We start from the raw sequence: 56,987 nt of genomic DNA, 5'->3' as shown, positions 1-56,987 counted from the left end.
GAAAGGATGACAAGAAATTCCGTGCCGATGTTGTGACACTGTACAACGGCGGCGCTTATCATCTCTACCAGTTCAAGAAATATACTGATGTCCGTCTGGTGTTTGCTCCTGAAAAGGACATTGCGTTCTTCGGCGGCGATCCAGACAACTTCGAATATCCCCGATACGATCTCGATGTATGCTTCTTCCGTGCTTACGAAGATGGCAAACCAGCTCAGCCTGAACACTATCTGAAATGGAGCGAAACCGGAACTAAGGAAGGCGACCTGACTTTCGTCTCCGGCCACCCCGGCCGCACCAGCCGCGGGCTGACTATGGCACACCTGGAATACATCCGCGACAAGCTGGCTCCCTATCAGCTCAACTGGCTGCGTCGTTTGGAAGTCATGCTTAAGACCTATAGCGACCGCAGCAAGAGTAATGCCCAGGAAGCTCAGGACGACCTGTTTGGCATTCAGAACAGCCGCAAGGCACGTCTGGGTGGACTGGCCGGTTTGCAGGACCCAGCCTTGATGGGTCGCAAAGCCAAGGAAGAAGCTGATCTGCGTGAATCAGTCGCCAAGGACCCCAAGCTGAAAGATTACCAGACGGCATGGGCCGAGGTAGAAACGACGCTCAAGTATGCCCGTGAATACTTCATCGACTACAACCTCTGGGAACGAGGCCAGGCCTTCAACAGCCATCTCTTCGGCAAAGCCCGCACCCTCTTGCGTGCTGCTGATGAACGTGCCAAGCCCGATGGTGAACGTCTTCGCGAATTCCGTCAGTCCGGGCTGAAATCCCTCGAAATGGATCTGTTCTCCGAGGCTCCGATCCATGAGAACCTCGAAATCGTTGAACTGGCGGATTCACTCGGCATGATGGTCGAACTGGCTGGAGTGGATCATCCGCTGGTGAAGAAAATTCTCGCCGGCAAGTCCCCTCGCGATCGTGCTGCAGAACTGGTTCGTGGCTCCAAGCTGAATCAGGTCAGCGAACGCAAGAAGCTGTACGAAGGTGGCAAGGACGCAGTGGCTGCCAGCAGCGATCCGATGATCGGTGTTGCAAAAATCGTGGATGAGGAAGCACGTAGAATACGTAAGCAGTTTGAAGAGAATGTGGAAGAACCTCAGCGACAGGCTTATGCCAAGATCGCCAAGGCACGCTTTGCTGTCCAGGGTACCGGCGTTTACCCAGATGCTACTTTCACCCTGCGACTCTCCTTCGGCCCCATCAAGGGCTTTGAAGAAAATGGTCAGCAGATTGCTCCTTATACCACCCTTGGCGGCGCGTTTGAACGCAGCAAGGCTCAAGGCGGGCAAGACCCCTTCAAGCTGCCTGACAGCTGGCATAAAGCCAAGGACAAGATGAAGCTTGATACACCTTTCAACTTTGTCAGCACCGCCGACATCATCGGTGGCAACTCCGGTTCTCCCGTGGTGGATCGCAAGGGTGAATTCGTAGGCATCATCTTCGATGGCAACATCCAGTCGCTCGTGCTCGATTATGCCTACAGCGATGTGATCGCTCGTGCCGTCTCCGTTGATTGCCGAGGCATCATGGAATCGCTCAAGAGCGTGTACGGCACCACCGATCTGGTGAATGAGTTGCTGAAGAAGTAAAGAAGAGCTTGGTTAACCCAGTTAAGCCCGCGAGAAATACTCGCGGGCTTTTTTCGTTATCCCGATAGCCTCGCAAATCGCCTATTCGATTGCGGGAAATCCATCCCCATCAGAAAAGCTGCCAGTAATCCACAGCCAAGACTATTCAGCAGCAAAAGCCAGTCCAATCGCCAGTGTACTTCAAGTGAACTCGATCCAGGCAAACAGGTGAACACCATCCCTGCAACAATGCTGGCCAGGCTCAGCCACTGGTACAGTTTCAGTTTGCCAAGTACCGGAGTCTGCACTTCGCCTCGGTAGGCTTCCTCCATGAATCGAAAAGCTCCATTCAGGATGCCATACAAACCAGCAAGCATGGCGGGATTGATACCTCCATACCACAATCGCCAGAGCAGCATGCCTGTGAAAATGTTACCAAGAATGGAATAAAGCTGTGTGTTGTGAATCATCACACCCGACAGGTTCGAAATGGAACAGACCCGTGAATGTGGGTTGGTACAAACGATGCCAGGCACACTCCGCGTAGGTTTGCCATGACAGCAGCCCTGCACCAGGCAGCGCAGCCGACCAATGGCCTGTACCCAGGGTGCCGCCAAGGCTGCGATGGCACATAGTGTGACAATCGGGTATTTCCAGATCGCACTGATCAGGCATGCAGCTGCTATTGCGCCAAGAATCGCTCCATAGTATCCGAAGGGGCGTTGCAGTTTTGATGAGCAAGTAACCACTTGTCCCCAGATGCACGCACTCACAAGAATCAACAAGGTGATAATCCAAAGGACACTCAACTCGGAAATGAACTGGCCAACTACCAAGATACCCACAGCACAGGCCAAGCCAGCAAACGGGCTGTGATTGATAATCCGTAGTGATCCATACTGCCAGGCGTGCCACGAGTTTGCCAGCCGTTCGCAGACTTTCTGTAAAAGAGTCCAAAGGCGTTCTCGCTCGTGGATCAGCCCAGATACCGCAACCCCTGCTACCACATCTGCTACGGTATGATTGCCTGTCGTGCTGCAACTGAGCGACATGAGAACTGCGAGCAGCCACCAGCACCATTTCCAGCGCGGGAAGGCCAACGACCAGAATGATGCTGCTACCAGCGCCCACATCACATGAAATGAAGGGAAGGCACACACCGGTCCATCCATGCTCCGTTCCCACAAAAGAAGATTCCCCCAGATGCTCTTGGGTTCAAACGGCCTGGGTGGTGCATGCACAGGTAACGTGTACTGCAGAAAAATGCCAATGCCAATCGCCCACCAGGCTGTGTAAACGAATTGCCTGAGTTGATCTTTACGATTGAGAATCAATGGCACCAGAAGAGCAAACGGGTAAGTGAGAAAATAAAAGAACTCCGTCCACTCCAGTACCGGCCACTGCATCTCGCCAGGCAAAGCCAGAGCAACGAAATGAGGCGAATCACCCAGGAAAATCAACCAGTAGTAAAGGAGCACCCAGGGCACATAGACAATCAGGCATACAGCCAGCCGGGTGCACAGATCAGCAGGTTCAGGCACATCGCGAGGTGGCCCCAGCAGCGGAGCATGCTGGCGAACCGTTTCTCTGCCAAATCGGTTCACCAAGTCGGGATGTTCATATCCCACAACAAGAGCGACAGAGAGTAAGGCCATCACTGGAGTAACAAGGAAAAGTCCAGAGGATGATAAAGACCATAACGACACCCCGGCACAGGCGATGGCAAACCCTACATAAATGGGATGTCGCAGAAAATAATAAATGCCTGTCGTTACATAATTCCTCGGCGGGTAGGCATTCATGGGCAGTCCATGCCCCACTCGCCAAAGCTGCTGTATCGCAAGGCCTTGCAGCAACAGCCCAGCCAAAGCCAGGAATGCACCTGCCATTTGCAGTTCGCTGCCTTGCAAAGTTACCGGAATGGCATCATGCGTCAGCCAGGCCCAGACGATCATCCACGCAGGCAAAATCAGACAGAACAAGCTGCCGTATAACCATTTGCCCACGTTCAGCCAGTGCTCCAGTCTACCGTTTCGTGGATCGCCCAACCTTGCGAAATAAGACTATTCTGTCTGAATAGATTACCCTGCGAACGCCATTTTGTTTCAGACAGAGTCAGCATCGAACGTGGAATCAGTTTTTTCAGCCAGCCTGCATGAGATAGCACTGTGCTTCCGAGCGAACCACTTCGCAGTGTGCAAGAGTCCTGCATCGCCAGTCGGTAATCATTGAATTGCAGCGATTCACTTTCAATAGTCGCCTGCTCATGCCTGTTGCCGTTGTGAAACAACAATACTTTGGGATGCTGTTCGCTTACCCAGCGAATCCAGACGACATGATCCTGCTGACTGAGATAGCGCCCCCAGTAGAGTCTATGGATGGGGAACTTCCAGGGAGGTAGAGACATCTCGATGTGTTCAACATACCCTCTGCCGATAAATGCCTCCTGGCTTTCTATTACCACCTTCGCTTCCGCTGCAGGCATCAGGCAATGCCAGTCGATGCTGCCATGTGCATTTTGCAGTAATGTTTCGCGATAGCTGGAACAGGTTGCGTTCCATTCTCCACGGATGCCCGGTGCCCGCCAGCAGATTTGCCCGGCAGTCTGTTCAGGCGATTTCGCACGACGAAAACGGTTGACATGATGCACCTGCCCTTGTGCATCAAGAAACAGATAACCATGATAATGAATAGAAAGCAGCCACCAGCGTATATGAGCCACGTAGCCGATAAAAACCCGTCCATCTTCCGTGATGAGATCGAGATACCATTTCTTGAGATGGAAGACGTGCGGCATGCCGCGATACTACGTCACCAGAACGCCACCGTCGAGCCAATTCATTCGTCCAACAAAAAAACCTGCAGTTGTTTTCCTGCAGGTTTGGCGATGGCTCAACTTCATCACGGCTTCTTGCTGTCGCTGCGGTTGGCTTCGAGCCGATCAAGTCGTTCGACCAGTTTCTTCGCCTGGGTCAGCGTCTCGCTGGGGCCTTGAATCACCAGGCTGTTGGTGCGTGCATCAGCATTGATCTTGCACCCAGTGAAGATATCTTTCACCAGCAAGGACATCGAATTGACATCGGTGTGTTGCAGCGGAATATTGATAGTGGAAGTCGTCTTACTGGGTACAGTATCTTCATAGGCTACTTTGCCCTGGGAAAAGCGATAGTAGTCAGTAAAAGCATCCTTGTTTGACTTCTCAACCGGTTGGAAGCGGCGTTCTTCTGTCAGATTAGTGGGCTTGCGCAGACGCTTGAACACAAACATCATCTGGTCAGATGGCGTTGAGGAAGCTGTGCACAGTTCCCAGCCGGCACCAGCCAGCGTATTGAGCTTGCTTTCTACCGAAACATTGCCATCACCCATGAGGACCTTGTATTCCCAGGTAGAGAGTGGCAGATTAACAGAATAGTAGCTTTGAGCTGGAGGGTGATATACTGAGGCAGGCGGTTGACCTGCATGTTGCTGGAAAGGATCCTGTGCGTCGGATGAACCCACAAACCAGCGGCCTGTGGTAATCCCCACACCCAGTGTGAAAGTAACCAGTGTTAACAGCAACGCTTTTCGCATCGTAGACTCCACCACCGAAGTGGAAAGAAAAAGTATGGTTTTGGAAAGAGCAGTCGTTGGACAGACCAGACGGCAGGTCTGCAACACCAGCGTTGCAGGAACTGCTGCCGGGCAACTGGCTGCAACAGCCAGAGCGCCCAGCGAGATGGTTCCACTGGACTGCAGTTTGGATCGCAGTCGCTTGGTGGCCCGGGCCAACAGGCCCGACACCGAATTGACCTGCAACCCCAGCCTGCGGGCAACCGCTTTCTGTGGCTGGCCTTCCAGCATGCAGAGCACAAACACTTCATGCTCCCGCCGAGGCAACTGCCGGATTGCATCATGAGCATGAGCCAGCTCATCTGACCAGGTAGATTCTTGCGGTGCCGCAGCTTCACTGCGGGCAACTCGGGTCTCCCGACCAATCCGCCGACTCTGGCTTCGCCGTTGCGTTAGGCAAATACGTACCGCCGTAGTATGCAGCCAGGCGCCTATCGCTGCACTTTGGCGGATACGATGTGCCTGCTTGACCAGAGCCAGGAAAGTTGCCTGGAATGCATCCTCTGCATCAGCTTCCCGATACAGTGCATTCCGGCAAACCGCCCAGACCATGGGAGCATGCCGACGTACCAGCGTGCTGAACGCCGATTCATCCCGGCAGGCAACGAACTGCTCCAGCAGGCGGGCATCCGAACAGGATGCACCCTCGTGCGTGAGCAGACTGGTCTGCTTCATCAGGCTGGCAATCAGGCGTTCACTCATGTCTGAGATATAGTAGCCACCAAAGCACAATTCCTGCGCTGCATGTTCCAAACTTTTTTTCTAATGTCCCCTCTCCCTCCCGGGGAGAGGGTTAGGGTGAGGGGTTATCAATAAGTGGCGCAGCCCTTCATCTAATAATCGCGTAGAACGAAGGGCTTCGCCATGCATGAAACCCCTCACCCCCGGCCCCTCTCCCCAAGGGGGAGAGGGGAGATGTTCAAGCAGATGTTGAACTCAAAATGCCATCCACAATACGCTCCACATGAATCAGCGTCGTATCGAGAAACACTACCCCAGGCACAACAGTATCCCGCAGCAACAAAGGCAACTCGGTGCCGCCTAGTATCAGTCCTTCAATCTGTTCTTCCTGATGCATGCGTTCAATAATCTGTACCATTGTCTGCCGTGATTCATCCTTGAACTGGTTTAACAGCAATTGCTGAAAGTAAATGTGATGGATGTCCGCAATCTCATCGGCATGGGGTATGACCAGTTGCAATCCATAGCGCTGACATGCCTGCGGATAGAACGGCGCTGTCATCGTATACTTTGTGCCGAACAGCCCAAGTTTCCGCAGCTTTAACTCGCAGGCTTTCTGGCAAGCAACCTCTACCACGCTGATCAAAGGCAAAGGCGACTGTTTAGATACCTCATCGAAAACAATATGTGCTGTGTTCGCTGCCAGCACTGCAAAGTCAGCTCCGCCCGCAGACACATGCCACAGGTTCTCCACGAGATAGTCAGTTATGGCAGCAAGGTTATTCTCGGCCAGCCAGTTCTGCATCCGCTTCAGATCAATGCTCTGGATAAGAATGTGAGGCTGATGCTCAGTATGTACCCGCTGCTTGTATTGAGCGATGATCGACCGGTAGTAATCAATCGTCGATTCCGGCCCAATGCCACCAATGATGCCGAGGGTTTTCATGGGGTTATTCTATCTGGTGAAAGCCCCGGAGGGGCGGCCAGATGGTAGCTAGGGGTGACGGAACAGTAAGGATAGGCATCGTCATACACGTTCGTCAGGAGGAAGGTATTTCCCCTGCAATCTTCTTGCTATACGCCACCACCCGGCAGACTTCTCCAAACCCCAAGGCCCGATGGGCAGCGTGGCTGGTTTCATTCCACACTTCAGCATCCGACCCCATCTCGGTGCAGCCCCGCTCACGTGCCCAGTTCTCCGCTGCCTCCACCAAATGTCGGCCCACGCCACTGCGACGATGCTCAGGCTCAACAAACCACGCTTCCAGGTAACCTACCGGCCGTGTCTCGCAACCTTCCGCCCAGTCGCGGAGCGACACTTCCACGAACCCAATCAACGTACCCTGTAACTCTGCCACTAGCACACCATTCCGCTCCGGCTGGGCGATGATCTCCCGCTGTTCTTCTGCCAAGTCCCCTCGCGGCGAATCAGGCCAAAGCCGTTCCCGCATGACGAGCCAGGCTTCCAGTTCATCCGGGTGAAGTGGGCGTATTGGCATGGGGAGGGTCAGTGTTAGTGACGGAAGTGTTCTATCTTGTGCTGTATACCAGAAGGAACGATGGTTTGTCTGCAAATTTTACGGTACAACCACGACATTCCCAAATTGACGGAAATGTTGATCGAAAGCAAAGGCTGTAGTAATCCCCAATCGTTCCATGGCAACTTTGCTGGTGCAATCGGTGAAGCTCCATTCTTTATCAGAATACTTTTGGAAGATATCCCAGGCTGATTCGATGTCTTCGAGGGACACAAGATAGAAGTCAGCAACCTCTAAATCAAGAATGTCATAACCAAACGTAATAGCCTGTTTCTTTTGACCACGTGCTCGCAGCAGTGTCAAAGTTTCGTCAAGAATGTAGTCAGTCAAAACCAGTCGCTCTCTATTTGCGGCAACCCAGGCTCGAGCTTTTTGATGATCAGGATCATCATTAACGAGTAAAGCGTACCATGCGCCCGTGTCAACGAAAATCATGATTGATGAGGATCACCGTAAAGGATTTTATCATGATCCTGTCCGCTAAATGGCTTGCCGCCACCTTCCAACGGCATGTCAGCGATGCGAAGCAAACGTTCAATGACTTCCTCCGGTGTGGGCTGAGGACGAGGAGGCTTCATAACGGTTACTTCTGCTTCCGTTCCTTCCTTGACATCACGAATAGGCTTCAGCGGACGAAACACGCCATTTTCATAGACGACTTTGATGGTCATACCTAACCTCCTTCGCTCTGAAGCTACGCTTTGACGATAACAGATTAAGGGGTAAAAGGCAACTTGAGGTGGGTAAACGTGTTGAACTCGTAGCGCCGTTAGCGAGTACGCAAACGGTGGCACCCGGTGCATTCCGCTCCGGCTGGGCGATGATCTCCCGCTGTTCTTCCGCCAAATCCCCTCGCGGCGAATCAGGCCACAGCCGTTCACGCATGGTGAGCCAGGCTTCCAGTTCATCAGGGTGAAGAGGGCGTATTGGCATGGGGAGGCTGAGCATCGAATTATCGTTTATGATCAAGGAGTTCAACACTTTTAATTACAACGATTGGATGATCACTTGAAACACTATAGGTTAAGACAATCGGAAGAACTGAACCGGTACGGATTTGAAGTCTGAGAATTGGAAGAGAATAAAGTGGTTCGCCGAATTCAAACGCATTGTCATGCAGACGAGAGTATATTTCCTTGAAAGCACTGATAAACAATTCGCCACGATCTTGTTCGTTGGCAATCTGATGCAAGTGCTTGATACGTTTACGCAATTCTGCCGAAGCATCCACATAAAACATGAAGGTGCTCCAAAGCTACGCTGTTTTCCTGCGCCGTTTGCCGGTTCGACTTTTTTTGGCATCGTGCTTGGACTGGATGTCTTCCAACTCCTCAATGATGCTCAGAAGAGGCACTGTCGGTGTGACTTCGGTATATTTCTGCAAATCCGCAGCAGTGAAATTGCGACGCACATCGGCATAGATTTTGGCGAGCCTGGGATCAGTCTTTTTGCTTCTAGCGGCCATAAGTGTTGTCTCTTGATTTCTCAAGTTATCGTACCCTGAAATAAGGAGAGGATCAAGCGGGCATGCCGCATCGTTAGCGAGTACGCAAACGGTGGCACCCAGGGCAAGCATCAGCCCCGAAAGGGGCGACCCGATGTTAGCCAGGGGTGACCGAAGGGAACCCCTGGAAAAGGAACAGAAAAAATCCTCCCGGCACCCTGAAGGGGTGCTGAAACTGAAACTTGTATTATCTGTTTTTATCTTTCGTAGGTTTCCCGAGCACATACCAACGCTCAAGCAGCTTAAAAACATCATCCTGCATTGCACTGTCACCGCTACGACTAGCTGCGAGTTCACTGAGTCGCTTCACTGCTACTAAATGCCTGTCATTCAATCGCTTCAATAGTTTCTGGGCATCTTCATGACGCTTAGGAACAGTTACATCATCACTTACCCCAAGATCAGCCATTCGAGCGACAAGCTCGGCTTCGCCTCGTGATTGACAGACCATGTGCTGCCGTTTTCCCCTGCCGAAATAGACTGTCTCGGCATCGAAAAGTGTATCTTCTGATAAATAGACCGGGCGCTCACTTGGAATATTGATAACTTCCCATTCATCGGCTGCCTGATCGGTAACCCACTCAGTCAATGGAGTCATATCGGAAAGGTCTAATGCATCCCAGACGTCGGCAGCTTGATCGGTGATGCCAAATCTGGTGCTACCGCCTTTACGCCGGTCCTCCATCTTCTGGATTTCAGTGACTCGTACATCGCGGAAATGCAAAGTCGTTTCTTCATACAGGCGATCAACAAGGGCGGATCGTTCTTTTTGGTCAGCTACACCAAGCAGTTCAAAAACAGCATCATCTAGTTCACGACGGTCAGATTGTTTAAGTTCTTCAGGAAGTGTGATCGGTCGTTTGGATAATTCAATTGCGCGTTGATATGTATGGCATTCTTTTAGTTCTTCCTCTACCAAGCCTTCAACGACTCGACTTGATATTGACCTCAGAGCTGCTTTCAGTCTCTCCCCGATACGGTTATCAACGCCGCGCGGATCAGGAACTTCGATCAAATTCACGTCGATTACTTCGGTTTTGAGATTGCCTTCTGTGCCTGCATACCGACCATAGAAAGTTTTGAACAAACCAATCAGCGTGCTATTAATTATGGCCACAAGCACTTGTTGATCTTGCTTGTTCAACTCTCTCGCCCCTAAATCATAAAGATTACAGTTGCACACTAACTCTTTCGGATTTGCAGGAATTATGTGCCGATATTGTTGAGATTTAGGCCAGAATGCAAACCCAGGATTGACAAGTTTGGTTAGGTCGTACCAAGGATCACGAGCAGCACAGGTCGAACGTTCAGGTACAGGCACAGCCTTGCTCTTCGTACTGGCGTAGGTCGCTTGCTCTCCATATTTCACATATCGATAGGCAAACGTGCCTTTGATCGCCGATAAGGGAGATTTGACCAATAGCACAACGCGATCAAGATCGTTCTCTCTAACAACTGGTCTATCTACCTTCATCAAGCTGTGAACTTCAGGCCTAATAAATTGGGGTTCGATTGGATGATAGGTTCCGTCGCCATCTTCAATGATCTTTAATGAGCCATTGGATACTTTCTTTCGAGATATTCCAACAGCATCCAGGAACACGTTCTCTTTGGGGTACTGTTCAAGTAAGTAATCGGTAACATCCTTGGGCATAAAGAACGCGTCGCAGCCGGTCTTCACACCAAATCGAATGTCCACTATTTGTCCCAACGGTACAAGGCGGCCCTTAATTCTCTCCATGATTTCGAAATACAAATCAGGAGCACGCAGGTAACGGCCCCACTTTCCTGCAGCATAATCGCCTTCGGCTGCGATGGCATACTTGGATAAACTCTCGCTGTTCTGTTCTGTATCATCCTCTTCATCTGATTCGTCGACTGGAACATCCTTGAGGATAGCCCCGACTCTAACCCCATCATCCCATAAGTCTCCTTGTCGTTTAACCAGTATTCGCCACCGGTCATCGTGACAATTGCGGGTTGACCGTTCGATAGCATCACGAACTCGATCAACGGCCTGTTGTCGGATTCGCTCCTGGTCTTCCGCTTCTTCACCAACACCACCCGTTGCAGGTTTGCCAATGATATCGGCCAGGGGTTTCTCGAAACGGACGAAGCGTACAGTGTTCTTCCGACGATCTGCCTCATCACTACATCGTTCAAGAATCGTAATACAAGTCTTCACCCGTGCATCGGGAAACCATCGTTCGGTGGAACTCTCCATAATGGCAATAATCTTGAAATGCTTGAGAATCCATCGTTGTAAATCAAATCCATAATCAACATCCAGCCATTGCCCGCTGGTCAGGAATCCGAATGCTGCCCCTTCTTTCAAAAACCTGGCTGCATGGGGCCAGAAATAACAATGTAAGTCAGCCCGCCCGGATAGTTCAGTGCCCTTGAATGCGTCATCAACAACCTTGGCATACTTTGGCTTATCTTTCTTGGCAATCTTCTCTTGTCGAACATAAGGGGGATTGCCGACGACAGCATCGAGTTCAGGCAGTTTAATAGCAACCTGTTCACCACTTGGTTGTTCAGGGATGTGACAGAAAGGCTTCCCTGCCTTGATGTCGAAAAAGTCACGCCGTTCAATCCTCGGATAATTCGCTTCGTCGTTGATTTCACGGGCTGCCAGATTGAGCGTTGCCAGATGAGCCGGATACAAAGAAACGTCACATCCGAAGAGATCACCCAGCATGTCCACGTGAGAGCGTCTGGAGTTCATAGCACGCTTACGGTAATAAGCGCGCACGAGGAATGAACCAGAACCACAGGCGGGATCAAGAACTTTTGCATCGGCTTTACGGATGCAAAACGAGTTGATCAAATCGACTGGATCAGGACCGGTAAAATGCTGTCCATAGCGATGACGGGTTTCAGGGCTGACCAGCTTTTGAAAGATGAGCCCGATAACATCTGATGAGACTTCATGGAAGTCGACACTCTCAATACCTCGAAGAAAACCACGCCAGGCATCAACTGAACCCTCGGGCACAAAAACCAATTCATTGGCCCAGTCATGTGTTTCGGGAAACAGCAACGATTCATAATCGCCACTGCGTTTTGCAGCTTTCGTAAACAGATCATCAAGTCTTCTCAATGCTTGCTGCTTGTTCTTGATGTTGGACCCAAGTTCGAGTTTGGGCAATTCCGGAAAACGTGCGCGCAGCGCTTTGTAGAAAATAAGTCGATTCGTCCAGATATAGGCTAGCGATCGCGCAGCAGTATCGAGCGCTTTTCTCCATTCATCCGGCTGGGTTCGTCTTACCTGAAGATCGTTGGTAACCATCCACTCTTGGAGTCGTAAATCGAATCCTTTATCAGTCTCTGTTTTCTGGTGAAGGTGTAATCGCAGAAGTGCCACTGGCCATTCAAGATGACTTTCCAATGAACGCAGGAAGACTTCGTCCTGAGGCAAGGCCCAGTCACGCTTGAGGCCAGATACTATGTCGGATAGATCAAGTAGAAGATCCGGAAGAAATCGTTTTTCAATGTGGTCAAGTGATTCGGTTCGGGCGACTTCTTGCGGGCTTGCTAGGTTAAGCCGTAATTGCCAGACCTTCATTCGTCGTTCCAGAAGCGGCTTTTTCCATTGGGAACGATCCCATAGCACAAAGGTGTTAACATCCCAAGTAAAGAAATACTGGACTATCGCCTCTTCTGCTTTGTCGTGAGCATCCTTTACCACCTTTGAATCGAACGCGCTGGTGTTACCTGGTAACTTTACTTCACCAGTGAGTAGGATTTTTTGATTTGGGCCATAGAAACGCAGATCTTTTCGTGCGTTTTTGCTTCTACTGCTGCCTAAACCTTCAATCCGAGCTTCTATAAATGGGCATCGACCTGGGTTGTTAGCAAAGAATGTAGTCGCTGCAGTCGCCATCTTTCCGCAGAAGTCGACTTCGTTGATTGTTGGAACAGTAGATTGTTTCATAGGCGGCGAATTGTAACTGAAACAGGAGTGCAAAGCTATATGGAGCAGACTAGAGTCCGGAGATGCACACCCCTTCAGGGTGCCTGGAGAATTCTTTTTGGAACTCTTACCAGGGGTTCCCTTCGGTCACCCCTGGCTACTGGCTGGTCGCCCCTTTCGGGGCTGCAATGCAGGCGTAGGTTCTCATCGGGTTTAATACGAAAAAGGATACCCCTCACCCCCGGCCCCTCTCCCCGGGAGGGAGAGGGGAGTAAGAGTGTTACAACTTAATCACCACCGTCTTCGTCTCGGTATACGCATCCAGGCCCTTGGCGCCCAGCTCGCGGCCTTGGCCGCTTTGTTTGAAACCACCGAATGGGGCGGCGGCGTCGAAGGCGTCGTAACAGTTGATCCAGACAGTGCCCGCTCGCACTGCATCAGCAATGCGGTGAGCCTTGTTGATGTCCTTCGTCCACACTGCTGCGGCTAAACCGTAGTTGGTGGCGTTGGCACGCTTGATCACTTCGCTCACATCCTTGAACCGTGTGATGCTCAGCACCGGGCCGAAGATTTCTTCCTTCATGATGTCCATATCATCCTTCGCATCAGCAAAGATGGTCGGCTTGATGAAGAAGCCTTTGTCCCCTTGCCGTTCGCCGCCCGCCAGGCACTTGGCGCCCTGCTTCCTGCCAGCGTCGATGTAGTGCATGATCTTGTCGAACTGATCCTTATCAATCTGCGGGCCTTGCTCGGTGGCGATATCGAACGGATCGCCCACGCGATGAGCTTTGGCCTTCTTCTGCAGAATATCCACCACCTGATCGTGAGCCTTCTCTTCCACGAACAGGCGAGAGCCTGCACAGCAGCACTGCCCCTGGTTGAGGTAGATGCCCAGGAACGCGCCCGCTGCTGCTTCGTTCAGGTCAGCATCAGCAAAGACAATGTTCGGGCTCTTGCCGCCCAGTTCGAAAGTCAGCCGCTTGAGCGTGGCAGCTGATTCCTTCATGATGATCTTGGCGGTATCGGTGTGGCCGGTGAAGGCGATCTTGTCGACGCCTGGGTGTTGCACCAGGGCCGAGCCAGTGTCGCCAAAGCCAGTCAGGATGTTGATGACACCAGGTGGAAAGCCTGCTTCCATGGCCAGTTCGCCCATGCGCAGACAACTCAGTGGAGTCTGTTCAGCCGGCTTCATGACGATGGTGCAACCAGCAGCCAGGGCAGGACCCCATTTCCAGGCAGTCATCAGCATGGGGAAGTTCCATGGGATGATCTGCCCGACAACGCCCACCGGCTCGCGCTTGGTGTAACAGAAGTTGCCTCCACGGACAGGCACCACTTCGCCCTGAATCTTGTCAGCCCAGCCAGCGTAATAGCGCAGACAGTCGATGACCAGAGGCAAGTCGCCATGCCGCGATTCACGAATGGGCTTGCCATTGTCGAGCGATTCGAGAGCAGCCAGGTCGTCGATGTTCTTTTCAATAAGGTCAGCGAGCTTGTAAAGCAGCCGACCCCGGTCGCGGGCATCCATCTTGGGCCAGGCACCTTCGTTGAAAGCGTGCGTTGCAGCTTTCACAGCCAGATCGACATCTTCCTTGCCAGCATAGGGCACATCGGCAATCTTTTCTTCGGTAGCCGGGTTCACGGTGGGAAAAGTCTTCCCCGACATGGCATCGTGGTGTTTGCCATCGATCAGCAACTTGCGCTGGGGCAGGTGAACAGTGGGCCGTTTGGTTTTGGGAGCATCAGCAACAGCAGACATGGAGAGTCTCCTTCTTCAGTAAGTTGAGAGATGGGAGCATGATAGCATGAGGCAGGGGAGAATGCTAATGTTTGCTTGTCCAAACTCATTGCATCAAGGTAAGTTGAAAGTCAATCGCATCAGCTCCGCTGCAATTCATGGATAATCGAGGCAGCGAATCACCGCGCTGCTTGGCTTGTCTTGCAAATATGGGTATGATTAAGGTTGATGTTGGAGTTAACCGATGAATGAACCCATTTCATTAGAATCGCTTGCCCATCGCGTTGCAGCATTGGAAGCAGCTATCTTCAGTAAACAAGAGCGGAAGAAGGACTGGCGTCGATCGCTCGGTATTGCTGGCGACAGTGAGTTGATGAAACAGATTGACGAAGAAGGCCGCAAGATTCGTGAAGCCGACAGGGAAGCTGCACACCGTGGGGAACAGGATGCATGATTCTGCTTGATACCGATCACGCATCGATTTTGAAATTTACTGATAACGAGCGTGCTCGATTCTTGAAGACGAAGCTTTTGGCGTTGCCTTCGGATACCGAATTGGGCGTCACCATTATCACTATCGAAGAGCAACTCCGTGGCTGGCTGGCTTCCATCGCAAGGGAACGGCATGTCCGTCGCCACATTGCTCCGTACCGTGAATTAGCCACGCTGTTTGAGTTTTACTCGGATTACCATATTGCCTTGTTTGATGACGCAGCAGTTGAGGCTTTCGAACAACTCAAAGCAAATAAGCTTCGCATCGGCACGATGGACTTGAAGATCGCTTCCATTGCCCTGACTCAGAACGCACTATTGCTTTCGGCCAACTTGCGGGACTTTGCCCAAGTACAAGGACTTCGAGTAGAAAACTGGTTGTCTTAAGGTTACGATGGAGCCTCATATCTCACTGTCTGGGCAGTTGCAATGCCATGAGCCTGGAATTGCTTTTAGTCAAAAGTAACTAACTGTGATCAAAATGGTCAATCCTGAGAAGCAAAAATCCTGCCTCCATCGGCAGGATTCAAGAGTCAATTGCACAGTAATCATCTACACCGGCAGCGGATGCATCTCCTTGCGGCCATCGACAAATTCAGTCAGCACGGCTGAATCGTCATCGGAAATTTCCACAGACTTGACGCCGGTATACACCAGGCCGCAGGTGGTGCGAATTTCTTCACGATGGAACACAGCGACCGTTTGGCCGGTCTGCTTATCCATCACGCGAAATTGATACTGGTGATCCCGTTCCTGAAATGGTGTGCCATGTTCCATCAACTTTGGTTCCACATTCCACCGCTGCCCGCTCTTGAACTTCGTACCGGCAATTTTGGGTGTAGTCGACACTGGCTCGCCTCCCTGAACACAAGTTGTCTGCCGACACTATAGACAAATCGCCCAAGCCGATGCAAGCAAAATGTGATGGAATGATGAAGCAGTTCTGAAGATTAACTTGACAAACATTCCAGCAGTTGCCGGGTGCCTCGAAATCGCCCGGCATAGCGCTCCGTATGTTCTTTCTGCAAGGCAGGTGCATGTTGCTCGCGATAGCGCTGATAATCTTCCAGCGAGCGGCACTGGTACTCCATCACAAACGTTGGTTCACTGGCTTCCAGTTCACGGAACATTCGACACTGTTCAAAATAGCCTGTCTTGAGTACATCCGGGATGTGCACTTGCTGCATCCAGTTTACCCATTCGCTTTCTATGCCAGGCTGCAGAATGATGGTGACGCGGTAGAAGATCATGGTATAGCTCCGAAAGCAATCTGCCTGCCATCACCCTATCCGCAGAGATACCGGCAGTTCAACTGTATAATGATAAAATGGCTAACCCATTTTCCCTCCATCACCACGCCACGCAACGAAGCTGGAAGCCGGACGATCCGCTGGCGCTGGAGATTATTTCAAAACTGATTGAACGTGAGCAGACCGTTACCATCGTGCAGCAGGCCGGGCAAAAACTGATGGAGTTGCCTCCTTTCATCAGCATGACAGATGAAGTGCCTCGTGAGCCCGATCCTGCCACGCCACTGGTCATCATCAGTGATCAACTGATCGGACCTCGGCCTGAGGTGGATCGGCTGGTCATCCTCCGGCCTCCCACTTTAACCTTGGGAATAGCCAGTCGGCGTGAACTGTTGCTGGAAGATTTGCAGGAAGCAGCACGGCTGTTTTGCCGACGTGCAGGATATAGCCTGCAGAGTATCATGGCTCTGGCCGCCTCCGCCCGACGCAAGCAACAGTCAGCGCTGGATGAGTTTGCTGATCAGCATCAACTCCTGTTATTACATTACGATGATACCGTGCTGAAGAAATCGCCTTTGCCTGCGCCAGGCAAGATGGCAGGTACCTGTGCGGTGGCAGCCACCCTGGCGGCAGGCGTTCGCGCACCGGAAGTGAATAGCACTCCCTTCTTCGGCAAGTTGAGTCTGGCACTGGGACGGCGCAGACAGTAGGTTCTCACGAAACCTGCCCATATAACAGCACAACCCGTTTACACCGGAAAGTGCATGGCATCACGCATTACGTCGCTAACACAATTGCCAGCGCTGCTCAGGGAACACCCTGGCTTCGCTGATGTGTTGGCTGCGCTCAGAAAAAACCGGGCAGGCACCATCGATGGCGCCTGGGGTTCTTCCGCTGCTCTGTCTGCTGCTTCCCTGGCGGAAATGAATGCGGGTCCCACGCTCATCGTCCTGGCACATGCCACCGATATTGATGTCTGGAGCGACGATCTGGAAACCTTTCTGGGCTGTCGCCCTGTCGAAGTGCCTGATCGCGATGAACCTGGAGGCAGGCTCAAGGTCTTGAAGTCGCTCCTGGGGCTTCAAACATCCGCTCAGATAGAATCCCCTCACCCCCAACCCCTCTCCCCAGAGGGGAGAGGGGAGAATACTGCCTCCTCACCCCTGACTTCTGTCCCCTCACCCCTCTTCCTGACATCCATCACATCGATGATGCAGCCGGTGCCAAGCCCTGCTGCACTCGCTGCCCAATCGCGAGAACTGGTCAAGGATGATGAAGTCCGCCTGGAATCTCTGATCACCTGGCTCGTCGAAGGGGGATATACGCGTACTGAAGTCGTGGAATTGCCGGGCGAGTTCAGCAAACGGGGTGGCATTCTTGACATTTACCCTGCAGATGCAGATCGGCCTGTGCGCCTGGAATTCTTTGGCGACATCATCGACAGCATCCGCCGTTTTGCTCCGGAAACGCAACGTTCGCAGGAAGCAATAGATCATGTCAACGTCACGGTATTCACCCAACAGGGTTTAAGCGACACGGTCCCTTTTACCAGGTATCTGCCTGCCGGTGCGATTGTTATTCTGGTGGAGCCTGCTGACCTGCGGGAACAAGCCAAAGTCTTTCTCGAACGGGTAGATGACATCAAAGGCCTGTTCAGCATTGATGCAACATTCAAGCATCTGATTGCGCATCCGAGTGTTCACATAACCGCGTTGCCCACGATTTCAGCTGAAGCAACGTGCCACCTGCAGATTGAATCGGTCGAACGTTTCAGTGGCGATGCAGCGAAGGTTAAGGAAGAACTGGCCACGCTGAGTGGTGAAATAGTCATTGCCTGCCCCAGCAAGGGAGAACAACAGCGGCTCAGCGAACTTTTGAATGCTGCTTCCACTGCCCCCACCAAGGAGGAGAGTTCGAAGAGTAAAAAAAAGAACGCCCCATCAACTTCACTCAGCACGCAGGACTCAGCACTCAGGACTGATTCTTCAGGACTCAGCACTTTATTGCTCCCCGGCCACATCCGTTCCGGCTTTCGACTGGTGAACAGCCAATTGACCGTGCTCGGCGCACAGGAACTCTTTCGTCGGGATGCAGCTGCCACCTCGCATCGGATTTCAGTCCGTAAATATGAAACGCGGGCTATCGAAAGTTTTCTCGATCTCGCAGAAGATGATCTGGTGGTGCATGTCAATCATGGCATTGCCCGCTACAAGGGCTTGCAGGTTCTCGATACCAAAGGTCAGCTCAGCGAGCATATGCTGCTGGAGTTTGCCGCCGGCACGAAGATGTATGTGCCTACCGACAAGATCGACCTCGTGCAGAAGTATGTAGGTGGAGGCAACACCGCACCGGAACTTTCAAAGCTGGGCGGTACCACCTGGGCCAAGCGTAAAGAGAAAGTCCGCGAAGCGGTTCTCGATCTTGCAGCGGAAATGGTTGACCTGCAGGCACAGCGGTCTACGTTGCCAGGTTTTTCTTACCCGGCTGACAGTGTCTGGATGAATGAGTTTGAATCGGCATTTCCTTACGAAGAAACGCCCGATCAGCATACTGCCATCGGTGATGTCAAAAAAGATCTGGAGCATCCCCACCCGATGGATCGCCTGCTCTGTGGCGATGTCGGATATGGTAAAACCGAAGTCGCTCTGCGTGCCGCCTTCAAGGCTGTGGACGCAGGCAAGCAGGTGGCTGTGCTGGTCCCCACCACCGTGCTCGCCGAGCAGCATTACCGTACTTTCTCCACCAGACTGGCTGCGTTTCCTTTTAAGGTTGCTTGCTTGTCGCGGTTCAGGCGGCCTGGCGAACAGAAGGAAATGGTCAAGCAACTCAACGCTGGCCAACTCGATATCGCCGTCGGCACCCATCGCCTGCTCAGTAAGGATGTCACCTTCAAAGACCTGGGCCTGGTGATCATTGATGAGGAACAGCGATTTGGCGTGGAACACAAGGAGAAGTTGAAGAAACTGCGTTCGCAAGTGCATGTGCTCACCATGACCGCGACGCCGATCCCGCGAACACTGCACATGTCGCTGCTGGGCATTCGCGATATTTCCAATCTGGAGACGCCGCCTCAGGGTCGTATGCCCATTGAAACGCGCATCTGTCGATTCGATCCCGAATTGGTGCGGCATGCCATTCGCCGGGAACTGGCACGCGAAGGACAGATTTACTTTGTCCATAACCGCGTATTCGACATCGAAGCTGTGGCCCATCGCCTGCAGCAGATTGTTCCCGAAGCCCGCATCCTCATAGGCCATGGCCAGATGAACGAACGCGAACTGGAACAGGTCATGATCCAGTTTGTCAAACACCAGGCTGATATCCTGCTGGCTACCACCATCATCGAAAGCGGTTTGGATATCCCCAACACCAATACCATCTTCATTGATGATGCTGATAGATATGGCCTGGCGGATCTGCATCAGTTGCGAGGCAGAGTAGGGCGGTACAAGCACCGTGCTTACTGTTACCTGCTTCTTGATCCAAACAGGAAATTGACCGACATTGCCGCCAAGCGATTAAAGGCCATTGAGGAATTCCGGGAACTGGGTGCGGGGTTCAAGATCGCTCTGCGCGATCTGGAAATACGCGGAGCTGGTAACATTCTAGGTGCTGAGCAAAGCGGACACATTGCCTCGGTCGGCTACGAACTCTATTGCCAGTTACTGGAAGAAGCAGTGCGACGGGCGAAAAAGCAACCAGTCAGGCAGATGATCGAAGTGACGGTGGAACTGCCCTGGCCTGCGTTTCTACCTGCCAGTTATGTGGAAGGCCAAAAAGCCAAGATCGAAGTCTATCGCCGTCTGGGGCGAGTCAAATCACTGGATCGGCTGGCTGACTTTCAGGACGAACTGGCAGACCGTTACGGCCCGTTGCCTGAACCCGTTACCAATCTTATCAAGATGCATGAACTGCGAATCCTGGCAGCGAAATGGAGCGTTGCCCACATCCGCCTGGAAGGCAAAGACCTGGTGCTGGAATATCGTCAACGCAACAGGATCGACAAGCTGGCTGCTCTCAGCGGCCCGGTACCGGAGTTGCCCAATCAAAGTCGAATTCCAGGTAATCGGCTGCGGGTAGTGGATGACGAAACGGCCTACTATCGACTCTACCTGGATGAAGAGAAAACCCCGGAAGGGATGTACGGATGTTTGAAAGGGCTGTTTAGTTGATTTTACAGTACCATGAAAATCCACCATTGACTGGTGGAATTTCATGGTATATCATTTGTCATGATTAATCGTCCCACAGATATGGCACTGCTCAAAGCTGCCCTGCGTCGCAGCCGGGTGGTGGCCATTCTCGGCCCGCGCCAGTGTGGCAAGACTACCCTCGCAAGGCAACTGGTTTCCCCCCGTTCCGCCAATTATTTTGACCTGGAAGACCCTGTCAGCCTGGCTCGTCTTTCCGAACCCGATACGGCACTGCGTCCACTGAAGGGCCTGGTGGTGCTGGATGAAATCCAGCATCGCCCGGAGCTGTTTCGCCTGTTGCGAGTGCTGGCTGACCGCAAGCCCCTGCCGGCCCGGTTCCTGATTCTGGGGTCCGCATCACCTGAATTGCTGAAGCAATCGTCTGAATCGCTAGCCGGTCGTCTGGAAACGGTCTACCTCGAAGGACTACGTCTTGCTGATCTGGGATCATCCGCTATGGATCGCCTTTGGCTGCGTGGCGGTTTTCCTCTTTCTTACGCTGCCCGTAGAGAAACCGATTCCGTGATTTGGCGCAAACAGTTTCTTCAGACTTTTCTCGAACGCGATCTGCCCCAGTTGGGCATTACGATTCCTGCAATCACCCTGCATCGCTTCTGGAACATGATTGCTCATTACCATGCCCAGATCTGGAACGGAGCAGAACTGGCTCGTGCCCTGGCCGTTGGGGAATCCACCGTACGCCGTTACCTCGATCTGCTCTCTGGCGTATTCATGATCAGGCAACTGCCAGCCTGGTATGAAAACCTCAGCAAGCGACAGGTGAAAGCCCCGAAAGTCTACATTCGCGACAGCGGTCTGCTGCATGCGCTGCTGGGCATAGAAAGCCGGAATCAACTGGAACTGCATCCCAAGATCGGCGCATCGTGGGAAGGCTTTGCGGTGGAAGAGATCATCAAGGCGGTGCAGCCCGAACAAGCCTATTACTGGGCCACGCACCAGGGCGCCGAACTCGATCTGCTCCTGTTCAAGAAAGGCAAACGCATCGGCGTGGAATGCAAACGGCGTGATGCACCAACCCTGACTTCTTCCATGCACATCGCCCTGGAAGATCTGAAACTGGACAAGCTGCTGATCGTCTATCCGGGAGACAAACGCTATTCCCTCGGCTCGCAGGTGGAAGCGGTGCCCCTGGCGGAACTCGCTAAACCCGGTGCTGCACCGCATTGGCTGCGGAATACGCCATAAATACTTACCATGAAAATCCACCAGTCACTGGTGGATTTTCATGGTGCCTGTTACAGCTTCAAATCACCCATTCCCCAACTCAGCAGGTTCCAGTGATACAGGAACCACACAAAACCCGCGCCGGCCAGGGCTACTAATGTATAATGCAGTCGCCCCAGGAAACGCCAGTATCGCATGCCCCAGGCAATAAGCGCTCCCAGTAGTGTGATGCCTGCCAGCGCCGCAATCACCTGCGGTACCAGCATCAGCCATTTCACCGTGGGAGTTAGTCCAAACACAATGCCATCGGGATCAGCCAGGCTCATTCCCAGCGCACCGGCAAACACCAGGATCAGTAGTGACATAATCCAGCCCATCCAGCTCAGAAAAGCTGAGAAGCCTGACCGCAACACTGGGGCTGTATTAACATGTCGCAGGTTCCATCCTACCGCTGGCCAGACCAGGATCGCCGTCAGAAACAGTGCTGCACAGACTCCCAGTGCTCCACCCTGCACCAGGCTCTCCTCATACCACTTCCGCTTGATGGCGGATGAAAAAGGACCGTTACCCGTAAACAGATGAACAACGTTGCCCTGACTGTCCGTCTGAAAGACCACTTCACGAGAACCATCGAGTTCTCTGAAGTGATAAGGCTCCACTTCTACATAACGCCGGGCACTGTCGCCGCCACCAATGGTAATCGTCTCATCGCTATTCACCGAGACGTTGGTTCCGATCATCAGAGCTGCAATCTTGGTAATGGTCGTATGCGAATGGCGAGTGTTGCCATACTCTCCCGCGATTTGCCGGGCACGCTCAGCAAACCCGGCAACACTCTTGCTTCGTGCAGGCAACGCCACAGGAAAATAGCGATCCATAAACGCTGCGATCACCGCTTCCCGTTCACCCGCACTGGTGGTGGTGTTGTAAGAAAGAAAAACACCCACTCCCTTTTCAGGAATCATCTGCAGCGATGAATGGAAATAAATCGTATCGCCCCCATGCCCTACCAGCGTCAGGCCGTTGTGCTTCTCTTCAATGAACCCATACCCCATCGGACTGACTTTCTCCACATGGCGAAACAAAGGCTCCCGCATCTGCTTGGCGGTTTCCGGCTTGAGTATCGATGCTTCTCCCAGCTTACCATTGTTCAGATGAGCCAGCATGAACTTTGACATATCAGCTGCACAGGCACTGATGCACCCGGCTGGTCCGGCAGGCACATACTCAAAACCCTTCTCTACGTATTGTCCACCTTTCCACTCATACCCCTTGGAAAGATCAGCAGGCAACTGCTCCTTGACAGGCTGACGGATCAGCGTGTGCGTCATCCCCAGCGGCTTGACAATCTTCTGCTCGATGTACTCTTCCCAAGGCTGGCCGGAAACACATTCCACGACATAACCAGCCAGAGCCGTGCCGTGATTCGAATACGATGCCAGCGTGCCCGGCGGCCTGACGCGCGCCGGTATCTGCGTTTTCAGAATCTCTCCCAATGGCCGCTTGTCCGGCTCCTTGGCAAACAGGCCAATGACATAATCTTCAAAACCAGGGGTATGCGTCAGCAGGTTCTTCAATGTAATCGGCTGATCAAACGTCGCTGGGATCGTGACTTCTTTCAGATAACGATTGATATCCGTATTCAGATCGAGTTTCCCCGCTTCCACCTGTTGCATCACCGCAGTCCAGGTGAAGAGCTTCGAGATGGAAGCAATACGGAACATCGTCTTCTCCGGATCAACTGGCTTACGTGCCGCGATGTCGGCATAGCCATACCCCTTGGTGAAGACCACCTTGTTATCAGCCACTACCGCGACCACCGCCCCGGCAATATGTTTCTTTTCCATCTGCACCCGGATTGCACCATCGAAGAAGGCTTCCAGATCAGCCGGGTCTTTCACGTTACCTGCCTTAGGCACAACAGGTGCAGCATCCTGCCCGATGGCCAGCAGCGTGCAGGTTAGAAACAGCGCAACAGGAATCATGAACTTGGACATGGTTCATCCAGTCGGAAGGAATGTCAGTGCTAAGCTATTCATTTGTTCGCTGATTGGGCAGGAAGATTGAATTATGGCTGTTGTTTTTGTTGGATGAAATGAAGAATGCTCACCTATCTCTCTACTTCCTCCTGCCAGTTTCTTGAACCATGAATCACACGTAACACTTCAATTCCTTTTGGGATTTCACGATACATGATCATGTATCGCTTAAACCCCTTAATGGTCATGGTGCGGATACCAGTTTAACAGTGGAGATTCAAAATGAGAACCCATGCCGGGCATCGTAGCGAGTTTCGTGAATGTCTGTTCTGCTGATTCAAGAAATCGCTCAGCGGTTCTCAGGCTGGCATGTAACAGGAGATAAATTGATATGTCTTCCAAGTCGATAAAAGCCTGCGGCGACTTCTTGATGTATCGATAGGCCATGACAGATCAACCGATTACTATTTCCTTTTTTGCTGCTTTGCTTTGGATTTCAGCCGCTCTCGCAGTTTATTCCAGTTAGCTTTGGTCATTTCGGTGGCCGGCCCGCTTTGAATTCCTTCCAGCAGCATAGCCTCTAACTCTGCATGGGCACGCTGTTTCTGCTCAGTGCGGATCAGTTCACGCACATATTCACTGGTGTTGCCGTAGCCCCCATGCCTGACTCTTTGTTGGACGTACCGCTTCAACACTTTGGGCAAGGAAATATTCAGAGTATCCATGAGATAGCCTCCAGACGCAATATCGTGTATTGAGTACCGACATATCAATAGATAACATCTATTGTTATTGTCATTTGCTGCTAAAAAAACAACCCGCCAGATCAACTGGCGGGTCTTGGAATGAAAATAAAACTTACTGGCTCCCTGCCGCATTCACTCCCCAATACGAAGTCTGGAACCGCACCATCACGCGCGATTGGGCTGTCGGATTACGCCGAACGCAGCGGGCGCAGGCATGCCCTGCCGTGCTGGTCTTCTTCATCTGGTTAGGCACCAGCGCGTTGCCGCTGGCTTTGATCAGTGTCAGCATATCGCCCACTTCGTGCGTCTCAGCATCGCAGTCCATTTCATAAACCGACATCGGCGAAATATCGACCGGGAAATCGAGCACAGCTCCGCTATTGGCGGCATGATCCGCCTGGGCAATACCCAGAAAGCGGTTATTGAAATTGGACAATGTTGTACCCAGATCGGTATTCCAGGTTTCACTGCTGGCAGGTTTGGCATCATCGGTATCCAGAATCAGCAGATCGCCCATGCTGATCGCGGTTGCAGAATCAACCGCCACGCGGACAATCATCTGCTGGCCATAACGGTGTCGCATACTCATGAAATTTCTCCTTGTGAAAAGTGTTACAACTCACCCGGCTCACTGGGTGAAACCGAGTGGTTGCTGGTGATGGCAGCCAGTTGATAGGGAATCCCCAGGGCATCAGCCCAGCCGGTTCGCAGCAGCACCGTGTTCACTTCCAGGTACTTGCGAAACAGCGGTTCATCGCCGGGGACATAGTGCAGAAAGAATTCAAAGTCTTCACTCAGCAGCTTCTCGTAGAGCGCCTGCCAGGTGGTGATGATCTGACCCCGTTCCATCACCACCGGCTCGCCCATCTCATCCGTCGGGAAATACCCTTCAATCCAGATGGTAACCCCATCGAGAATGAGAGGATCACCAAACCGGGCACCTGCTGCAGGCAAGATTCCACCGATGCCGAAGGTCTCAATCACTTCGGCCCGGCGAACGGTCCCTTCCAGGGTCATCGTGCTGGCCGGGCTGCCTCCATGCACCGCTAGTTGTTCCGCTGAAACAGGCGTTTTCAGAATCGACCATGGGCTGCTCATAAAACACCTCGCGATGCAGGCACCAGCGTGGTCGTCTCCCAAGCTGGAAGACGTGACAGTTCCTTCACGTATTCCGAGCGGGCCTTCAGCAGCCAGGCGAGATATTCTGTTCGATTCACCGAGCGATCACCTATGCGAAAGCTGGCACCAGCATCGGGGTGTTCATCTTCCAGTATTTGCAAAACCAGAAGATCAATCTTCTCGATCAGTCCGTGCAGTTGAGCAGCAGTGCGTGGCGAACTGTTTAATTCATCCAGTGCGGTGGGCATGTGTACTCCAATGTGAACAAAAAACTGTGCCACACTTCGGCTGTACTCAGCCGAGGTGTGGTTGCGGGTGATGTGCACACCCCGACGGAGTACCGTCGGAGTGTGGCACGGTTACCAGTAACCAAATAAATTACTCTTCCTCTTCCCCGATCATCTTGAGCACAAAGCGATGATCGAGAGCATTGATGCCACCGAAGTATCGCACTTTGAAACGGGCCACGACGTCGCGGTCAAAACCATCACCATCCTGAGCACTTTGCCGGAACACCTGCACCGGCCAGATTTCCTTCCAGATGAACTGCCGGGAGAAATCACCCAGATACCAATCGCTGGTGCTGATTTGATCGAGATAAGCGGAAGCCAGTACGGTGAACGCGCCGCGAAGAGGATTACCCCCAAATGCAGTGCCACCCGATGTCGCGGGAACCAGTGTGGCATTGACGATCTGCAGCGCCCTGATTTCCAGCGACTTGGGCACCAGCAGAATGCGAGGTTGCCAGGCTATCGGCTCACCACTTTCCGGCCCATGCCGATCATCCTTGACATAGACCGCGTGGTACTGCAAAGGTAAAGCCAGCGAGGTCCAATCAGTCAGTGGCACCGCAGCGTCAAAACCTTCCGCGGTGTTCTCCGGCCCGATCACATTCAGCAGGGAAGCATTATCGGGATAGAGTTCCTGCAGTGTGCCCGAAGGGCGATAAACACCAGTGCTCAGCGTGGCGTTGTAATCAGCATCCACCACTCCCCGCACAATCGTCTTCTCTCGCTCAGCACGCGTCGCTTCACCCAACCGGGCGGCACGCCTCAGCAGTTCATTCGTCTGATCAAAATGCACGGCTTCTTCCGTGATGGAAAGCAGCCGGCCTTTCTTGCTCTCCACGGTGCTGACAAACTTGTCGCCAAAGCTCGCTTCCTCGTAAGGCATGCCCTCTTTTACTTCACGTGGCCCTTGTAGTGCTGTGAAACCTGGGATACGTTCCGACCGTACGGAAGACCGTTCAAGTGTAACCAGTTGATCGCCAATGCCTGCTGCCTGGTCGTAGGCATCCATCACCCGACGGGCGATGACGGCTCCCGTGACCGTCTGAAACAGGTTAATTCCCAGATCAGCTTCGCTGAGTGGCTCATTCAGTTGATCGATCTCAGCAACGTAGACTCGTTGCCGGGCTGCCAGCGTGGGTAGCGTCTGGGCAGTTGGCCCGACACAGGCTTCCCAGAGTTGCCGAAGGCTGAAATCGTCGGGGGACAATTCCCGCGTATCGAGCAGGTTCTGGACACATTCATAGAACCCGCGAGGCCCCATCGAATGCCTGAGCGCTCGTAAATCCTGTCGAATCATGATGACTCCTTGTGATAAAAAATGTCGAAAACTAAAAACCACGGGCAGCAGTCCGTGGAGGAACATTACCCGCGAATTGCACGCATCAGTGCTTGTTTCGCACCGGCGTTAATCCCTTCAGGAACAGTGCGTTTCAACGAAGATGGCGACACATCGCGATCCAGCAGCGCTGCCCATTCTTCCAGCAGCTTCAGCAACTGGGCAGGTTCCGGATGCATCGCCAACGCTTCACGAATAAAAGCCGTGCGTAACAAGGCTGGCAGCGATGACTGTTGCAGTAGTTGTTGAATACTGCCTTCACCGTTGTCCCCTTCCTGAAATGATTGTGTGGTGGCTGGGAATGCCACGATATCTACCGACACCACCCGCTCGATGTGTTCCACTTCCTGGCTCTGGGCACTGCGTCGTCCCAGCACCACGTGGCTCATGCCGATATCGTGCGGTGCAGCTTCCATCAGATCGAACAGCCAGGACGTATGCGGCCCGAGCAGTCGCAGGTCGCCTCGCAGTTTGCCTTCTTCAAAACGGGGCGACAGCACCTGGCCGGCATAATCTCGCAATCGGCGTCGCATCGGAGCATGATGCTCCTCAGCATGATCAAGAAAGACCGGGCGGTTTTCATAGAGCGGTATCGCTGACTGCATCGCAGCCTGGCTGTAGCGATACCCATTTCTGCTTTGTGTGCCGAGCAGTACGACATTGCGTACCAGCCGTTCGTTACGCTCAGCAACAGCTTCGGACATGATCTGGTAAGAAGCATGTCGCAGCGTTTCCAGCCTGGCTGGTTTCTCTTTCACCTGCATGGATAGATCCTCCTGGGTTATTTGTTTCGATCATCGCCGGGAAGTTGATAACGGCGGAGCACCCGGTAGCCTCCACCGCAACGGATGTATCTGACGCCATCGCCTGCTTCATGGCGTCGTTTCATGATGTGTTTTGGTCGTTTGTCTTGACGCAAGACAGTCGAGCCTGCAGGCAAGCAGGGTCTGGCCCGACAGAGTTTAGCTGGACGGGAATTCATCGCAGTTGTCCTTTCGAGGTGTCAGGGAAGAGGGGTCAGGGGTGAGGGGAAATTTGATTCTTCCTGCTTCTCCCGCTCCATGGTGGAGGGGTCCACGCGATCACGACGTGCCAGTTCCCGTCGCGAGAGTGCGCCGCGGTCGAAATAGATCGCATCCGCCTCGGCTTCCTCCTTGCGATTGCGGACCGCCACCGCGGGAGGCGTGATAGTGACATGGAGATGAGGCAGAGCATTGGCAGGGAGTTGCATCAGTCGCACCGCTTCCTGCATCACGAGGCGGAAGAGTGCTTGCCATTGGCCGATAAAGAACGCCTGCCAACTGGCAAACAGCCTGACCGCTGGGCCTTCCGCCACCAGCGTGCTGCTGTAGTTGGCGTTGGCGGCATCAGCAGTCAGCATGAATTCAGGCAGACCAGTGCCCGCTGCAACAGCCAGCAGCAACCGTCTGCCAAGAATGCTGGCATCATCGAAATGTGAATCGGGGGACAGATACTGCAGATCGTAGCCTTGCGTATCAATCATCGTGCCGGGCTGGAGCAAGGCTCGCCGTTGCTGTGGTGTCAGCGGGCCGGGAGTCGGGCTGCCTGCTGCCGCCCAGTCCGCAAACCCAGGAACGCCACCTGCATGATGATTGCCTGTATGCTTGCGTATCAGCACAATCGAACTGGCTACCTTGCGATGGATCAACTCCACATCGAGCCAGCTCTGATACTTCTGTAGGGCATCGATCGCTGGAGTGAGGATCGACAGACCGCGCTTCACGTTGGCATCGACGCCAATCTTGCAATGCAGCATCCGATCAGCAGGCACCATTTCAAAACGCGATTCATCCAGTTGCACGCGATATGCCAGGGGCACTTCCACATTGTGCTCCTGCGTGACAATGCCCTCATCAGGCAAACCCGTCACGGGATCAGCAGCAATGCGTTCCGGATCAACAAAATGCACTTGAGGCGGCCAGGTAGACTGGCGGAACAGCCGGAGAAAACATTCCCCATCGCGCCAGGTACGCTGGCAGAATTCCCAGTCGCGACGGTTGCCGGTATCCCACTGGTTGGCAGTCAGAAACTCACGCCAGAGCTGACCAGCCAGAGCAATGACTGTGGAATCATGAGGGATGGCGGCATCGGGTGAACAGCTTCCGGTGGGGCAGGTTACTACTTCATGCTGCATGCCAGTGCCAACGACATAATGGCGATACAGCATGAGTGCGTTGCGGGCAAAGGGATTACGTTCGGTCAGCAGCCGGGCTTTGTCGCGTGTCGAGGTTTGATCGACGGTTGCTTTGGTGGTGGAGAGAAGCTGCCAGCGGTCAGCATCATCATCTACGATGGCTGCAGCCGGCTGAGATTCAATCAGGCGAATTGCCTGCTCGGTACACAAGCGTTCCAGGCGTTTACGACTCCAGTAAGCTGCAAGAGGTTCCCACCACGACATGACCTGCTCCTCGGTAAAGTGAAGTAAACCACTTAGTACCGTAAGAAATGCCGTGTGGTAAAGAGCATACGTATAGTTACAATGTGTTCATAAAGACAGTTAGTCTCAATCTGTGCAGTTAAAGTGTCTCATGGTGTCTCAGATTGTCTCAGGGCGTCTCAACATGAGACGAACAAGGAATTGGAGGAAAAACACCAGATCTTTAGATGGCCTTTACATATTCCTTCGATGGAATTATGATGGATACATGGCATGGAGTATCATTACTCATGAAGCATTCGATAACTGGCTGCTGGTGCAGCCGGAAGCTGTTCAGGTGAATGTCCTGGCGCATGCGGAATTGCTTGCCGAATTTGGACCAACGCTGGGGCGGCCTTATGTGGATACTGTCAAAGGGTCTAGACATTCCAACATGAAAGAACTTCGAATACAGCAGGGTGGTGATCCATTTCGAGTGTTGTTTGCATTTGATCCTGCCAGACGTGCCATCCTGCTGTTAGGCGGAAATAAACGTGGCAACAAAAGATGGTACAAGGCAAATATCCCGCTGGCTGACAAGCGAATGGATGAACATTTACGATCCATGCATCGTGAGAAAGGAAAATAACATGGCGAAACGACTTTCAGACCTGATAAATCAATTACCTAAATCCACGCAGGCAAAAATACGTGCGCGATCTGATGAGTTAATTGCAAGTGAACGCTCGTTGCGCGAACTGCGCGAAGCTCATCAGCGATCACAGACTGCTCTGGCACGAAAGCTTCGAGTGAAACAGGCTGCAGTTTCCAAACTGGAACGCCGTACAGATATGTATGTCAGTACGCTGCGGTCGTACATTGAGGCGATGGGTGGACAGCTCGAAATCGTCGCCAGATTTCCGCACTCAAGCCCGGTCAGGATCAAACAGTTTGAGAAACTGGGATGATTAATAACAATCGAAGCCAATCTCCAAGCCAAGTTGCGACATCTGCCCCATCAGTTCAGGACATAATATCGGGCCTCCCTGTCCATCCTTGGATAGCCAGTAACACGAGATCCACATTCTGCAGTTTTCTTGCCTGAGTCGATTTAGTTCAACTGATTTGTCCGAGAGTTGTTGCAGGAGCCAATGCAAGTGATTTCTGATATCTCTTGAATCGACAAGCCCCTTACTGCATAAAAACCAGCCATGAAGAGCAGCAGTAGGTGAAATTTTTGCTGCCGGTTTCAAAACGGTGCCCTTCACCTGAGTTTCAGTGGGTTGAATACCGAGTCTTTGGGTCACAACCTCCGGCTCGTAATTAACAGGGTAGATGCAAAGGGTAACATAAGTTTGATTGCAGGTTGGATAATCATCGATCATAAAGTATGCCAAAGGTGTCTGGAGCAGCATGAATTTCGTTGAGGCGAATCACATTTTAGTCTGCTGGCTTCCATACTGCAAATGAATGAATTAATACCGATGTTCCTTCAACCTACCACTCACCCTCCCTCGTCATTACAGTAGATACCATCTAACCGCAGGAGCGTTCCATGTTGCGATGTGTGCTTCCTCTCTTTCTCGGCTCCAGTGTGCTCGGGCTGGCCCTGGGCAGTGAGCCGTTGCTCGAAGAAAAACCGGTGAACAGCAAAATCACTTCCGTAGCTCTCTTCAAGAATGGACTGGCTGTCGTCAAAAGGCAGGTTGCCCTCGATGGCACCGGCACTTTTCGTCTGATGGATGTTCCCGAACCCATTCACGGCACCTTCTGGGTCGAAAGCAATACACCACTGGAAGCACGTGTGGAAACCCGCGATACTCCTGCCAAGCCTTCGCAGGGTTTCGGCATCAACCTGCAGGAAGAGCTAGCTGATCTCACCGTTACCGTGCATGGCAGAAACAACAAGAACCCCATTCATGGCAAAGTGGTACGCATTCCCAAAGAAGACGAAGATGCTGATGGTGATAGCGCACTCTACGAAGGTTATCGCCCACCAACTCAGGGCAGCCGTTTCCTTATTCTCAAAACCGAAAAGGGTTACAGCTACTTTGACTTCAACGACATCGCAGCTCTCGATATCGACGGCCAGCCTCAACCTCGTCTGGTGAAGAAGCCGGTATTGCTTCTGACAGCTGGGCCTGATGCGAAGGCAAACACTGCCCAGATCAGCTATCTCACCAGTGGATTATCGTGGGCACCGAGTTATAAGGTTGATTTGACCGATCCCAAGAAGTTGACCATTGAGCAACATTGCGTCATCCGTAATGAACTGGCAGAGCTTTCCGATACCGAGGTGTCCCTCATCAGTGGCTATCCGAGCGTGCAGTTCAGTAATGTCATTTCGCCGCTGGCCGCCCAGCAAACCTGGGCACGGTTCTTCCAGCAACTGGGAGGCAACGCTCGTGGCCAATCGTTTGATAATTCCATGTTGACCCAGAATGCCAGTTATGCACCACGTCAATCTGGCGCTGCTTCACCCACCGTGGCTCCCAATCTCGGCGACACCATCGATCTCAACTACCACTCCATCGGCAAACGCTCACTCAAGAAAGGTAGTGCAATCTCCATGGCTACCGGCAAAGCTGATGCCGACTACGTTCGCATTGTTGACTGGACCATTCCCGACAATCGCGACGAATGGGGGAACCCCACCAACCAGGGCCGTCGAGTTGATCCTGCTACAGGAGAAGCTTTGCAGGATGATGTGTGGGATGCGTTGAAGTTCAAGAACCCATTGCCTTTCCCCATGACCAGCGCTCCAGCCATGGTGATGACTGCAGGCAACTTCAGCGGCCAGCGTTCCGTGCTCTGGACCAACAAGGGTGAAGAAGCCACGCTGCGGGTCAACAAGGCACTCAGCATCCGGGCTCGTCATGTGGAATACGAGCACCAGACAGAAAAGGGGGGAGTGTCAGATCGTGATGTGATCTACATCGGCGGACGACGTTTCCGCAAGGTCACCGTCAATGGCGAACTGCGACTCTGCAATCATCGCCCCGCAGACGCAAAGATGATTATCAAACGGCAGTTTTCAGGCGATTACCTCTCAGGCGATGCTGATCCGAAAATCGATCTTCGGGAAGAAGGCGTCTGGACGGTCAACAAACGTAATGAACTCACCTGGACTTTGACACTGAAACCAGCCGAGGAACGGACGATCAAGTACCAGTACAGTGTGCTGATCAATTTCTAATGGAATCAAAAATCAAACAAGCCCACGGACTGCAGTCCGTGGGTCTTTTTGTCAATCTGGTTAAACTGTAACGTTTATGGTTCTACTGTAGTGATGAATCAATTCTGGTTTGTAGATATTGCAGTGAAAGTGGAGGCGACTTGGTCGATGAACGAACAGAGACCGTCTCCTCGGAAATCATCATGTATCGCTGGCAGGGATGCCTTTGTCTCGTGCTGTTTGCAGGAACCCTGTCCGCCCAGGACTGGCGGCCGGTTTCGCAGGTACCTGCCTCCGAATCGACGGGAATTCGTCTCGGCAAACCCCGTAGTACAACAGTTGAAAACTATCAGGTTTTTGCCACCCAACCTTTGCCTCGCGAAGCAGTGAAATATCAGACGGTACAGTATCAGGATCTGAAAAGTCTGCCTGACCCCACGTTGAATATTCCCGGTGCCATTCCACCTGATAATCGGCCTGCAAGTATGTTGACCCGCTATCAAGGTCCCAGTGCTGCGGAAGAAGCATATAACTGTGGACAAATTCCGGGACAGGCACCAGCAGGCGGTGCACCAGCAGGTGTTCCACCTCCCTATTCTCAACCTCCGCCTTATGGCGCTCCACCACCTTACGGTGCTCCACCGCCCGGTGCGCCGGCTCCTGCTGGCGCCAACACTCCCTGGTATCAACCGATCAAAGATTGCTGGAACAAGATCTGTGGCACCGGGCAGCCGGGCGGCGCGCACCCCTTCAGCACCTGGGATGCACGCAGCGATCAGGGATTCAAGGATTTCATCTCACCCATGACCAATCCGACCTTCTTCGAAGATCCCCGGTCTCTGACTGAATTCCGTACCATCTTCAGCTATGTGAGATCGCCTAGCGATAATCCACTGATGCTGGGTGGCAACATCTACGACTTCATCCTGCAGGGCCGTGTCAGCATCAATGATCGCTGGTCACTGGTTCTGCATCGTCTGGGTGTAGCCAGTGTCAACCCCGGCGACGGCGCACTCAACGGCTACTCCGGTGGCACTGGCATCACCGATCTGCAGATTGGTACCAAGTACACCTTCCTGCGTGATACCCGAAGTGAAACCCTGCTGGCTGCAGGTGTCAGCTTTGAAATTCCCGTGGGCAGCAACAGTGTACTGGCGGGTAATGGCGCCAGCGTGGTGCCCTACTTGAGCTACGGGCAAGGCTTCCTGCAAAACTGGCACTTCCTGGCGTCGACGGGTTACCGCTTCGGCTACACCGGCGGTGCATCCGACTTCTACTTCCTCAGTGCCCACATCGATTATGGTTTCTTCAAGCGGTTCTATCCGTTTGCGGAAGTCAATTGGTTCTATTACACCAAGAATGGCAGTCTGCAGCCTGTCAATTTCGAAGGTGGCGACCTGATGAACATCGGGGCGACCCAGGTGGAAGGACGCAGCCTCGTGACTGTCGGGTTAGGTATGCGCTACAAATTCACCGAGGGATTCCAAGCTGGCTTTGCCTATGAATTCCCTGTCTCGGGCAGAGACATGATTGAAGATTACCGCCTGATGGTGGATCTGATTTTCCGGTATTAGGTCATGCTATACGGTTGGCATCGTTTGTCTTAGACCTCATGGTTCCGTTGTGTCGTGCCACTCACCCGACCGAAGGTCTCTCCACCCAATACGATAACCATTGTCATCCCACCCAGACCAAGGATCAGGCGTGAGCCACGATACACATTCATTCCCACCAGCCCCCTGGCTCGCCTTCCTCACCCGCTACCAGGCGCTTCTCTGGTGCCTGACAGCCTTGCTGGTTGTTTTCTGTCATGTGGCTACCTTCACTCGCAGCCCCGTACTCTGGCAGGATGAAGCCCAGATTACTGATCAGTTCCGCGTGCTGCACGACATCAACACCCCCTGGGCCTTGCAGATCAATCCCGATCAGACGCCTCGAGTCGTCATTCTTCCTTGGCTGCAACTCATCCAGAAACTCATCCTCGGCCCACTCGGAGTAACTGTTGAGTCCGTTCGCACAATCAGCCTGCTGGGAGCGTTGCTCTGCACCTTTGCCTGCTTCGCAGTTCTGCGTACCTGGAACTGGTCGACCTGGCCTGCAGCCTGGCTGGCATTGCTCTTTATTTCCGATCCGCTCTTTATTCAATCGTACCGAGGCGGACGGGTAGACATGTTAGCGGTTGCCCCGGTTCTGCTTGCCCTGGCCTGCTGGATGCGCGCCTGGCAAATACCCTCGAACTGTCTGCCTTGGGCAGTGCTTGCCGGGTTCCTGTTGCCCATTGGTGTCATGGTCTGGACCACTGCACTCATCATCACCCTGGGTCTGCTTGTCGTGGTGTTGCTTCTCTTGCGACCAAACAGCATGTCGCACCTGTTGAGAATGCTGGCTGGCGCCATCGTGGGAGCAATATTCTCCCTCATTGTTACTCTTGCATTAGTGCTCGTTGATTTTTCCTGGGATCAGTTCCTGCAGTTTCTGCATGAACTCAATAAGTATCGTGAAGCACAGACCGAACGTCGCTGGAGCCTGGCATTATCCCTTTTCACCACGCCTGCTACCGGAGTGTTGCTGTTCATCCTCACCTTGCCCTGGATGAAAACCAAAGCACACCTGGTCTGGATACTCGGCTTGCTTGTGGCGAGTGTCGTTCTCATCGTTTTGCCGCCGTTCTATATCTTCCGCCTCATCTACCTGGTTCCTCTCTGTTACCTGGCAGTCTTCTGGACCGTGCAGAGTAAACCACGGCTGTTGGCGATATGCGTTGCCAGCATGGTCATTCTCAATCTGGGTTACGGTGTGATGGGCCGTACTGTTAAAACAGTAATGCGCTGGCAACAGACTGATCCACAACGTGTAGGTCAACTGCTCGATGAACACATTCCCGCAGGTTCCGTCGTCATGGGTGGCTTCGCCTACTATTTCCACGGCTTGACTCGTGGCTGGGAAATGTACGAAACGCCTCTGCCAACCTGGCGTTCTGATCTGAAGCTCAAGAACAATGTTTACTGGCTCGCCTGGTACGATCCACTGCCCGAGTTCCTCGGCAAGCGTTGGAAACTGATCCACGAGTTCAAAAACGACCCACCATGCGATACGCTGGCGAACTATAAACTCTACCAGTTGTCGGAATGATAGTTACCGGCTCTCCGGTTTCAGTCTCGACATCACTTCAAACAGCAGAAACAGCGGCATGCCATTGCCCAGGTGTCCGCCGAAGTGACCGTACCAGACTTTGCCCGGCGACCATTCAATCTGTCGCAGCTTCTGATAATCTGCAAACTCGGGTTTGCTCACATCAGGCATCTGAAAACTCTTGAGTCCGGCACTGCTGGTGTAGTACCGGTCTGCTGTACCCACGATACTCGTACCCCAATCGAGAACAACAATGTCCAGCTTCGAATAGAAACAGAGCATCTCGGAACGCACACTTCGCAGCGCCTCGGCAAGGTCGTACATCGGTGAGACAGCAGGCGAAAGCAGAATGATCTTTTCCACCGAACTAATGGGTAGTTTTTCTGCAGCCTGCAGTACCAGCAGGCATCCTGTGCTCTTACCCATGAGATATACCGGCTTGCCCGGGTTGGAACTCATGTAGCTGAGCACTTCCCGGCGGAGTTCTTCTGTCTTGGCCAACAGGTGTCGCGTGTCCTGAATATCGCGAATGACACGCCCTTTGCCATGCGTCCACATGAAGGAACGTAATTCGTGGGGAATACCCGCCTGGCGAATTGCCCAGCGGGCGAAGCCATGCAGGTTTTCAATACCGCCGGCGCCACCCACCAGGAATATCACGCCAGGTTGTGTTGGCTTGTTATCAGCCTGCGCTGCCGGATACAGGCAGAGCCACCAGGCAACACTGATCAGAATCTGTCGCCACATCGGTATCCCCTTCAGAGCGAAGGGGTGATAACCATCTGCAGAAGAACGGGCAAGAGCAACAAGCGAAATGTTAGTAATTGAACTGTAACTGCACTCGCATCAGTTGTCCTTTGAACTGCTCATAGGAAATGGCGCCGGGATCAGTGAATGCAGTCGTGTTGGTGCGATCGGTCAGTGTGTACATGGTGGTCAGTTCCACCTGTGGGTTGATCTGCCATTCCACGCCAGCTTCCCATTCGCTGATCATCGAATATGGCGCATTGCGTTCGCTCTTGTATCCGCCGTTGAAATAACTCCAGCGGGTAAATGGGAACAAGGTGCCATGACAGGGGGTATCGTACTTGTACATCAGTTGCAGATAGCCACCGGTGAGTGGTGCATCTTCGATGGCATTCTGAGCAGCATTGAGAGCAGGGCCCTGACCAACGTTCCATTCCGCCTGGAACCCGATGGGTTGCGGATACCAGATGAACGATCCGCCGATGCGCTGATCCAGCCAGCCTTGCCGATCACCTGTTTCGAGTGTACCTGCCGGACGAATCAGAGGCCCGGTGCCATTGGCCCGGATTTGCGAGGAAAGCACCACATAATAGCCACTGTAAGCCTGCACGGCCACTTCCATGTACTGGCCATTATCGAAGGTAATCGGCAGAGTCAGGCGAATGACCGAGTGCAGATTGTCGTTTTGTTCCGCCAGTGAACCGCCCTGGCCGTTATACACACCCACGCCAAACACACCGTAGTTGCCTGAACCTTTGAGGCCTTGATCCATCACATCCTTGAAGAATTTCTGAGCGTACTCTGGTGTCCAATAGAAAAACAGACCCAGATCACGTTCGTTTTTCACAGCACTGTTCCACCCATCGTTTCGATCCAATGCCAGTCGGTTTGAACTCGACTGCATGTTTTCCCAGCCGTAAGGGACTTTCGATTGACCCATACGCAAACGGAACACTTTCTCCTTGTCCCAGTACCAGTCAGCATACCAGTCGCGAATCTGCGTAAACTGAATGTTGGTCGTAGCTCCATCCGGGGTTGCAGCAAAGTCAGGCTGCAAATAGACCCCAACATGGTCTGAAACATCGCCAAACAGAATGAGACGGACCCGGCGAAGAATAAAGCTCTGGTTCTTACCTACCGAGCGATCAGCTACCAGTTGAGTCGGTGCATATTCCTGATCTCGATCTATGGTAAAGTTATAACGTAACTGCGTATAGCCTCGCAGGCTCAGCTTCTCATACCATGCTTTCTTTTTCGGCTCTGCAGCTTTCTCACCCTTGGCAGCAGGCCCGGCCTGCCAGTAGGCAATGGGTATTTCCGGGTCGCACCCTTCGTTCCAACGTTCAACCAGCTTATCCATCAATGAGGGGCGATCGATTGGATCAAAGAGTCGGCTGCTATCCACATACCCGGCTGGGATGATTGCTTTCTCATCATAGTTTCTTGTAACCTGTTCGCGCAATTGCTCCGGTGGAATGAATCCATCCTGAGCCTGTAAATTAATCGGGCAAAGCAGGATTAACCCCAACAGCCCTGCGAATCGGAGATTCATTTTCTTTACTCTTTTTCTTACTTTTTCCGATTATCTTTCAAGACATGCATGTTTCATCGGTAGAACCAGAACAGGTTCGTCAATTTTTGGTTTCATTTGTACCAATCTTCACATTTCACTCAAGCAGATGCATAAGCAATGAATTCGCAAGTTGTCGCAAATTGCCCAAGTTGGCACACCCAGCGACAGGCGATCTCTACATCGCTGACAGCAGCAACAACCGCATCATCAGACTGAAGAAAGATTAAATCGTGCCAATCGTGCGCCGTCGCACATTCGATTCACTTTCCGGATAATGATACTGCGAAATGGGAATGAACTGGCCTTCCTCACGGTCGTAACCAAACACATCGCCAGTTTCAATTTTATAGACCCAGCCATGCAGGTGCAGATCGCCCTTGACCAGGCGGGAGGCAACACTGGGCAGCGTGCGCAGATTCTCCAGTTGCACGAGCACATTCTCTTCTACTGTCGCTGTCACGAGCGGATCACCTTCCAGATGGGCGTAATTATCTTTCACAATCCGTTGCGTGGTGGCAGCATGACTCAGCCAAGCAGCCATCGCGGGCAAGCCTTCTACAATTTCGGGTTTGAGCAATCCTTTCATTGCTCCGCAATGTGTATGCCCGCAGATGATAATGTCCTTCACGCCCAGCCCGGCGACAGCAAACTCAATGGTTGCTGCCTCCCCTCCGTTGGCGGCCCCATGCGGCGGAACGATATTCCCCGCGTTACGGAGAATGAACAACTCGCCCGGCTTGGAGCGCGTCAGCAGATTCGGATCGATGCGCGAATCAGAACAGGTGATAAACAGTGTTTCCGGATTCTGTCCATGCGAGAGCTGCTCGAACAGATCTTTCAGCGGGCGAAAGTTCTTGTTCTGAAAATGGTGAATGCCTTTGATCAGCTTCTGCATAAAGCCGCCTTTGTGTTTAACGGTGTTGGTGGGAGGAGAGAATCTACGAGTGCTGTAGAGCGAGCTGCTTACTAGCATAACGCCATTCGTGCCAGAAATGTTCGTAAAAAACATCAAATCAATAGATTTTGACGAGCGGTTCCTTTCAAGTTACGGGAAAAACAAAGACCTTGAATATTCGAAGGTGAGCTTCGAATATTCAAGGTAGTTTGCTGAACGTTCAATTGCAGGTGAGCAATAGCTCACACTTACACTTTTTGTTTGCCTGCATGCGGCTGCAGCTTTTCAATATCCTTCAGACTCTGGCGGAACTGCTCGGTTGATTGCATCGGGCGTTCCGTTTCACCACAGCCTGTCAGCAGTGTGCACAGCAGCAACAAGGCTATCAGATGCTTCATGATGCACTCCTGTTAATCGAGGTTGACTGGTTCGCCTTTGTTCCGCGTTGACAGAGCACGATACGCTGCGCCACCCGCATACGGGTTCATTCCACCCAGCGGCAGCGGCAAGGGAACTGCATCGCTGTTGATCGAATCGGTAATGAACCGCACCGAGCCATCGCCAAACAGGAAATTGCAGCCAGTGGGGTGATCGCTGCGGAACGAACCCATGCCACTGCTGGCAATCGGCGAAGTGAAATGCTGCTTGTGGTTCATCCGGTTGAACGATGAAGCAAAAGTGGTGATCGGGTAGGCAAACGACCACGAAGTAAACCCGCCAATGGAGCCAGGGGCAGGGTAGTCCTTGAGCGAGTAGCTCGATTCACCCACGAAAAAGGTGTACGAGGTGCCGTCGTGAATATCACGAAATGACACGCGATGACTGTTAACGAAGACGCCATCAGGCTTGCCATAGATGAACTCCAGAAACGGGAACATCGACCAGTTGTAAGTGGAGCCCAGGTTGCAGACATAACTGGCGTAACCGGGTGATGGAGTTTCAGACAACGCCATCGTCGGGCACAGGTAAATCTTCAGCACCTTGGAGGAGACCGGCATGTTCACTGGATCGAAAGGATCTTTGCTCTTGTCGTATCTCTGAAACAAGCCATCCTGTTCAATGTAAGGCAGCAGATCAGTGAACGGGCTGTACTGCGGATAGTTCTTCAGGTTATTGGGGAATTCGCCGTAATCATTGTGATAATGATGCAGTGCTACGCCAATCTGCTTCAGATTGCTGGCACAGATCATCTTGTTGGCGGCTTCGCGTACTTTCTGCACAGCTGGCAGCAGCAATGCCATCAGCAAGGCGATGATAGCAATCACCACCAGCAGTTCGATCAGGGTAAACGCATGCCGTTGTTTCATGGAAGTTATCTCCGGTTATTGACTCTGAAATGAATTGACCTGGCAGGAATTCCTGCATGGTCTAGAGGATCTTGTGTGTGCCACTGCGCAGCAGTCAGCACGCAACAGGATTGAGTACTCTCGCCTTAAAGTCATGCAGACAGGGTGCTACGGTTTGCGTGTACTCACGCTAACCGTGCCCATTCACCGCATAGTTACTCGTGCGAACTTACTGAAAGGGGCATGAACGAACCCGTTCGACCAATGTGACAGTCACGGGTTGTTACAACAACGAACTAGCGAACCGGAGGAGCACGTGGCGCAACGACAGGCAGGATGACATGCACTGGCCTGGGTAACAGTACCTCAGCCAGGTAAGAGTTGAATGTCTGAATAATGCGGCTGATGCGAGAAGCGGTGCGTTGCAATACGTGGCGGATGAATCGACCACCTGCAGCCAGCACTCCCGTTACCACCACAATGGAAGATTCCACCGTCAACGCATCAGGCAACTGCTTCACAACAAAGTCGCCATGGATCCACATCGCCACCAGCAGCAATCCCAGCCAGCTTCGGCGATTGAGTGGTATCCGCAGCCAGGCGACATCAAGTGTCTTGAGTGCTGAGAGTGTCAGGATGCCATACAAGACACCCAGGGAAACCATGTTGCTAAAAGATGGGTTCTGAAAAAACCGGGCACTGACCACCCAGACCGGGTAGAGGTGAACCAGAAACAGGAATAGCCAGAATAATCTCGCAACGATACTCCAGACGAATTGCCGTCGTTGCTCGCGTTCCAGTAATCTCTGTCGTCGAGGTGTCAAAACGTGTTGCCTGAGCGAGGAGGGATGCAGAAAGGTCTGTAATTCCAGCGGCTCTTCAATGTATACTTATTAGTAGAAGAATCAGCCAGCCTGGGAAGAGTCGGCGGCAGTATTTAATGATAACTGGTGATATGGCTACTTCCGTCGCACCAGCGCCACGCGAAATCCAATGTGATCATATCGCCGATGTGGCTCAAAACGCAGACGGAACGCAGTACGTAGAAACTTTCCCTCATCTGCCCAGCAGCCACCACGCCGGGAGCGTGATATGTCCCCATTCTCGCTTGGCGTTGCAGTGTCTTTTGCATCACGCAAATCTGGGTCAACGCCTCCTGGCAGCCTGGCGTGATACCAGTCCCGGCACCATTCATAGATATTGCCATGCATATCATGCAGGCCCCAGGCATTGGCTGGGTAACTGCCGACAGGTGTTGCCTTGCCAGTCGATGGCCCGCGCTCGGTGGTGCCCAACGAAGCTCCTTTGAAATTCGCCTGGCGGCTCGTCAACTGATTGCCAAAGGAAAACATGGTCGTGGTTCCAGCCCGGCAGGCATATTCCCACTGAGCTTCCGTCGGCAAACGAAATTCCCAAATGTTCGGTATCTCTCCCGCTGCATGGGCAAGTTCTGTCAGCTTCAGACAAAACGCTTCCGCCTCGGCATAGTTGACGTTTCCCACCGGCAACACATCATCTTCAGGCAACTCGGCAGTCAAAGGTCCAGGCAATGCACCCATCACTCGTTTCCAGTCTCCCTGCGTTGCTTCGAACTTGGCCATCCAGAAACCCCTAGTCAGCGTCACCATCACCTGGTCCTCACCAGGTCGGCGTTCTGGTTCATCACGCGGACTTCCCATGGTGAAAGTGCCAGCCGGGCACCAGCAGAGTTTGATGCCTGCAACCTGTCTTTCTTCGCCAGGTTTCTTTCCATCGAACGCATCAGGCGGAGCCAGTACGGTTGAGACCGGGGTGATACGTTCGCAGCCGATGAGCAACAGCAAAACAGTGAACCACCAGATCTTTTGCATGGAAGTACTCGCGATTCGCACCACCTTCATTCTATTTGGATTGACTGAATTTCAGATTTGCAACATGATTGACTGCGATGCAACTACCAGTCCGCTGCACCAGCAAGGGGAAACGTGCAACTGCTGTGCGAATATTGCGATAAACTTTAAGTGCCCGCGCGATCCTCCACGGCTAGCGCGACGGGCTGCCATCGAAGTGCACTCTCAATCTCCGCGGCAATAGAGGTTATGCAACGTCACCCCACGCATTGAGCAGCGGAACATCGTCCATTTGGTGCCTTTTGAATTGAACCGAACGTCGCCTGCATCCCACAGGTTTGTTTCATGCCCAGATTTGCACTACACATGCCTCCGTCACTTCAATGTGCCTTCTCCAAGTCAAACCATAAACTGCGCTGTGCCACATGGACTTCATTTAATTGGAGGGCAAGCAGATATCGGCCTGCACATGGTATCCTGATGTTTAGATCGTTAAACGAGATATCGAAAGTGATCAATGGATTTGATATATTAAATGATCTTTCTGGATGCCATTCCCAGATCGTCTGATCTTCACTGTTAGCTAACGTTAAACCTGGGCGATAAGCACCACGTCCACCAGTGATTTCAACATACAGCGATAAAAGCACATTGTCGGGAAACCGTAAGCGGTCATATTTGCACTTGGGATTCATCAATTGTCTGGAATGAGTTTTTTCGTGCACCAGAATGCCATCGCATGTGATGAATGACGCCATGAGAGGAGTGGGTAATTGATTTTGTCCTGCCATGCCTGGCTCCTCTTTATCCCGTTGAAAATAGATGCGATCAGCCCCTCACAGCACGTCTACACTCGTTCCAACCGCTCCACCGTGCGTTCATTGTTGACATTACCCGTATTGAGCGTACTGGCTGGCTCAAAGAGCAACACGTGCACCTCCTCATCCGCTACCGGTCGATGCTCCATGCCACGAGGCACAATGAGGAACTCGCCTTCGTTGAGCCAAACCTGTTTGTCGCGAAACTCCATCCGAAACCGCCCTTTCACGACCAGGAACAACTCGTCTTCATGATCGTGATGATGCCAGACAAACTCTCCCTGAAACTTCACCAGCTTGACATGCTGATCATTCAGTTCTCCCACAATGCGAGGGTTCCAGTGATCACTGAATAGAGCCAACTTTTCGGCAAGGTTAATTTTGGTCATGGTTTGCCTGTTTCCTCCATTCCCTTAACCCGCGTTAGCCAGTGCAGGATATTCAGCAGCAGTTGCGGATTCTGCTTCGCTTCCGGTGCATTCATTCCCATCGGGTTCTTCTGCGGCCCGGCAAGCTGGGCGCTGAACATGGCTGCTTCACCGAACACGGCCACACGGCCCTGGCCAAAGGACAACACCGCTCCCTGGCTCCAGCCTTCGATATTGACCTTCGGAGCATCTGGCGTTATCCCCGGCGCTTTGGTGGTTTCCTGCGAAATCGAATCCTTGCCAAAAACAATTACCGGCACCGCTTCAGCTGGAAGCTTGAACGCCGACCCGCCAAACGTTGCTATCTTCGTCACCGTTTCCCTTTCATCTCTACCTCGCGTGATGACGCTCTCTTTCAATCCCGTTGCTGCATCAAACGTATCAGCAGTATTTGCCTTGCGGTGTCCAGGCCGGGCGTAGCCATTGCTGAACTCAATGCCGAATGCCATGGCCAGGTCGCTGGCGGCTCCGGGGAAGGGCATATGGTCAGCGATCAGGAAGAGGCTGCCTCCCTCTTTCACCCACGACTGTACTGCAGCAACATCTTCTGGTGTAAAAGCCGACGGTGTAGGTAACGACCAGTCGCTCTTGTTCTTTTCATTTAGTGCGTTGGCAATCACGAGAACATCAATGGACTTCAGTGTTTCAGCATTGAAAGGCTTGTTGAACCCTGCAACCTGGTAGCCATCTCGCCGAAGCAGATCGGCAAAGGTCTGATAACGTCCCGTGGCGGTATGAAAGTTATGATGTGCTTCGTCGATGCCTACCCGCGGCCCTTGGCCCAACTCATAAGCAGGCGAGTGGATCGCCGGCTTGAAGTTCGTGTCAGGAACCTGCTGGGCATGCAAAGTATCAACTGTCAGCAGCCAAAGCAAACTAACGATAAGCACATAATACATGGTGAAGCCTCACACAGTCTGATGTCATCTATCAGAACGTAAAACTTCGCCTTCGTCCATTTGAAAGCGTGACTTTAAGTTGGACGATGCTGGCAGTTCACCCCCAAAAGCTCTTGGCGTTGCGACCCCCTTCGCCTACAACTCCATACCCGCTCTGGTTCATTCCTTGAACCAGGCAGTTGGTATGTTATCATGCCGTTTCAGGAGGAAATCACATGGCTGACCAGAACCCCGCTGCTCTCATGGTCAATCGCGTGCCTCCTCATTCGCTCGAAGCGGAGCGCTGCGTGCTCGGCAGCATGCTTCGCGATGCCCGTATCATTCCCGATGTGCAACTCGTCCTGCGCCCCGAACATACGGATGAAAACTTTTACAGCGATGCACACCGCCGTATCTACCGGGCCATCAACAAACTGCACCTGACTGCTGCCAGCGTCGATCTTGTTATTCTCAGCAACGAGTTGCACGCCACCGGCGAAATCAAGGATGTCGGCGGCTACCAGTACCTTGCTCAGGTTTACGATGAAACCCCCACCGCTGCCAACGCCACCTACTACGCTCAGATTGTCCGCGATAAAGCGATCATCCGCTACCTGATCTACACCGGCACCGACATCGCCCGCGATGCTTCCGACCAGATTGCCCCGGCTACCGAACTGCTTGAAGCAGCTGAGCGGAAAATCATGGGCATTGCTGAGTGGGGCGTGGCGGGCGAAACGATTTCTCTCGGTGAAGCCATCCATGAAGCGTACGACCGCATGGAGGCGCGGGCCAAGCGCGAAGGCATGGGCGATGTCAGCGGCTTGCCCTCTGGTTACGTCGATCTTGATAACATCACGGCTGGCCTGCAGGATTCGGAACTCATCATCATCGCCGCCCGGCCATCCGTCGGAAAAACGGCTATCACTTTGAACATGATGCGCAACGTGGCAGTCGATTACGGCATGCCCGTTTTCTACGCTTCCCTGGAACAGTCCCGTATTGAACTGGCGGAACGCTTGCTTTGTTGTGAAGCCAAAGTCGATAGTCAGAAGCTTCGAAAGAATATCCTGAGTACCGAAGAGCATCGAATGATTGTGGATGCAGGTTCGCGACTCAGCCAGGCTAGAATCTTCATCGACGATTCGCCCGGCCAGAACATGATCCGCATTGCTGCCAACGCCCGCCGACTCAAACTCAAACACGATATCAAACTCATCGTCGTCGATTATCTTCAGTTGGTTGAACCCGACAACCGCAAGGACAGCCGACAGGAACAGGTGGCTGCTATCTCCCGACGCATGAAGTTTCTTGCCAAGGAACTCAAGATACCAGTGATCGCCTGTGCCCAGTTGAATCGAGGCGTGGAAAACCGCACCGAAGCGGAACCTCGTCTTTCCGATCTGCGTGAATCAGGTTCTATCGAACAGGATGCTGATACCGTCATGCTGCTGCATCGGCCCAAAGATCCTCAAACGGGCCTCGATGCCGAGGGTGTGCTGGAAGTCATCATTGCCAAGCAGCGTAACGGCCCGGTAGGTAAGATTACTCTCTCCCACATCAAGCAGCACATGCGCTTCGCCAACTACGCGGGCGGCATGGCTCCGTATTGATAGTGTTTACAAATCAAAATGCCGACGATCCCGCTGTCCCAACAAGTGGCGGAAGAACCAGTGGATATCTTCGAAGATGCCAGGGTCAATACCCAGCGGGCGAACAATCTCCGGCATCAGTATCACGACGACGAGCAGGATGATAAGCACCGCCAGGGGTATGGGCCACCAGCGTCGCGTTGTTGGGTTTCTGCCTTGCCTGACCATGCGGATCATCTTAGCAATTGACACTCGATTTCACATCGACCGCCACATTGACCGCGATGCATCGGCATGCAATAATCGATATTGTTCAAGCACCTCTGCCTGGTAACAGGTATGCCAACTACGGAACCCCTGCCGCCGCCGGTGAAGCCTCGCGAGAAACCTGCGCCGGAACCGGTTGCACCTCCCAAACCTCGTCCCGATCTCGATCCCTTCAATCCTGATTGGCCTGAAGCCCGGCCGACACCAGAGCCCAAAGCGCAGGTTCACCCGTGATCGAGGAAATGCTGCGCGAGGAAGTCAACAAAAGACTTACCCTTAACTGGCTTATCCAGGGTGCATCCGAGCATGCTGGCCTGACCATGCATCACCTGGTCAGAGATGAACTCAACACACTCAGTCCCAAACTGTTGCTGCTCTATGATCAATTGGCCCTGGTCAATCATCTGCAATACTGGTGTACGGAGGCTTCACTCTTGCTGGGCTGGCCACCCCGCTTCTGGAAGCGGGCAGCAACGAAGACAAACCATCCGTTTTATGATCATCCCATACTCTCAAAGCACGGCGGCATGCTTGCTGAGGAAGGCAGACAGCGGGCTCTGGCGAGAAGTAAAGAAAAAGGCGTTCCACGATGGCCCATTTTCTTCGGATTCAAAACCATCCAGATTTTTGTCCGCATCACCATGATCGAAGAAAAATGCCAGCAGGAACTGACACAATTGGCCAGGCAGGTTGCATCACAGGTCTGGGACATTCCTCAGGACAGGCTCGATGCCACCCTGACCACGAAGGTTGCCTTCGGCAAACTGAGCAAGACCAATTCCTTCACCCGCTGGGTACTGCGTGCCGGTGCTGTGGGTTACGGCGGCGTGCTGCATCAGAATGGATCGCTGCAGGTGGTGGCTCGTGCGGTCAATTTCTTCTACCTCGCCAAGGAACTGGTCAAAGGCACTGCGGAACTCATCTGCCTGCACGGGCTGAATACTCTGGATGATGAAACGTATCAGCATGTGATGGAGCAGACTGACCGACTCGAATATGAACCCTGGATGTTGCAAAGTGGTGGTGAACTCTGGCGAAAGCTGTTTGCGGTGGCACCGGAAGGTGTCCGTTATGCTGATCTGCTGATGCACCTGGCACGCCTGCCAGCCCGCACACTCGAATTCATCATCCTTGCTGTACTCGAAGAACCACCCGCTGCCCGGGCCAGGCTCGAACAGTTGATGGGGGCATGATAGCTATACAGACCACGAAGTATTCTGCAGCACGATGCGATAGCCATCCGGGTCTTCGAAGGTCTTTCCCTTCCTGTCCCAATAGGGATTGAATGCCTTGACCGGTAGATGCCCCCCTGCCTGCAATCGAGCAACGGCTTTCTTCCAAAGCTCTGCATCAGGCAGATAGAATACCAGCAGGTTGTCCTCGCTGGGTGCCCGGCCTGCACGATGCCCTTTCTTGTGAGTAAATTCCAGATGATACGCAGCGCCGCGATGTCCCAACATTACGCCATCGAATCCGTCATGATCGGTGAATTCGTAGAGCATCGTGAACCCCAGGCCATCACGATAAAACTTGACCACTTCTGCCAGTTGATCGGTAGGCCGGGCAATTCGCAGATGGGCCTTGCCCAGTTCCATCATGGATTCCGAAACCCAGTTCGCACCATGTGCCGCTTCGTTACCTGATAATAATCCAGTAGACGCCAGCATTGCTTCACGACGGGTCATGATCATGGTTCCTTCTGCCTGCGATTTATCTCTGAACATAGCAGGAAACAGCCCACGTGACAGGTTAAAAACAATCAGTCCCCGACCGAAAGGATCGAGGACTGCAAGAAAGAATTGGTGATGAGCATTCTTATGGTTTGTGATCAACGCCATTCACGAAATCCGACATGGCCAGCTCGAGCTGAATCAGGGTGCCAATCTCCTCAAACCGGAAATAATCAACTCCGGATCCACCCTTGAGAATGTCCAGCGATCCATCACTGACGCTCTGGTTCTGGGTACCACCATTCAGGTAATCATTGTCTTCACCGCCGGAGAGCTTGTCTGCTCCCGCATCGCCATACAGGGTGTCATTGCCTTTCTGTCCGTAGAGAACATCGTCACCCAGTCCGCCATGCAGTTTATCGTCGCCATCCCCGCCGTATAGCACATCGTTACCATCGCCACCTAGCAGGGTGTCCCGGCCTGCTTCGCCATACAGATAATCATTCCCGCCATCTCCGTACAACGTATCGTTATCTGCACCCCCATACAAATGATCAGCAGCTTCTCCCCCGTTCAACTGATCCATGCCGGTTCCACCGTAGAGGAAATCCATGCCTGCATCTCCCGATAGATAGTCGTTGCCGTTATCTCCCATGAGATAATCATTGTCCTCGTTGCCAAATAGGGTGTCATTGCCTGCACCGCCATAGGCAAAATCCCCGCCGTTACCTCCCCAGAGAAAATCATTGCCCGCTTCGCCGTACATCTTGTCGGTGCCATCACCACCTTCCAGGTAATCATCACCATCGGGTCCGTACAAGGCGATATTCAAAGCTGCAATATAGGGAGGCAGACTGGTATCTCCATATAACGTGTCGTTTCCTCCGTTGCCATAAAGAAGGTCATTGCCACCATCGCCATACAGTATGTCGCTGTTGGAACCACCTACAAGAATGTCGTTACCGGCATGGCCATGTACAACACTTTTTAGCGCGGTCATGTTGTAGAACTGGTCATCGCCAGCAAAGCCATTGAAAACTACCTTGGAAACAGGCAATTGCCCTAGCTTGTACTGATCGTACCAGACGGTTGTGGAACCATTAGGATTGGAAATGGATACTCTAACGCGGTCGTCCAGTGACGTATTCGGGTTGTTCAGTTCCATTTCCACCCGGCAGACATCGTTCAGTTGCGAGCCGTTTACCGCGATGACTCCACTACTCAGTGAAATCGTGGCAGGTACCCACCGATTTTCCAGGGACTCAACTCCAAGAGATAACTTTGGCTTTGAGCTTGTCGGATTGCCGCGCTTCAGGTTCTTCAGGATCTTCCGAAACATGTCAGGTCTCTTTTGCTGATAAAGTGTAATTCCAGACATCAAGCAATTTGCTCGACATTGGCTCTAAGCACACTAATCCTGAAAATAAGCCACTAATTCTGAAAAGATTGCAATCAGACGGGAATCGTATTCGAAACCACTGAATGAGCAATGAATTAGGGAATGGTTCGGTTGGTAGGTATCCGAAGTATATTTATTGAAATCAGCAATGAGATTTGAAAGCAAAACTACACATAAGTCGGAACGGTGAATTGCCTATCGATCGCAATGCGTGTTACCAATGGTGGGTAGCCAAACTGGTGCTGGAGTTGCCACCAGGCGGTGATGCCCTGGGCCTGCCTTGAAAACGATAGTTCTCCGCCGCCTTCCTGCGCGCCGTATTCACGCAGATCATCGTCATCCAGACCAAAGACATCGTAGAACAGGAATTTCAGACGGATGCAGTACATGCGCATGCCCGGCTCATACCGGTAATGGGTGGCAACCGCATAGGCATGTTGCACGCCGTTGATCATCACTCCCAGGCCGTTGCCGAAGTCGCCCGTGCTGAAGGCCTTGCTGCCATCGTTGAAGGCAGGAACGCCCAGATCAGTTGGTGCTACCAGCTTGTTGATATCCCAGCCTGCAGCTTTCAGTGCCTGATGAATGCGGGTTTTACCCGCAGCTGGTGGCGTGCCCCACGGATAAGGGGCACCTAGAGCAGCATTCATGAAATAGTTGATGTTTCCATGATTCGCCGCAGCTTTGTTCAAATCGGCATCATCGAAGTAATAAATCGTTTTCTGCTTGGCGAGAAAGGCATCGAACAACCGCCTGGCCATGCCACTCTTGTCATTCTTGGCAAAGGCCCGCAGCAGGAATTCCATCTGCGGTTTGAGCTCTGCTTCGGTCGTTCCCACACTCTGTCCATTGGGAGCACGACGGCCTACGGAATAGGTGAAATCCTGGCCATACTTCGGTGCTGGTCCGGGCAGATACTTGTCTTGCGAGGCGTGCGTCGGCGTCAGATACTTATCGGTAGCGACGGCAACGATCTTAGGCGGTGCAACAGGATGTCTGGAGCAATCCATGGGAATCAATCCCCTGTGCCTAAGCAGAACAGCGTGAATAATTCCAAAGGATAGCTCATACCCGACAGCCACGCTGTCAATGTTATCTTTAATTTTACCCATCATCCCATAGGTGGGCAACGAATTTGCAGGAAGGCTGTTCAAATCAGCAATATCGAAGGGCTTGATGATCAACTTTCGTTCAATATTCCCCGGCTGGTCGTCATTTATTCCACATGTCTATGACGTGAATGTGCTCGCAGCAGCCCTCGACTTGATGTTGGCTGTGCCCGGCCGAACAGCTCAGATTTGCGATGGCAGTGTCTTGCATGGTGTCAATGATCGGATTCATCACCGTGAACCCATTCCTGTTCAGAATGGTCTCAAGCGGCAGATACCAATAATGAGGTAGATCATGAGCGAAATCATTATGCGTACCCAGAGGCTGGATCTGGTATTGGAAGGGCCGGAAGCAGTACTGGCACGCATGGAAGCCATGCCTCCGGAAGACCGGGCGGAAGTATCGCCAGTCTGGCTGGAAAAGTTGCGTGCACTGACAGAGCCTGACCCGTGGATGTTGGGGTTTAATCTGATTGATCGCGCCAGCGGTTTGCCTGTAGGCAGCGGTGGTTTCAAAGGCCCACCCGATGAAAATGGCATGGTTGAACTAGCCTACGGCATCGATCCAGCTCATCGACGCCTGGGCTACGCCACCGAAGCTGCCATCGCCATGACGCAGTATGCATTGGAAAACGAGCAGGTGAAACTCGTCTGCGCCCACACCAAGTCGGGCAATGGAGCTTCAAAACGCATCCTCGAAAAATGCGGCTTCCAGTTCATCGGCGAAGTCATGGACCCCGAAGATGGCCTGGTAAGTCGCTGGGAACGGAAGCGATAAGCCTTTCGGTGCGCTGCGTGGCAGGGGCAAATGGTACTCCATTTCCCCCTGCCGGTCGGTTGGCTTACCGCTCCTTCACATGCACCTCCAGTTGATATTTCTCAATCAGCACATCCAATTCAGGCCGGATCGCCTGTAATTGTTCTTTCGGAATGCAAAGCGTAATCTCGAACCGCGTGATGTTCTCCTCCTCTATCAGCTCTTCGCTGGGGGTGAGTTGAGATTGCAGCGTCCGCAGATGCCCTGGATCAAATCCCGTCGCAGCCAGTTGCGATTCGGGCAACTCATTCAGTTCCTCGAGCAGACTGGTCAGCCTGGGCAAATCCCAGTCGCCTTGCGCTTGTCGATTGTTGAGCACCACGTTGAGAGCCTTCTCCTGGTCGAGAGGAAAATCGACCACGGAGACAAACGTCTGCTGGTGATGCAGTTCCTGCAGAATCTGCAACCGCTGATGCCCGCCTACGATATGGCCGGTCTGCTGATTCCAGACCAACGGCTCGACCAGCCCGAACCGCTGGATGCTGCGCCGCAGTTTGCGATAGCGGGGATCAAGTTTTTCGAGCTGTTGCCTCGGGTTGTACGGGGCAGGGTGCAGTTCACTGATGGGTTTGGAAATAACCTGCATGATTCACCTCACGCATCAAGAGGATGAAAAAGTTGAACTCGCTGCCTGAGCCGTCTCTGAAAGACCATGAGCTTGGCTGGTGTGCCGGGGAGGGCCGAGGTGGGAACGCGAGGCAGTCGCCGATCGCGAGTGCTCGCATCCGGGCGATTCGTGGTACGTGCCGGATACAGCATGCGCACCGAAGGAGCATCGTAACAGCGGGAACACAGGCCGCGAGGCCGTACGATTTGGGCTGTCCCACAATGACCACACAGCCGGGAATTCGTCGTTTGGAGCATGGTAGATACCTTTGTACACTATATCTGTACATAACATACCATGCATTCAGAAATGATACAAGTGTACAGGTTCAAAAAATCACGTAACACTTCTCAATGGCAAGGAAATCCGGGCGAGTTGTGCTGATGATTTCCGAGGTTCTGATTCAGCTGATATCGGCTTCAATGCTACACGGTCCGCCTGCCACTTCTTCACTTTGTCGGGCTTGTTGGTTTCGCTGCTCATGCCGTCTTCACCCACCAGCGGCGCTACATTCTTCTCAATAAGCAAGAAGCGAAATGATGCGAGACGATACTGTGTTGGGCATGAATCAGCTTTCTTAAACTAATTGTTTCCAATCGAAGGGGCTTTTCTCAAATCGCTTTTGTAATTCCAGCCGTGCAGCCACCCAGCGTTTCCGAACGGTTGATTCGCCAATCCCCAGTAACTGTGCTGACTCCTCATACGTCAGATCCTGATACCAGTGCAAATCGACGACCTGACGAATCTCTTCAGGCAACTGTTCGACAACATGATGAAACTCGGTCCACATGGATAGCGATGAAGGACCAAGAGTTTCGGTTCCAGGATCATGCTGATAGCCACCCATACTATCTTGGGAATCGCCTCCTTGTAAGGGAACCGTGCCGGGCTTCCTGGTGCCACGACCATGATGCTTGCGGGACAGGTCAATGAGAACCTCACGCAGTAGCCGGGCTGTCCTCATGAAATACTCCGCCGCCGATCCGAGCGTTTTCCCGTCTTCGTTCTTGGTCAGTTTGTCCCAGCTTTTCAAGAGCCGAATATTGACATCCTGCACAACATCCATGGTCTCTTCGTCGCTACTCAGTCGCACGAAGCCACCATGTAGCATCTTGCGAGCCATCCGTTCCAGACGTTGCTGTGTCCTGGCCAGCAACTCCTCGCGAGCCTGAGGCTCCCCTTCATTGAGACGTATGAGCCAGCCTTGAATGACAGTCGAGTTGTCTTCCATTCGAGGATACCAAACAGGGAGATCGAGATTCACCGATGGTACTCGCGAATGACAGCTATGCCAATCTACTCAGTCTGTTTTTTCTCGAAGTTAACCGAGGCATGCATCTCAAGTCAGATCGAACTCAATGATCCATCACGCATCTGGATCGTTCGCTGCAGGCAAATGTCAGAATGCACTACGATCGAACAAAAGGTCGCTGGGTCCATTGGCTAAGATCATACGGAACACGGCACAAGAGCCGTACTCTTTTGATTCGTGCGGTCTCAGATCATCGTTGCATATCAGTATCAGGGTTTCTTTTCCTTAGCCTTGGGCAACTTCTCCTTCTCCGCCTGCCACTTCTTTACTTCCTCGGGCTTGCTGGTTTCGGTGTAGAGCTGGATGAGCCGGTCGAGGGCTTCGGGAAGCCGAGTATTGTCCTGCAGTTGCATGGTTTTCTCGCGGGCTTTCATCCCCTCATATCCTTTAAGCAACAGCTGCTCGGCTTCGGTGTATTTCTTCTGGCCGAGCAGCGCCCCGCCGAGCATCGACTGCGTGTAGAAAGTTCGCCAGGCATCGGGTTGAGAATTCTCCCGAATGGTCAGGCACTCGCGGAGGAGCGGTTCAGCTTCAGTGAAACTCTTCGCCTCCAGCAAGATCAGGCCAAGTGAGGCCAGATGCCCGCCTAGCTGTGGGCTATTCTTGGGATACACCTTACGAGAGATGGTTACCATCTCACGTCTCAACAACAGGGCCAGATCCAGTTTCCCGGCATCCTGATATGCCGCAGAGAGGTTGTACATGCAATTCAACGTAGAGGGATGCTCCGCGCCAAGCTTGGCCTTCATCAACTGGAGGGTTTCCTTGAAGAGCGGGATGGCTTGATCGAGCTTTCGTTGTGCCATATAGCCATTAGCCAGGTTATTCATACTGACGAGGGTATCGGGGTGGTCTGGCCCAAGTCTGGCTTTCATGAGCTTCAGAGTCTCTTCGAGAAGCGGTATAGCCAAGTCACGCTTCCCAGCATCCTGATAGGCCACAGCGAGGTTGTTTATGCTGGAGAGCGTATCTGGGTGGTCTGGCCCAAGTTTGGCTTTCCTGAGCTTCAGAGTCTCTTCGAGAAGCGGCAGAGCCAAGTCACGCTTCCCAGCTGCATAATAGCCATTAGCCAGGTTATTCATACTGACGAGGGTATCTGGGTGGTCTGGCCCAAGTTTGGCTTTCCCGAGCTTCAGAGTCTCTTCCAGAAGCGGCAGAGCCAGATCCAACTTTCCGGCGTCCTGATAGCACACTGCCAAGCTGTTCATGATCTTGAGAGTCTCAGGATGTTCAGGGCCGAGCTTGGCTTTATGCAGAATGAGTGTCTCCTCATAAAACCGTAGTGCCAAGTCCCACTTCCCAGCTGCATAATAGGCCGTGGAGAGGTTGAACATCACCGCGAGCGTAATGGGATGCTCGGCACCGAGCTTGGCCTTAGTGAGTTTGAGCGTCTCTTCGAAGAGTGGTAGAGCCAGTTCGATCTTCCCGGCGGCTCGGTAGCCATTCGCCAGGTTGTTCATGCTGATGAGGGTGAAAGGGTGGTCAGGGCCGAGCTTGGCTTTGTACGTGTCTCGTGCTTTCTCGAGCACCTCGATCGCGAGCTTCGCCTCCCCCAGTCCACGCAGAGATTTGCCGAGGGTGTTCTGCATGGCGGCCACTTCCAGCGGGTCGCCGATCGCCGAGCCCTCCAACTCCTTCACTGCCTTCCGGAGGTTTACCTTCAGGACGTCCCGTAACTCGGCCACCGTGGCGTAGTTCGCCTTCGGATCCAGCCCAATGAACACCGAGCCGAGGATGTCGTTTGCCTTCTTGGCGAAGGCAAGATTGGTCTCTGCCTCCTTCCTTTTGGCTACCGCGTCCTCCTTTGCCTGCTTCTCCCCTTCAGCCCGCTCGGCTTCACGCTGCTTGGCCTTTCGCTCCTCCTCAGCAGCAGCCAGGGCGAGATGTTCGGCACGTGTCGCTCGAACTGCCTGCCAGGTGCTGACCGCGACGCCGGTCAGCAATGCCAGAAGTATCAGCGATGTCGCCAGCACCTTCCCTTTGTTTCTAGCCATGAGCTTCCGCAGCCGATACCCCGCCGACGCTGGCCTGGCTTCCACCACTTCATCACTCAGGTATCGCTGAATATCCCGGGCAAACCCGTTGGCCGTCTCATACCGCCGGGTACGGTCCTTCTCCAGGGCCTTCATGACGATCCAGTCGAGTTCGCCTTTCACCAGCTTGGTCAGCTTGAGGGGATCCGTGTGGCGACCTGCTGCCAGAGTGGGCAGCGTATCTATCGAACTGAGCCGGGTGCTCGGGCGGGGTGGCTCTTCTTCGCGGATGATCCGTCGTACTTCGTCCCAGGCTGCCTGCCTGAATCGCTGCTTTTCCAGCGGCGTCGTTCCCGTGAGCAATTCATAGAGAAGCACACCCAGCGAATATATATCGGACCTTGTATCTACATCAAGATTGTTGAGTTGAGCTTGCTCCGGCGACATGTAGAGTGGCGTGCCCAGCACAGATTCGTGTGCGGTGTGCAGGGTTCGTTCGGTCAGCGACTGGTGCATCGCCTTGGCCAGGCCGAAGTCGATGATCTTGGGCACCGGCTTGTCGTCGTACGGTGCCACCAGAATGTTGCTTGGCTTCAGATCGCGGTGGATGATCCCCTTCTGATGGGCATGCTGCACCGCCTGACACACCTGGATAAAGAGTTGCAGCCGTTCGTGAATACTGAGCCGGGTGGCATCGCAATACTCGGTGATGGGCACACCTTTGACATATTCCATGACAAAGTAAGGTCGGCCTTGTTCGGTCAACCCGCCATCCAACACCTTGGCAATGTTCGGGTGATCCATCAGGGCCAGGGCTTGGCGTTCTGCTTCAAAGCGGGCCAGCACGCTGCGGGAATCCATGCCCGCCTTGATCAACTTCACTGCCACCTTACGCTTCACAGGTTCGGTCTGTTCAGCGACCCAGACCGTACCCATACCCCCTTCGCCGATGGATTCGAGCAGCTTGTATCGACCCGCGACAAGGGTACCCGGCTTCTCGCTGGCAGCATAGGCGACGGTTCCCTCGCCTGCCAGGGGTTGCATGACGACTGAGGCGGGGGACTCGTGAGCTTTCAGCAGGGCATCGAGCCGTTGACGTAATTCAGCATTATCACCACATTCGCGATCAAGGTAGGCATTACGGGCGGCAGTCTCAGGAATATCGAGAGCCGCTCCAAACAGTTCCTTGACCCGGCGAGCATCAACAGCCATGACACGTTCTCCGCTTTTCCAGATTGGCGTAAACGGCGCCGAATCAGTCTCACAGAATCTGAAAGATTCTCAGGAAAGGGCGGTCGTCAGCCAGGCTCGTGCAAACGACCAGTCGCGAAAGGCGGTAGCTCGCGAAATTCCCAGGGCCTCCGCAGCATCCTCAATGGATAGTCCAGCAAATAACCGTAGCCGAGCGATTTCGACCACCTCGGGATCTTCGATTGCTAACCGTTCCATGGCTTCATTGACGGCAAGGATGGTATCCGGGTCGGTGGAGTAGATACGGTCATTTTCAGAGATTTCAAAGTGACGTCCATCACCACCACGTTTCTCCGCTTTTTTCGCCCGGGCATGATCAACCAGTACGCGTTGCATTGCCACTGCTGCAGCCCGCAAGAAGCTGCTGCGAGAGGTGAAACTCTCAGCACCCAGCTTGAGCCACGCTTCATGTACCAGGGCCGTGGCATCGAGCGTATGCCCTATTCGCTCGTGTGCCAGTTTGGCCGCCGCCAGCCGGCGCAGTTCATCGTACACCTGTGGCAAGTAACCATCGGAAGCTGCGGTCATTTCTTCTCCACCGGCTTGGGCAACTTGTCCTTCTCCGCCTGCCACTTCTTCACTTCCTCAGGCTTGTTGGTTTCGGTGTAGAGCTGGATGAGGCGGTCAAGGGCTTCGGGGAGGCGGGTGCTGCTTCGTGGCGGGATGGTTTTCTCGCGCTGCTTCAGGCCTTCGTAG

Annotated in this window: 62 protein-coding genes (1 of these 62 running past the window's edge); 17 read left to right on the top strand and 45 right to left on the bottom strand. The window is 53.0% G+C overall.

The features are described 5' to 3' along the window. Positions 1-1,601: the 3' portion of a S46 family peptidase gene (locus tag JNJ77_19020; GenBank protein MBL8824686.1), read on the top strand. The gene continues 442 nt to the left of window position 1, outside the view; the window shows 1,601 of its 2,043 coding nt (coding positions 443-2,043); its start codon lies off the left edge, out of view; it ends in the stop codon at positions 1,599-1,601. A gap of 56 nt (positions 1,602-1,657) precedes the next feature. Here JNJ77_19020 and JNJ77_19015 read toward each other — a convergent pair whose 3' ends face one another. From JNJ77_19015 to JNJ77_18985, 7 genes are all read right to left on the bottom strand, one after another. Further along, positions 1,658-3,586, bottom strand: coding sequence for a prolipoprotein diacylglyceryl transferase (locus tag JNJ77_19015; GenBank protein ID MBL8824685.1), 1,929 nt, complete (start codon positions 3,584-3,586; stop codon positions 1,658-1,660). A gap of 2 nt (positions 3,587-3,588) precedes the next feature. Next, complete coding sequence (locus JNJ77_19010) at positions 3,589-4,377, bottom strand: hypothetical protein (GenBank protein ID MBL8824684.1); 789 nt, start codon at positions 4,375-4,377, stop codon at positions 3,589-3,591. A 104-nt stretch (positions 4,378-4,481) separates the two neighbouring features. Beyond that, complete coding sequence (locus tag JNJ77_19005) at positions 4,482-5,942, bottom strand: sigma-70 family RNA polymerase sigma factor (protein MBL8824683.1); 1,461 nt, start codon at positions 5,940-5,942, stop codon at positions 4,482-4,484. 166 nt (positions 5,943-6,108) lie between these two features. Continuing rightward, entirely contained in the window at positions 6,109-6,816 is a 708-nt protein-coding gene (locus tag JNJ77_19000; protein MBL8824682.1) for an amino acid racemase, read from the bottom strand. A 94-nt stretch (positions 6,817-6,910) separates the two neighbouring features. Next, entirely contained in the window at positions 6,911-7,369 is a 459-nt protein-coding gene (locus JNJ77_18995) for a GNAT family N-acetyltransferase (GenBank protein ID MBL8824681.1), read from the bottom strand. Between the two features lie 78 nt (positions 7,370-7,447). Further along, complete coding sequence (locus JNJ77_18990) at positions 7,448-7,843, bottom strand: PIN domain-containing protein (GenBank protein ID MBL8824680.1); 396 nt, start codon at positions 7,841-7,843, stop codon at positions 7,448-7,450. After that, complete coding sequence (locus JNJ77_18985; GenBank protein MBL8824679.1) at positions 7,840-8,079, bottom strand: antitoxin family protein; 240 nt, start codon at positions 8,077-8,079, stop codon at positions 7,840-7,842. Before JNJ77_18985 ends, JNJ77_18990 begins: the two co-directional genes overlap by 4 nt. A 68-nt stretch (positions 8,080-8,147) precedes the next feature. Between JNJ77_18985 and JNJ77_18980 the strand changes: the two genes are divergently transcribed. Continuing rightward, positions 8,148-8,324 (top strand): hypothetical protein, encoded by a 177-nt coding sequence (locus tag JNJ77_18980; protein ID MBL8824678.1) that lies wholly within the window; start codon positions 8,148-8,150, stop codon positions 8,322-8,324. 36 nt (positions 8,325-8,360) lie between these two features. On the opposite strand, the gene JNJ77_18975 is transcribed toward JNJ77_18980, so the two are convergent. The 4 genes from JNJ77_18975 to JNJ77_18960 form a co-directional block, all read right to left on the bottom strand. After that, complete coding sequence (locus JNJ77_18975) at positions 8,361-8,648, bottom strand: hypothetical protein (GenBank protein MBL8824677.1); 288 nt, start codon at positions 8,646-8,648, stop codon at positions 8,361-8,363. A 15-nt stretch (positions 8,649-8,663) separates the two neighbouring features. Further along, complete coding sequence (locus JNJ77_18970) at positions 8,664-8,873, bottom strand: hypothetical protein (protein MBL8824676.1); 210 nt, start codon at positions 8,871-8,873, stop codon at positions 8,664-8,666. 226 nt (positions 8,874-9,099) lie between these two features. Next, the gene (locus JNJ77_18965) at positions 9,100-12,849 is read right to left on the bottom strand and encodes an SAM-dependent DNA methyltransferase (protein ID MBL8824675.1); all 3,750 of its coding nucleotides are present in this window, start codon (positions 12,847-12,849) and stop codon (positions 9,100-9,102) included. A 259-nt stretch (positions 12,850-13,108) separates the two neighbouring features. Further along, positions 13,109-14,587: an aldehyde dehydrogenase family protein gene (locus JNJ77_18960; protein MBL8824674.1), complete on the bottom strand. Its 1,479-nt coding sequence runs from the start codon at positions 14,585-14,587 to the stop codon at positions 13,109-13,111. Positions 14,588-14,810: 223 nt separating this feature from the next. On the opposite strand from JNJ77_18960, the gene JNJ77_18955 reads away from it, so the two are divergent. Next, complete coding sequence (locus JNJ77_18955; GenBank protein ID MBL8824673.1) at positions 14,811-15,020, top strand: hypothetical protein; 210 nt, start codon at positions 14,811-14,813, stop codon at positions 15,018-15,020. After that, a complete protein-coding gene (locus JNJ77_18950) occupies positions 15,017-15,445 on the top strand; it encodes a type II toxin-antitoxin system VapC family toxin (GenBank protein MBL8824672.1) in 429 nt (142 codons plus the stop codon). The genes JNJ77_18955 and JNJ77_18950 overlap by 4 nt, the downstream gene beginning before the upstream one ends. Positions 15,446-15,610: 165 nt before the next feature. Here JNJ77_18950 and JNJ77_18945 read toward each other — a convergent pair whose 3' ends face one another. Both JNJ77_18945 and JNJ77_18940 read right to left on the bottom strand, forming a co-directional pair. Continuing rightward, positions 15,611-15,907, bottom strand: a complete 297-nt coding sequence (locus JNJ77_18945; GenBank protein ID MBL8824671.1) for a hypothetical protein — start codon at positions 15,905-15,907, stop codon at positions 15,611-15,613. A gap of 101 nt (positions 15,908-16,008) precedes the next feature. After that, positions 16,009-16,308: a DUF4286 family protein gene (locus tag JNJ77_18940; GenBank protein MBL8824670.1), complete on the bottom strand. Its 300-nt coding sequence runs from the start codon at positions 16,306-16,308 to the stop codon at positions 16,009-16,011. Positions 16,309-16,385: 77 nt separating this feature from the next. Here JNJ77_18940 and JNJ77_18935 point away from each other — a divergent pair, with 77 nt between their 5' ends. From JNJ77_18935 to JNJ77_18925, 3 genes are read left to right on the top strand one after another with little or no spacing between them, the layout of a single operon-like run. Continuing rightward, the gene (locus JNJ77_18935) at positions 16,386-17,018 is read left to right on the top strand and encodes a cobalamin biosynthesis protein (GenBank protein MBL8824669.1); all 633 of its coding nucleotides are present in this window, start codon (positions 16,386-16,388) and stop codon (positions 17,016-17,018) included. A gap of 54 nt (positions 17,019-17,072) precedes the next feature. Further along, positions 17,073-20,480: a transcription-repair coupling factor gene (gene mfd, locus JNJ77_18930; GenBank protein ID MBL8824668.1), complete on the top strand. Its 3,408-nt coding sequence runs from the start codon at positions 17,073-17,075 to the stop codon at positions 20,478-20,480. A gap of 60 nt (positions 20,481-20,540) precedes the next feature. Then, entirely contained in the window at positions 20,541-21,707 is a 1,167-nt protein-coding gene (locus tag JNJ77_18925; protein ID MBL8824667.1) for an ATP-binding protein, read from the top strand. A 50-nt stretch (positions 21,708-21,757) separates the two neighbouring features. Here the strand turns inward: JNJ77_18925 and JNJ77_18920 are convergent, their stop codons facing one another. The 10 genes from JNJ77_18920 to JNJ77_18875 form a co-directional block, all read right to left on the bottom strand. Then, positions 21,758-23,683: a beta-lactamase family protein gene (locus JNJ77_18920; protein ID MBL8824666.1), complete on the bottom strand. Its 1,926-nt coding sequence runs from the start codon at positions 23,681-23,683 to the stop codon at positions 21,758-21,760. Positions 23,684-23,902: 219 nt separating this feature from the next. Further along, positions 23,903-24,112 (bottom strand): type II toxin-antitoxin system RelE/ParE family toxin, encoded by a 210-nt coding sequence (locus JNJ77_18915; protein MBL8824665.1) that lies wholly within the window; start codon positions 24,110-24,112, stop codon positions 23,903-23,905. A 17-nt stretch (positions 24,113-24,129) separates the two neighbouring features. Further along, complete coding sequence (locus JNJ77_18910) at positions 24,130-24,390, bottom strand: type II toxin-antitoxin system ParD family antitoxin (protein MBL8824664.1); 261 nt, start codon at positions 24,388-24,390, stop codon at positions 24,130-24,132. Positions 24,391-24,523: 133 nt separating this feature from the next. Continuing rightward, positions 24,524-25,000 carry a hypothetical protein gene (locus tag JNJ77_18905; protein ID MBL8824663.1) on the bottom strand — a complete coding sequence of 159 codons (477 nt, stop codon included), beginning with the start codon at positions 24,998-25,000 and terminating at the stop codon, positions 24,524-24,526. A gap of 23 nt (positions 25,001-25,023) precedes the next feature. Continuing rightward, positions 25,024-25,509, bottom strand: a complete 486-nt coding sequence (locus tag JNJ77_18900; GenBank protein ID MBL8824662.1) for a hypothetical protein — start codon at positions 25,507-25,509, stop codon at positions 25,024-25,026. Next, entirely contained in the window at positions 25,506-25,778 is a 273-nt protein-coding gene (locus JNJ77_18895; protein ID MBL8824661.1) for a hypothetical protein, read from the bottom strand. Before JNJ77_18895 ends, JNJ77_18900 begins: the two co-directional genes overlap by 4 nt. 130 nt (positions 25,779-25,908) lie before the next feature. Beyond that, positions 25,909-27,117 (bottom strand): hypothetical protein, encoded by a 1,209-nt coding sequence (locus JNJ77_18890; GenBank protein MBL8824660.1) that lies wholly within the window; start codon positions 27,115-27,117, stop codon positions 25,909-25,911. 65 nt (positions 27,118-27,182) lie between these two features. Further along, complete coding sequence (locus tag JNJ77_18885) at positions 27,183-27,920, bottom strand: hypothetical protein (protein MBL8824659.1); 738 nt, start codon at positions 27,918-27,920, stop codon at positions 27,183-27,185. A 17-nt stretch (positions 27,921-27,937) separates the two neighbouring features. Continuing rightward, the gene (locus JNJ77_18880) at positions 27,938-28,138 is read right to left on the bottom strand and encodes a hypothetical protein (GenBank protein ID MBL8824658.1); all 201 of its coding nucleotides are present in this window, start codon (positions 28,136-28,138) and stop codon (positions 27,938-27,940) included. 21 nt (positions 28,139-28,159) lie between these two features. After that, the gene (locus JNJ77_18875) at positions 28,160-29,575 is read right to left on the bottom strand and encodes a phage portal protein (GenBank protein MBL8824657.1); all 1,416 of its coding nucleotides are present in this window, start codon (positions 29,573-29,575) and stop codon (positions 28,160-28,162) included. 247 nt (positions 29,576-29,822) lie between these two features. On the opposite strand from JNJ77_18875, the gene JNJ77_18870 reads away from it, so the two are divergent. After that, complete coding sequence (locus JNJ77_18870; protein MBL8824656.1) at positions 29,823-30,182, top strand: type II toxin-antitoxin system RelE/ParE family toxin; 360 nt, start codon at positions 29,823-29,825, stop codon at positions 30,180-30,182. Between the two features lies 1 nt (position 30,183). Next, positions 30,184-30,501: an XRE family transcriptional regulator gene (locus JNJ77_18865; protein MBL8824655.1), complete on the top strand. Its 318-nt coding sequence runs from the start codon at positions 30,184-30,186 to the stop codon at positions 30,499-30,501. On the opposite strand, the gene JNJ77_18860 is transcribed toward JNJ77_18865, so the two are convergent. Further along, positions 30,502-30,840: a DUF4279 domain-containing protein gene (locus JNJ77_18860; GenBank protein MBL8824654.1), complete on the bottom strand. Its 339-nt coding sequence runs from the start codon at positions 30,838-30,840 to the stop codon at positions 30,502-30,504. It lies immediately after the preceding gene. 248 nt (positions 30,841-31,088) lie between these two features. Here JNJ77_18860 and JNJ77_18855 point away from each other — a divergent pair, with 248 nt between their 5' ends. The 3 genes from JNJ77_18855 (at position 31,089) to JNJ77_18845 (ending at position 35,840) form a co-directional block, all read left to right on the top strand. Then, a complete protein-coding gene (locus tag JNJ77_18855; GenBank protein MBL8824653.1) occupies positions 31,089-32,729 on the top strand; it encodes a hypothetical protein in 1,641 nt (546 codons plus the stop codon). A gap of 140 nt (positions 32,730-32,869) precedes the next feature. After that, on the top strand, positions 32,870-34,282 hold the full coding sequence (locus JNJ77_18850; GenBank protein MBL8824652.1) for a transporter: 1,413 nt from the start codon (positions 32,870-32,872) through the stop codon (positions 34,280-34,282). Between the two features lie 130 nt (positions 34,283-34,412). After that, positions 34,413-35,840, top strand: a complete 1,428-nt coding sequence (locus JNJ77_18845; GenBank protein MBL8824651.1) for a hypothetical protein — start codon at positions 34,413-34,415, stop codon at positions 35,838-35,840. A gap of 3 nt (positions 35,841-35,843) precedes the next feature. Here the strand turns inward: JNJ77_18845 and JNJ77_18840 are convergent, their stop codons facing one another. From JNJ77_18840 to JNJ77_18795, 10 genes are all read right to left on the bottom strand, one after another. Beyond that, positions 35,844-36,587: a hypothetical protein gene (locus JNJ77_18840; protein ID MBL8824650.1), complete on the bottom strand. Its 744-nt coding sequence runs from the start codon at positions 36,585-36,587 to the stop codon at positions 35,844-35,846. A gap of 70 nt (positions 36,588-36,657) precedes the next feature. Continuing rightward, the gene (locus tag JNJ77_18835) at positions 36,658-38,139 is read right to left on the bottom strand and encodes a porin (GenBank protein ID MBL8824649.1); all 1,482 of its coding nucleotides are present in this window, start codon (positions 38,137-38,139) and stop codon (positions 36,658-36,660) included. Positions 38,140-38,383: 244 nt separating this feature from the next. Next, on the bottom strand, positions 38,384-39,055 hold the full coding sequence (locus JNJ77_18830; protein MBL8824648.1) for a carbonic anhydrase: 672 nt from the start codon (positions 39,053-39,055) through the stop codon (positions 38,384-38,386). 248 nt (positions 39,056-39,303) lie between these two features. Then, positions 39,304-39,453: a hypothetical protein gene (locus JNJ77_18825; protein MBL8824647.1), complete on the bottom strand. Its 150-nt coding sequence runs from the start codon at positions 39,451-39,453 to the stop codon at positions 39,304-39,306. 12 nt (positions 39,454-39,465) lie between these two features. Next, complete coding sequence (locus JNJ77_18820) at positions 39,466-40,362, bottom strand: DUF1559 domain-containing protein (GenBank protein ID MBL8824646.1); 897 nt, start codon at positions 40,360-40,362, stop codon at positions 39,466-39,468. A gap of 275 nt (positions 40,363-40,637) precedes the next feature. Beyond that, the gene (locus JNJ77_18815; protein ID MBL8824645.1) at positions 40,638-41,165 is read right to left on the bottom strand and encodes a hypothetical protein; all 528 of its coding nucleotides are present in this window, start codon (positions 41,163-41,165) and stop codon (positions 40,638-40,640) included. Positions 41,166-41,300: 135 nt separating this feature from the next. Further along, the gene (locus JNJ77_18810; GenBank protein ID MBL8824644.1) at positions 41,301-42,191 is read right to left on the bottom strand and encodes a formylglycine-generating enzyme family protein; all 891 of its coding nucleotides are present in this window, start codon (positions 42,189-42,191) and stop codon (positions 41,301-41,303) included. 359 nt (positions 42,192-42,550) lie between these two features. Further along, the gene (locus tag JNJ77_18805; protein MBL8824643.1) at positions 42,551-42,961 is read right to left on the bottom strand and encodes a hypothetical protein; all 411 of its coding nucleotides are present in this window, start codon (positions 42,959-42,961) and stop codon (positions 42,551-42,553) included. 56 nt (positions 42,962-43,017) lie between these two features. Then, a complete protein-coding gene (locus JNJ77_18800; GenBank protein ID MBL8824642.1) occupies positions 43,018-43,377 on the bottom strand; it encodes a cupin domain-containing protein in 360 nt (119 codons plus the stop codon). After that, the gene (locus JNJ77_18795) at positions 43,374-44,315 is read right to left on the bottom strand and encodes a DUF4350 domain-containing protein (GenBank protein ID MBL8824641.1); all 942 of its coding nucleotides are present in this window, start codon (positions 44,313-44,315) and stop codon (positions 43,374-43,376) included. The genes JNJ77_18800 and JNJ77_18795 overlap by 4 nt, the downstream gene beginning before the upstream one ends. A gap of 242 nt (positions 44,316-44,557) precedes the next feature. On the opposite strand from JNJ77_18795, the gene dnaB reads away from it, so the two are divergent. Further along, on the top strand, positions 44,558-45,907 hold the full coding sequence (dnaB, locus tag JNJ77_18790) for a replicative DNA helicase (GenBank protein MBL8824640.1): 1,350 nt from the start codon (positions 44,558-44,560) through the stop codon (positions 45,905-45,907). Between the two features lie 6 nt (positions 45,908-45,913). On the opposite strand, the gene JNJ77_18785 is transcribed toward dnaB, so the two are convergent. After that, positions 45,914-46,138, bottom strand: coding sequence for a hypothetical protein (locus tag JNJ77_18785; GenBank protein ID MBL8824639.1), 225 nt, complete (start codon positions 46,136-46,138; stop codon positions 45,914-45,916). Positions 46,139-46,225: 87 nt separating this feature from the next. Here JNJ77_18785 and JNJ77_18780 point away from each other — a divergent pair, with 87 nt between their 5' ends. Next, entirely contained in the window at positions 46,226-46,387 is a 162-nt protein-coding gene (locus JNJ77_18780) for a hypothetical protein (protein MBL8824638.1), read from the top strand. Then, on the top strand, positions 46,384-47,346 hold the full coding sequence (locus JNJ77_18775; GenBank protein MBL8824637.1) for a hypothetical protein: 963 nt from the start codon (positions 46,384-46,386) through the stop codon (positions 47,344-47,346). The genes JNJ77_18780 and JNJ77_18775 overlap by 4 nt, the downstream gene beginning before the upstream one ends. Before the next feature lie 3 nt (positions 47,347-47,349). On the opposite strand, the gene JNJ77_18770 is transcribed toward JNJ77_18775, so the two are convergent. From JNJ77_18770 to JNJ77_18760, 3 genes are all read right to left on the bottom strand, one after another. Then, a complete protein-coding gene (locus JNJ77_18770; protein MBL8824636.1) occupies positions 47,350-47,748 on the bottom strand; it encodes a VOC family protein in 399 nt (132 codons plus the stop codon). A gap of 220 nt (positions 47,749-47,968) precedes the next feature. After that, on the bottom strand, positions 47,969-49,162 hold the full coding sequence (locus JNJ77_18765) for a hypothetical protein (protein ID MBL8824635.1): 1,194 nt from the start codon (positions 49,160-49,162) through the stop codon (positions 47,969-47,971). Positions 49,163-49,389: 227 nt separating this feature from the next. Continuing rightward, complete coding sequence (locus tag JNJ77_18760) at positions 49,390-49,767, bottom strand: hypothetical protein (protein ID MBL8824634.1); 378 nt, start codon at positions 49,765-49,767, stop codon at positions 49,390-49,392. A gap of 631 nt (positions 49,768-50,398) precedes the next feature. On the opposite strand from JNJ77_18760, the gene JNJ77_18755 reads away from it, so the two are divergent. Together JNJ77_18755 and JNJ77_18750 are read left to right on the top strand one after the other, a co-directional pair. Continuing rightward, positions 50,399-50,623 carry a hypothetical protein gene (locus JNJ77_18755; GenBank protein MBL8824633.1) on the top strand — a complete coding sequence of 75 codons (225 nt, stop codon included), beginning with the start codon at positions 50,399-50,401 and terminating at the stop codon, positions 50,621-50,623. Between the two features lie 3 nt (positions 50,624-50,626). Then, positions 50,627-51,109, top strand: a complete 483-nt coding sequence (locus tag JNJ77_18750; protein MBL8824632.1) for a GNAT family N-acetyltransferase — start codon at positions 50,627-50,629, stop codon at positions 51,107-51,109. Positions 51,110-51,173: 64 nt separating this feature from the next. Here JNJ77_18750 and JNJ77_18745 read toward each other — a convergent pair whose 3' ends face one another. From JNJ77_18745 to JNJ77_18715, 7 genes are all read right to left on the bottom strand, one after another. Then, positions 51,174-51,734 carry a ParB N-terminal domain-containing protein gene (locus JNJ77_18745; protein MBL8824631.1) on the bottom strand — a complete coding sequence of 187 codons (561 nt, stop codon included), beginning with the start codon at positions 51,732-51,734 and terminating at the stop codon, positions 51,174-51,176. Between the two features lie 8 nt (positions 51,735-51,742). Next, complete coding sequence (locus tag JNJ77_18740) at positions 51,743-52,012, bottom strand: hypothetical protein (protein MBL8824630.1); 270 nt, start codon at positions 52,010-52,012, stop codon at positions 51,743-51,745. 79 nt (positions 52,013-52,091) lie between these two features. Next, positions 52,092-52,283 carry a hypothetical protein gene (locus JNJ77_18735; protein ID MBL8824629.1) on the bottom strand — a complete coding sequence of 64 codons (192 nt, stop codon included), beginning with the start codon at positions 52,281-52,283 and terminating at the stop codon, positions 52,092-52,094. Positions 52,284-52,332: 49 nt separating this feature from the next. Continuing rightward, the gene (locus JNJ77_18730; GenBank protein MBL8824628.1) at positions 52,333-53,019 is read right to left on the bottom strand and encodes a sigma-70 family RNA polymerase sigma factor; all 687 of its coding nucleotides are present in this window, start codon (positions 53,017-53,019) and stop codon (positions 52,333-52,335) included. A 257-nt stretch (positions 53,020-53,276) separates the two neighbouring features. Beyond that, entirely contained in the window at positions 53,277-56,252 is a 2,976-nt protein-coding gene (locus JNJ77_18725) for a tetratricopeptide repeat protein (GenBank protein MBL8824627.1), read from the bottom strand. Between the two features lie 69 nt (positions 56,253-56,321). Beyond that, entirely contained in the window at positions 56,322-56,819 is a 498-nt protein-coding gene (locus JNJ77_18720) for an RNA polymerase subunit sigma (protein MBL8824626.1), read from the bottom strand. Beyond that, positions 56,816-56,987: hypothetical protein (locus JNJ77_18715; protein ID MBL8824625.1), on the bottom strand; the 172-nt coding region annotated here is incomplete at its 5' end. The genes JNJ77_18715 and JNJ77_18720, both read right to left, overlap by 4 nt.

The sequence above is a fragment of the Planctomycetia bacterium genome (genome assembly GCA_016795155.1).
GTDB lineage: Bacteria > Planctomycetota > Planctomycetia > Gemmatales > HRBIN36 > JAEUIE01.
Note: the sequence above shows the minus strand (reverse complement) of the source record. Positions and strands in the feature narration are given on the sequence as shown.

What these genes read in the sequence shown, in the direction of transcription:
- JNJ77_19010 (MBL8824684.1), bottom strand. Translation starts at nt 4,377, where the DNA reads ATGCCGCACGTCTTCCATCTCAAGAAATGGTATCTCGATCTCATCACG.
- JNJ77_19000 (MBL8824682.1), bottom strand. Translation starts at nt 6,816, where the DNA reads ATGAAAACCCTCGGCATCATTGGTGGCATTGGGCCGGAATCGACGATT.
- JNJ77_18995 (MBL8824681.1), bottom strand. Translation starts at nt 7,369, where the DNA reads ATGCCAATACGCCCACTTCACCCGGATGAACTGGAAGCCTGGCTCGTC.
- JNJ77_18990 (MBL8824680.1), bottom strand. Translation starts at nt 7,843, where the DNA reads ATGATTTTCGTTGACACGGGCGCATGGTACGCTTTACTCGTTAATGAT.
- JNJ77_18985 (MBL8824679.1), bottom strand. Translation starts at nt 8,079, where the DNA reads ATGACCATCAAAGTCGTCTATGAAAATGGCGTGTTTCGTCCGCTGAAG.
- JNJ77_18975 (MBL8824677.1), bottom strand. Translation starts at nt 8,648, where the DNA reads ATGTTTTATGTGGATGCTTCGGCAGAATTGCGTAAACGTATCAAGCAC.
- JNJ77_18970 (MBL8824676.1), bottom strand. Translation starts at nt 8,873, where the DNA reads ATGGCCGCTAGAAGCAAAAAGACTGATCCCAGGCTCGCCAAAATCTAT.
- JNJ77_18965 (MBL8824675.1), bottom strand. Translation starts at nt 12,849, where the DNA reads ATGAAACAATCTACTGTTCCAACAATCAACGAAGTCGACTTCTGCGGA.
- JNJ77_18960 (MBL8824674.1), bottom strand. Translation starts at nt 14,587, where the DNA reads ATGTCTGCTGTTGCTGATGCTCCCAAAACCAAACGGCCCACTGTTCAC.
- JNJ77_18955 (MBL8824673.1), top strand. Translation starts at nt 14,811, where the DNA reads ATGAATGAACCCATTTCATTAGAATCGCTTGCCCATCGCGTTGCAGCA.
- JNJ77_18950 (MBL8824672.1), top strand. Translation starts at nt 15,017, where the DNA reads ATGATTCTGCTTGATACCGATCACGCATCGATTTTGAAATTTACTGAT.
- JNJ77_18940 (MBL8824670.1), bottom strand. Translation starts at nt 16,308, where the DNA reads ATGATCTTCTACCGCGTCACCATCATTCTGCAGCCTGGCATAGAAAGC.
- JNJ77_18935 (MBL8824669.1), top strand. Translation starts at nt 16,386, where the DNA reads ATGGCTAACCCATTTTCCCTCCATCACCACGCCACGCAACGAAGCTGG.
- mfd (MBL8824668.1), top strand. Translation starts at nt 17,073, where the DNA reads ATGGCATCACGCATTACGTCGCTAACACAATTGCCAGCGCTGCTCAGG.
- JNJ77_18925 (MBL8824667.1), top strand. Translation starts at nt 20,541, where the DNA reads ATGATTAATCGTCCCACAGATATGGCACTGCTCAAAGCTGCCCTGCGT.
- JNJ77_18920 (MBL8824666.1), bottom strand. Translation starts at nt 23,683, where the DNA reads ATGTCCAAGTTCATGATTCCTGTTGCGCTGTTTCTAACCTGCACGCTG.
- JNJ77_18915 (MBL8824665.1), bottom strand. Translation starts at nt 24,112, where the DNA reads ATGGCCTATCGATACATCAAGAAGTCGCCGCAGGCTTTTATCGACTTG.
- JNJ77_18910 (MBL8824664.1), bottom strand. Translation starts at nt 24,390, where the DNA reads ATGGATACTCTGAATATTTCCTTGCCCAAAGTGTTGAAGCGGTACGTC.
- JNJ77_18905 (MBL8824663.1), bottom strand. Translation starts at nt 25,000, where the DNA reads ATGAGTATGCGACACCGTTATGGCCAGCAGATGATTGTCCGCGTGGCG.
- JNJ77_18900 (MBL8824662.1), bottom strand. Translation starts at nt 25,509, where the DNA reads ATGAGCAGCCCATGGTCGATTCTGAAAACGCCTGTTTCAGCGGAACAA.
- JNJ77_18895 (MBL8824661.1), bottom strand. Translation starts at nt 25,778, where the DNA reads ATGCCCACCGCACTGGATGAATTAAACAGTTCGCCACGCACTGCTGCT.
- JNJ77_18890 (MBL8824660.1), bottom strand. Translation starts at nt 27,117, where the DNA reads ATGATTCGACAGGATTTACGAGCGCTCAGGCATTCGATGGGGCCTCGC.
- JNJ77_18885 (MBL8824659.1), bottom strand. Translation starts at nt 27,920, where the DNA reads ATGCAGGTGAAAGAGAAACCAGCCAGGCTGGAAACGCTGCGACATGCT.
- JNJ77_18880 (MBL8824658.1), bottom strand. Translation starts at nt 28,138, where the DNA reads ATGAATTCCCGTCCAGCTAAACTCTGTCGGGCCAGACCCTGCTTGCCT.
- JNJ77_18875 (MBL8824657.1), bottom strand. Translation starts at nt 29,575, where the DNA reads ATGTCGTGGTGGGAACCTCTTGCAGCTTACTGGAGTCGTAAACGCCTG.
- JNJ77_18870 (MBL8824656.1), top strand. Translation starts at nt 29,823, where the DNA reads ATGGCATGGAGTATCATTACTCATGAAGCATTCGATAACTGGCTGCTG.
- JNJ77_18865 (MBL8824655.1), top strand. Translation starts at nt 30,184, where the DNA reads ATGGCGAAACGACTTTCAGACCTGATAAATCAATTACCTAAATCCACG.
- JNJ77_18855 (MBL8824653.1), top strand. Translation starts at nt 31,089, where the DNA reads ATGTTGCGATGTGTGCTTCCTCTCTTTCTCGGCTCCAGTGTGCTCGGG.
- JNJ77_18840 (MBL8824650.1), bottom strand. Translation starts at nt 36,587, where the DNA reads ATGTGGCGACAGATTCTGATCAGTGTTGCCTGGTGGCTCTGCCTGTAT.
- JNJ77_18835 (MBL8824649.1), bottom strand. Translation starts at nt 38,139, where the DNA reads ATGAATCTCCGATTCGCAGGGCTGTTGGGGTTAATCCTGCTTTGCCCG.
- JNJ77_18830 (MBL8824648.1), bottom strand. Translation starts at nt 39,055, where the DNA reads ATGCAGAAGCTGATCAAAGGCATTCACCATTTTCAGAACAAGAACTTT.
- JNJ77_18825 (MBL8824647.1), bottom strand. Translation starts at nt 39,453, where the DNA reads ATGAAGCATCTGATAGCCTTGTTGCTGCTGTGCACACTGCTGACAGGC.
- JNJ77_18820 (MBL8824646.1), bottom strand. Translation starts at nt 40,362, where the DNA reads ATGAAACAACGGCATGCGTTTACCCTGATCGAACTGCTGGTGGTGATT.
- JNJ77_18810 (MBL8824644.1), bottom strand. Translation starts at nt 42,191, where the DNA reads ATGCAAAAGATCTGGTGGTTCACTGTTTTGCTGTTGCTCATCGGCTGC.
- JNJ77_18805 (MBL8824643.1), bottom strand. Translation starts at nt 42,961, where the DNA reads ATGGCAGGACAAAATCAATTACCCACTCCTCTCATGGCGTCATTCATC.
- JNJ77_18800 (MBL8824642.1), bottom strand. Translation starts at nt 43,377, where the DNA reads ATGACCAAAATTAACCTTGCCGAAAAGTTGGCTCTATTCAGTGATCAC.
- JNJ77_18795 (MBL8824641.1), bottom strand. Translation starts at nt 44,315, where the DNA reads ATGTATTATGTGCTTATCGTTAGTTTGCTTTGGCTGCTGACAGTTGAT.
- dnaB (MBL8824640.1), top strand. Translation starts at nt 44,558, where the DNA reads ATGGTCAATCGCGTGCCTCCTCATTCGCTCGAAGCGGAGCGCTGCGTG.
- JNJ77_18780 (MBL8824638.1), top strand. Translation starts at nt 46,226, where the DNA reads ATGCCAACTACGGAACCCCTGCCGCCGCCGGTGAAGCCTCGCGAGAAA.
- JNJ77_18770 (MBL8824636.1), bottom strand. Translation starts at nt 47,748, where the DNA reads ATGGAACTGGGCAAGGCCCATCTGCGAATTGCCCGGCCTACCGATCAA.
- JNJ77_18765 (MBL8824635.1), bottom strand. Translation starts at nt 49,162, where the DNA reads ATGTTTCGGAAGATCCTGAAGAACCTGAAGCGCGGCAATCCGACAAGC.
- JNJ77_18755 (MBL8824633.1), top strand. Translation starts at nt 50,399, where the DNA reads ATGATCAACTTTCGTTCAATATTCCCCGGCTGGTCGTCATTTATTCCA.
- JNJ77_18750 (MBL8824632.1), top strand. Translation starts at nt 50,627, where the DNA reads ATGAGCGAAATCATTATGCGTACCCAGAGGCTGGATCTGGTATTGGAA.
- JNJ77_18745 (MBL8824631.1), bottom strand. Translation starts at nt 51,734, where the DNA reads ATGCAGGTTATTTCCAAACCCATCAGTGAACTGCACCCTGCCCCGTAC.
- JNJ77_18740 (MBL8824630.1), bottom strand. Translation starts at nt 52,012, where the DNA reads ATGCTCCAAACGACGAATTCCCGGCTGTGTGGTCATTGTGGGACAGCC.
- JNJ77_18725 (MBL8824627.1), bottom strand. Translation starts at nt 56,252, where the DNA reads ATGGCTGTTGATGCTCGCCGGGTCAAGGAACTGTTTGGAGCGGCTCTC.
- JNJ77_18720 (MBL8824626.1), bottom strand. Translation starts at nt 56,819, where the DNA reads ATGACCGCAGCTTCCGATGGTTACTTGCCACAGGTGTACGATGAACTG.